The organism is Pseudomonas sp. 2024-210 (genome assembly GCF_045062345.1).
Taxonomy (GTDB): domain Bacteria; phylum Pseudomonadota; class Gammaproteobacteria; order Pseudomonadales; family Pseudomonadaceae; genus Aquipseudomonas.
The window spans coordinates 1-57671 of sequence record NZ_JBJGEJ010000003.1; the positions used below are offsets into that span (position 1 = coordinate 1).

50 protein-coding genes, 1 pseudogene and 1 riboswitch (1 of these 52 running past the window's edge) are annotated in these 57671 nt (G+C 57.4%); of the genes and pseudogenes, 28 read left to right on the top strand and 23 right to left on the bottom strand.

The window, feature by feature from the left end; genetic code table 11:
- Positions 1-48: 48 nt before the first annotated feature.
- The 8 genes from ACI7MX_RS04630 to ACI7MX_RS04665 all read left to right on the top strand — a co-directional run bounded on the left by ACI7MX_RS04630 (position 49) and on the right by ACI7MX_RS04665 (position 11089).
- On the top strand, positions 49-744 hold the full coding sequence (locus ACI7MX_RS04630; protein WP_122785430.1) for an RraA family protein: 696 nt from the start codon (positions 49-51) through the stop codon (positions 742-744).
- Positions 745-1067: 323 nt separating this feature from the next.
- Complete coding sequence (locus tag ACI7MX_RS04635) at positions 1068-2510, top strand: TldD/PmbA family protein (RefSeq protein WP_405584561.1); 1443 nt, start codon at positions 1068-1070, stop codon at positions 2508-2510.
- Positions 2510-3847: a TldD/PmbA family protein gene (locus ACI7MX_RS04640; protein ID WP_405584558.1), complete on the top strand. Its 1338-nt coding sequence runs from the start codon at positions 2510-2512 to the stop codon at positions 3845-3847. Before ACI7MX_RS04635 ends, ACI7MX_RS04640 begins: the two co-directional genes overlap by 1 nt.
- Positions 3848-4017: 170 nt before the next feature.
- Entirely contained in the window at positions 4018-5448 is a 1431-nt protein-coding gene (gene mdtD, locus ACI7MX_RS04645; protein ID WP_314491637.1) for a multidrug transporter subunit MdtD, read from the top strand.
- 149 nt (positions 5449-5597) lie between these two features.
- Entirely contained in the window at positions 5598-6935 is a 1338-nt protein-coding gene (gene dbpA, locus ACI7MX_RS04650; protein WP_233609082.1) for an ATP-dependent RNA helicase DbpA, read from the top strand.
- Positions 6936-7078: 143 nt separating this feature from the next.
- The gene (locus ACI7MX_RS04655; RefSeq protein ID WP_405584555.1) at positions 7079-8257 is read left to right on the top strand and encodes an NAD(P)/FAD-dependent oxidoreductase; all 1179 of its coding nucleotides are present in this window, start codon (positions 7079-7081) and stop codon (positions 8255-8257) included.
- A 124-nt stretch (positions 8258-8381) separates the two neighbouring features.
- Entirely contained in the window at positions 8382-10556 is a 2175-nt protein-coding gene (yccS, locus tag ACI7MX_RS04660) for a YccS family putative transporter (protein ID WP_153377917.1), read from the top strand.
- Positions 10557-10621: 65 nt separating this feature from the next.
- On the top strand, positions 10622-11089 hold the full coding sequence (locus ACI7MX_RS04665) for a GNAT family N-acetyltransferase (RefSeq protein ID WP_405584551.1): 468 nt from the start codon (positions 10622-10624) through the stop codon (positions 11087-11089).
- Here the strand turns inward: ACI7MX_RS04665 and ACI7MX_RS04670 are convergent.
- Both ACI7MX_RS04670 and ACI7MX_RS04675 read right to left on the bottom strand, forming a co-directional pair.
- Complete coding sequence (locus ACI7MX_RS04670; protein WP_122785438.1) at positions 11080-11376, bottom strand: helix-turn-helix domain-containing protein; 297 nt, start codon at positions 11374-11376, stop codon at positions 11080-11082. The two genes, ACI7MX_RS04665 and ACI7MX_RS04670, sit on opposite strands and share 10 nt — an antisense overlap.
- Before the next feature lie 61 nt (positions 11377-11437).
- Positions 11438-11944 (bottom strand): M48 family metallopeptidase, encoded by a 507-nt coding sequence (locus tag ACI7MX_RS04675; RefSeq protein ID WP_314491625.1) that lies wholly within the window; start codon positions 11942-11944, stop codon positions 11438-11440.
- A 173-nt stretch (positions 11945-12117) separates the two neighbouring features.
- Here ACI7MX_RS04675 and ACI7MX_RS04680 point away from each other — a divergent pair, with 173 nt between their 5' ends.
- Together ACI7MX_RS04680 and ACI7MX_RS04685 are read left to right on the top strand one after the other, a co-directional pair.
- Complete coding sequence (locus tag ACI7MX_RS04680; RefSeq protein ID WP_405584547.1) at positions 12118-12786, top strand: polysaccharide lyase family 7 protein; 669 nt, start codon at positions 12118-12120, stop codon at positions 12784-12786.
- 159 nt (positions 12787-12945) lie between these two features.
- Positions 12946-13317, top strand: coding sequence for a hypothetical protein (locus tag ACI7MX_RS04685; RefSeq protein WP_314491619.1), 372 nt, complete (start codon positions 12946-12948; stop codon positions 13315-13317).
- A 204-nt stretch (positions 13318-13521) separates the two neighbouring features.
- Here ACI7MX_RS04685 and fba read toward each other — a convergent pair whose 3' ends face one another.
- The 5 genes from fba to tkt all read right to left on the bottom strand — a co-directional run bounded on the left by fba (position 13522) and on the right by tkt (position 19448).
- The gene (fba, locus tag ACI7MX_RS04690; RefSeq protein ID WP_047278209.1) at positions 13522-14586 is read right to left on the bottom strand and encodes a class II fructose-bisphosphate aldolase; all 1065 of its coding nucleotides are present in this window, start codon (positions 14584-14586) and stop codon (positions 13522-13524) included.
- A gap of 223 nt (positions 14587-14809) precedes the next feature.
- Positions 14810-15028: a hypothetical protein gene (locus ACI7MX_RS04695; RefSeq protein ID WP_405584637.1), complete on the bottom strand. Its 219-nt coding sequence runs from the start codon at positions 15026-15028 to the stop codon at positions 14810-14812.
- Between the two features lie 32 nt (positions 15029-15060).
- A complete protein-coding gene (locus ACI7MX_RS04700) occupies positions 15061-16224 on the bottom strand; it encodes a phosphoglycerate kinase (RefSeq protein ID WP_405584542.1) in 1164 nt (387 codons plus the stop codon).
- A 26-nt stretch (positions 16225-16250) separates the two neighbouring features.
- Positions 16251-17306, bottom strand: a complete 1056-nt coding sequence (epd, locus tag ACI7MX_RS04705) for an erythrose-4-phosphate dehydrogenase (protein WP_405584539.1) — start codon at positions 17304-17306, stop codon at positions 16251-16253.
- Positions 17307-17450: 144 nt separating this feature from the next.
- Positions 17451-19448, bottom strand: coding sequence for a transketolase (tkt, locus tag ACI7MX_RS04710; RefSeq protein WP_405584536.1), 1998 nt, complete (start codon positions 19446-19448; stop codon positions 17451-17453).
- A gap of 261 nt (positions 19449-19709) precedes the next feature.
- On the opposite strand from tkt, the gene ACI7MX_RS04715 reads away from it, so the two are divergent.
- The 4 genes from ACI7MX_RS04715 to ACI7MX_RS04730 all read left to right on the top strand — a co-directional run bounded on the left by ACI7MX_RS04715 (position 19710) and on the right by ACI7MX_RS04730 (position 24188).
- A complete protein-coding gene (locus ACI7MX_RS04715; RefSeq protein WP_405584533.1) occupies positions 19710-20705 on the top strand; it encodes an ArsR/SmtB family transcription factor in 996 nt (331 codons plus the stop codon).
- A gap of 19 nt (positions 20706-20724) precedes the next feature.
- Positions 20725-21915 (top strand): methionine adenosyltransferase, encoded by a 1191-nt coding sequence (gene metK / locus ACI7MX_RS04720; RefSeq protein ID WP_122785446.1) that lies wholly within the window; start codon positions 20725-20727, stop codon positions 21913-21915.
- Positions 21916-22059: 144 nt separating this feature from the next.
- On the top strand, positions 22060-23724 hold the full coding sequence (ligB, locus tag ACI7MX_RS04725; RefSeq protein ID WP_405584529.1) for an NAD-dependent DNA ligase LigB: 1665 nt from the start codon (positions 22060-22062) through the stop codon (positions 23722-23724).
- A gap of 68 nt (positions 23725-23792) precedes the next feature.
- Positions 23793-24188 carry a DUF1090 domain-containing protein gene (locus tag ACI7MX_RS04730; RefSeq protein ID WP_314486639.1) on the top strand — a complete coding sequence of 132 codons (396 nt, stop codon included), beginning with the start codon at positions 23793-23795 and terminating at the stop codon, positions 24186-24188.
- 299 nt (positions 24189-24487) lie between these two features.
- On the opposite strand, the gene ACI7MX_RS04735 is transcribed toward ACI7MX_RS04730, so the two are convergent.
- Positions 24488-24937, bottom strand: a complete 450-nt coding sequence (locus tag ACI7MX_RS04735) for a c-type cytochrome (protein ID WP_405584634.1) — start codon at positions 24935-24937, stop codon at positions 24488-24490.
- Between the two features lie 129 nt (positions 24938-25066).
- Between ACI7MX_RS04735 and ACI7MX_RS04740 the strand changes: the two genes are divergently transcribed.
- Complete coding sequence (locus ACI7MX_RS04740) at positions 25067-26206, top strand: murein transglycosylase A (RefSeq protein ID WP_405584526.1); 1140 nt, start codon at positions 25067-25069, stop codon at positions 26204-26206.
- A 73-nt stretch (positions 26207-26279) separates the two neighbouring features.
- Here ACI7MX_RS04740 and ACI7MX_RS04745 read toward each other — a convergent pair whose 3' ends face one another.
- Entirely contained in the window at positions 26280-26666 is a 387-nt protein-coding gene (locus ACI7MX_RS04745) for an MAPEG family protein (RefSeq protein WP_314486643.1), read from the bottom strand.
- A 185-nt stretch (positions 26667-26851) separates the two neighbouring features.
- Between ACI7MX_RS04745 and queC the strand changes: the two genes are divergently transcribed.
- Entirely contained in the window at positions 26852-27553 is a 702-nt protein-coding gene (gene queC / locus ACI7MX_RS04750; protein WP_405584523.1) for a 7-cyano-7-deazaguanine synthase QueC, read from the top strand.
- A gap of 54 nt (positions 27554-27607) precedes the next feature.
- Here queC and ACI7MX_RS04755 read toward each other — a convergent pair whose 3' ends face one another.
- Both ACI7MX_RS04755 and ACI7MX_RS04760 read right to left on the bottom strand, forming a co-directional pair.
- Positions 27608-28486 carry a queuosine precursor transporter gene (locus ACI7MX_RS04755; protein WP_405584520.1) on the bottom strand — a complete coding sequence of 293 codons (879 nt, stop codon included), beginning with the start codon at positions 28484-28486 and terminating at the stop codon, positions 27608-27610.
- Positions 28476-29075, bottom strand: coding sequence for a helix-turn-helix transcriptional regulator (locus ACI7MX_RS04760; RefSeq protein ID WP_405584517.1), 600 nt, complete (start codon positions 29073-29075; stop codon positions 28476-28478). The genes ACI7MX_RS04755 and ACI7MX_RS04760 overlap by 11 nt, the downstream gene beginning before the upstream one ends.
- Positions 29076-29410: 335 nt before the next feature.
- On the opposite strand from ACI7MX_RS04760, the gene ACI7MX_RS04765 reads away from it, so the two are divergent.
- The 4 genes from ACI7MX_RS04765 to ACI7MX_RS04780 all read left to right on the top strand — a co-directional run bounded on the left by ACI7MX_RS04765 (position 29411) and on the right by ACI7MX_RS04780 (position 33876).
- Positions 29411-29788, top strand: coding sequence for a DUF3077 domain-containing protein (locus ACI7MX_RS04765; RefSeq protein ID WP_314486649.1), 378 nt, complete (start codon positions 29411-29413; stop codon positions 29786-29788).
- Positions 29789-29952: 164 nt separating this feature from the next.
- Positions 29953-31218, top strand: coding sequence for a sodium:proton antiporter (locus ACI7MX_RS04770; RefSeq protein ID WP_314486651.1), 1266 nt, complete (start codon positions 29953-29955; stop codon positions 31216-31218).
- A gap of 293 nt (positions 31219-31511) precedes the next feature.
- Complete coding sequence (locus ACI7MX_RS04775; protein WP_405584513.1) at positions 31512-31883, top strand: hypothetical protein; 372 nt, start codon at positions 31512-31514, stop codon at positions 31881-31883.
- 1 nt (position 31884) lies between these two features.
- On the top strand, positions 31885-33876 hold the full coding sequence (locus tag ACI7MX_RS04780; protein WP_314486654.1) for a pyrroloquinoline quinone-dependent dehydrogenase: 1992 nt from the start codon (positions 31885-31887) through the stop codon (positions 33874-33876).
- Positions 33877-33919: 43 nt separating this feature from the next.
- On the opposite strand, the gene ACI7MX_RS04785 is transcribed toward ACI7MX_RS04780, so the two are convergent.
- Positions 33920-34822, bottom strand: a complete 903-nt coding sequence (locus ACI7MX_RS04785) for a LysR substrate-binding domain-containing protein (protein ID WP_314486657.1) — start codon at positions 34820-34822, stop codon at positions 33920-33922.
- A 75-nt stretch (positions 34823-34897) separates the two neighbouring features.
- Here ACI7MX_RS04785 and ACI7MX_RS04790 point away from each other — a divergent pair, with 75 nt between their 5' ends.
- The 3 genes from ACI7MX_RS04790 to ACI7MX_RS04800 are packed head-to-tail and all read left to right on the top strand — an operon-like array spanning position 34898 to position 37478.
- Entirely contained in the window at positions 34898-36172 is a 1275-nt protein-coding gene (locus ACI7MX_RS04790) for a D-amino acid dehydrogenase (protein ID WP_405584631.1), read from the top strand.
- Between the two features lie 31 nt (positions 36173-36203).
- The gene (locus ACI7MX_RS04795; protein ID WP_314486661.1) at positions 36204-36554 is read left to right on the top strand and encodes a RidA family protein; all 351 of its coding nucleotides are present in this window, start codon (positions 36204-36206) and stop codon (positions 36552-36554) included.
- Positions 36555-36575: 21 nt separating this feature from the next.
- Complete coding sequence (locus tag ACI7MX_RS04800) at positions 36576-37478, top strand: transporter substrate-binding domain-containing protein (protein ID WP_405584508.1); 903 nt, start codon at positions 36576-36578, stop codon at positions 37476-37478.
- A gap of 3 nt (positions 37479-37481) precedes the next feature.
- Here the strand turns inward: ACI7MX_RS04800 and ACI7MX_RS04805 are convergent.
- Both ACI7MX_RS04805 and ACI7MX_RS04810 read right to left on the bottom strand, forming a co-directional pair.
- Positions 37482-37607: pseudogene (locus tag ACI7MX_RS04805) on the bottom strand (VapC toxin family PIN domain ribonuclease); the annotation flags it as partial.
- Between the two features lie 20 nt (positions 37608-37627).
- Positions 37628-38269: an HD domain-containing protein gene (locus ACI7MX_RS04810; protein ID WP_314486665.1), complete on the bottom strand. Its 642-nt coding sequence runs from the start codon at positions 38267-38269 to the stop codon at positions 37628-37630.
- Between the two features lie 191 nt (positions 38270-38460).
- On the opposite strand from ACI7MX_RS04810, the gene ACI7MX_RS04815 reads away from it, so the two are divergent.
- Positions 38461-39432 carry a GlxA family transcriptional regulator gene (locus ACI7MX_RS04815; RefSeq protein ID WP_314486667.1) on the top strand — a complete coding sequence of 324 codons (972 nt, stop codon included), beginning with the start codon at positions 38461-38463 and terminating at the stop codon, positions 39430-39432.
- Here ACI7MX_RS04815 and ACI7MX_RS04820 read toward each other — a convergent pair.
- Together ACI7MX_RS04820 and ACI7MX_RS04825 are read right to left on the bottom strand one after the other, a co-directional pair.
- On the bottom strand, positions 39429-40148 hold the full coding sequence (locus ACI7MX_RS04820; RefSeq protein ID WP_405584504.1) for a 16S rRNA (uracil(1498)-N(3))-methyltransferase: 720 nt from the start codon (positions 40146-40148) through the stop codon (positions 39429-39431). The genes ACI7MX_RS04815 and ACI7MX_RS04820 overlap by 4 nt on opposite strands.
- 119 nt (positions 40149-40267) lie before the next feature.
- Positions 40268-41674: an adenosylmethionine--8-amino-7-oxononanoate transaminase gene (locus ACI7MX_RS04825; protein ID WP_314486671.1), complete on the bottom strand. Its 1407-nt coding sequence runs from the start codon at positions 41672-41674 to the stop codon at positions 40268-40270.
- 285 nt (positions 41675-41959) lie between these two features.
- On the opposite strand from ACI7MX_RS04825, the gene ACI7MX_RS04830 reads away from it, so the two are divergent.
- Together ACI7MX_RS04830 and ACI7MX_RS04835 are read left to right on the top strand one after the other, a co-directional pair.
- Positions 41960-42511, top strand: coding sequence for a cytochrome b (locus tag ACI7MX_RS04830; RefSeq protein WP_314486673.1), 552 nt, complete (start codon positions 41960-41962; stop codon positions 42509-42511).
- Between the two features lie 32 nt (positions 42512-42543).
- Positions 42544-43119, top strand: a complete 576-nt coding sequence (locus ACI7MX_RS04835; RefSeq protein WP_314486675.1) for a YceI family protein — start codon at positions 42544-42546, stop codon at positions 43117-43119.
- Between the two features lie 192 nt (positions 43120-43311).
- Here the strand turns inward: ACI7MX_RS04835 and ACI7MX_RS04840 are convergent, their stop codons facing one another.
- The 3 genes from ACI7MX_RS04840 to ahcY form a co-directional block, all read right to left on the bottom strand.
- Positions 43312-45168: a DEAD/DEAH box helicase gene (locus tag ACI7MX_RS04840; RefSeq protein WP_405584499.1), complete on the bottom strand. Its 1857-nt coding sequence runs from the start codon at positions 45166-45168 to the stop codon at positions 43312-43314.
- Between the two features lie 379 nt (positions 45169-45547).
- A complete protein-coding gene (metF, locus tag ACI7MX_RS04845) occupies positions 45548-46393 on the bottom strand; it encodes a methylenetetrahydrofolate reductase [NAD(P)H] (protein WP_405584496.1) in 846 nt (281 codons plus the stop codon).
- A 186-nt stretch (positions 46394-46579) separates the two neighbouring features.
- A complete protein-coding gene (ahcY, locus tag ACI7MX_RS04850; protein ID WP_405584493.1) occupies positions 46580-47989 on the bottom strand; it encodes an adenosylhomocysteinase in 1410 nt (469 codons plus the stop codon).
- Between the two features lie 22 nt (positions 47990-48011).
- A riboswitch (S-adenosyl-L-homocysteine riboswitch) is annotated at positions 48012-48118 on the bottom strand.
- 193 nt (positions 48119-48311) lie between these two features.
- Between ahcY and ACI7MX_RS04855 the strand changes: the two genes are divergently transcribed.
- Positions 48312-48713: an acyl-CoA thioesterase gene (locus tag ACI7MX_RS04855; RefSeq protein ID WP_047279442.1), complete on the top strand. Its 402-nt coding sequence runs from the start codon at positions 48312-48314 to the stop codon at positions 48711-48713.
- Positions 48714-48900: 187 nt separating this feature from the next.
- Positions 48901-49758, top strand: a complete 858-nt coding sequence (locus ACI7MX_RS04860) for a formate/nitrite transporter family protein (RefSeq protein ID WP_314486685.1) — start codon at positions 48901-48903, stop codon at positions 49756-49758.
- A 1-nt stretch (position 49759) separates the two neighbouring features.
- Here the strand turns inward: ACI7MX_RS04860 and ACI7MX_RS04865 are convergent, their stop codons facing one another.
- From ACI7MX_RS04865 to ACI7MX_RS04880, 4 genes are all read right to left on the bottom strand, one after another.
- The gene (locus ACI7MX_RS04865; RefSeq protein WP_314486686.1) at positions 49760-50377 is read right to left on the bottom strand and encodes a hemolysin III family protein; all 618 of its coding nucleotides are present in this window, start codon (positions 50375-50377) and stop codon (positions 49760-49762) included.
- 196 nt (positions 50378-50573) lie between these two features.
- Positions 50574-51017: a chemotaxis protein CheW gene (locus tag ACI7MX_RS04870; RefSeq protein WP_314486687.1), complete on the bottom strand. Its 444-nt coding sequence runs from the start codon at positions 51015-51017 to the stop codon at positions 50574-50576.
- Positions 51010-56493 (bottom strand): Hpt domain-containing protein, encoded by a 5484-nt coding sequence (locus ACI7MX_RS04875; protein WP_405584488.1) that lies wholly within the window; start codon positions 56491-56493, stop codon positions 51010-51012. Before ACI7MX_RS04875 ends, ACI7MX_RS04870 begins: the two co-directional genes overlap by 8 nt.
- Positions 56494-56510: 17 nt before the next feature.
- On the bottom strand, positions 56511-57671 hold the 3' portion of the coding sequence (locus tag ACI7MX_RS04880; protein WP_405584485.1) for a methyl-accepting chemotaxis protein. 894 nt of this gene lie beyond the right edge of the window; only the last 1161 of its 2055 coding nucleotides appear in the window; its start codon lies beyond the right edge, outside the window — the gene reads right to left on this strand; the stop codon is at positions 56511-56513.

Genomic DNA, 57671 nt, shown 5'->3' on the forward strand with positions numbered 1-57671 from the left:
CCCCCGCCCCACCCGACATGCCAGCCTTGCCTGGCCAAGAGGTTTTCTATGTTTGATGTTGTCTCATCCAGCAAATGGCCGACTGGCTTTCTGATTAATCCAAACGCAGAACCTCTCGATCCAAAATGGCTCACCGAATTCAGCAAGATCCCTGCCGCGGCCGTCAGTGACTGTCTGGGCCGCAACGTAGGTGGACTGGGCCTCAAGCCTTTCCACGGCACGCGTCCGATGCTGGGCAGCGCGCTGACCGTACGGGTTCGCCCCGGCGATAACCTGATGATCCTTAAAGCCATGCAAATGGCTCGCCCCGGCGATGTGCTGGTGATTGACGGCAGCGCCGACCTGACCCGTGCCGTGTTCGGCGGCATCATGCGCGCTATGGCGCTCAAGGCTGGCATTGTCGGCGTGGTGATCAACGGTGCCCTGCGCGACCTCGACGAGTGGCAAACCGGTGAATTGCCGGCCTACGCCATTGGCGGCGTACACCGTGGCCCGAGTACGGATGGTGGCGGTGAAATCAACGTGCCTATTTCGTGTGCGGGCATGTTGGTGATGCCCGGTGACTTGATGATTGGCGACGGTGACGGCGTGGTCGCCGCGTCGCGCAGTGAACTGCCGGAATTGTTAAAGCGCTGCCATGATTTGCTGGCCCGTGAACAGGCGACGCTTAAAGCCATTGAAGCCGGCACGCTGGACCCTGACCGTTTTGACGCAATTTTGCGCGCCAAGGGTTGCCCGGTTTAACGGCAAACCCTCACCCCAACCCTCTCCCAGAGGGAGAGGGGGCTGATCAGTGGTGTTACGCGTATCTGCTTCCGCCTTTAGTCCCTCTCCCTCCGGGAGAAGGCTAGGCTGAGAGGGCTTTGATCTGCCTCCGCCTTTAGTCCCCTCTCCCTCCGGGAGAGGGCTAGGGTGAGGGGCTTTTGATCTGCTTCCGCCTTTAGTCCCCTCTCCCTCCGGGAGAGGGCTAGGGTGAGGGGCTTTTGATCTGCTTCTGCCTTTAGTCCCCTCTCCCTCTGGGAGAGGGCTAGGGTGAGGGGCTTCTGGTCTAACAAGGAGGTCTGTGCATGTTCGACTTTTACCCTCAGCTCAAACAGCGCTTTGACGCACTGCGCACCCGGGCCGAGTTTTTCTCCCTTCGCTACGTCAGCGAAGCCGGGCAATACCTGTCAGTGCGCAAGAACGTCGCAGAACCTCCCGCCTTCAAGCACGATCAGGGCGCTATGTTAACGGTTCGCCTGCGCGGCATCGAAGCGTACGCCGCCACCAACGACCTGTCCCAAACCGGCCTGCAAGCCGCACTGGATCGCGCCGAAGCGCAGGCGCAACTGATTGCCGCGCATGCTCTGCTCAATCTGAGCCAGGAGCCGGTGTCCCAAGAACGCGCCGACTATTTCTCGCCCCACCTCGATCAAGCCTTCCCGTCGCTGAACCACTGCTTTGATTTGCTGGCCACCGAATCCGCGGCGGTGCCCAAGGATGAGCGCCTGGTGAGCTGGGTCGTGTCGCTGGGTCTCAACACCGTCGAGCAAATCTACCTCAACAGCGCGGGCGCCGAGTTGCGTCGGGCGCAGCGTTTCGTGTATCCCGGCATGACGGTCACCGCCTACGACGGTCAAGACAGCCAGACCCGCAGCCTGGGCCGTGACAACTTTGGCCAGCAAGGCGGCGTGGATGTCATCAGCCGCTGCGGCTTGATCGGCGCTGCGCCGAACGTCGCCGATCAGGCCCTGCAATTGCTGTTGGCGCCCAATACGCCAGCGGGCAAACGCGACTTGCTGCTGATGCCCGACCAGATGATTCTGCAAATCCACGAATCCATCGGCCACCCGCTGGAACTGGACCGAATCCTGGGCGACGAGCGCAATTACGCGGGCACCAGTTTTGTCAAAACCAGCGACTTTGGCAGCCTGCAATACGGTTCCAACCTGCTCAACGTGACTTTCGACCCTGACATCCCGGAGCAACTCGCCAGTTACAGCCACGACGATGACGGCACACCGGCGCACAAACAATTCCTGATTCGCCAGGGGACGTTGCTGCGACCACTGGGCAGCGCGCTTTCGCAGTTCCGTTCTGGCCTCGAAGGCGTGGCCAACAGCCGCGCCAGCAGCTGGAACCGGCCGCCGATTGACCGCATGGCCAACCTCAATATCGAGCCGGGCGATCAATCGATGGATCAGATGATTGGCGGTATCGAAAACGGGATTTTGATGGCCACTAACCGTTCATGGTCAATTGACGATGCGCGCAACAAATTCCAGTTTGGTTGTGAGTGGGGCCAACTGATCGAAAACGGTGAGCTCAAAGGCGTGGTGAAAAACCCCAACTATCGGGGCATTTCCGAGCAGTTCTGGCGCAACCTCAGCGCCGTGGGTGACGCCAGCACCTTCAAGGTGCTCGGTACGCCGAACTGCGGCAAGGGCGAACCTAACCAGGTCATCCGCGTGGGGCATGCGTCCCCGGCGTGTATGTTCAGTCAAATCGACGTGTTTGGAGGCGATGCCTGATGAGTCCTTTAATGAGTCAGGCCGAGCAGTTCGAGGCGCTGGTGCAGTGGTTGCGCGCTGCGATCAAAGCCCCGGAGCAGTTCACCTTGGGCTACAACGCCGAGTCGTCAGAATTTATCCGCTTCAACAAGGCCAAGGTGCGGCAAGCCGGTCAGGTGCAGCAAGCCAGTTTGAGCCTCAAGCTGATCAACGAGGGCCGTCATGCTGACGTGAGCATCACCCTGGGCGGTAACCCGGCGGTCGATCAACTGCGCTTGGCCCAAGCGCTCAAACAACTGCGCGAGACCTTGCCGCTGCTGCCGGCCGACCCGTACCTGTTGCTTAACCCTGAACCGTGGCACAGCCACAACGTGCAGGCGCAGCCCCTGCCCGATACCGCTGCCGTGCTGGACGATATACGCCGCGCCGCTGACGGCGTCGATTTGGTTGGTTTCTATGCCAGCGGGCCCATCTGCTATGGCTACGCCAGTTCCGAAGGCGCGTTCGGCTGGCATCAGGCCAACAGTTTCAACTTCGACTGGAGCCTGTTCCATAGCAATGGTCAGGCGGTCAAAGCCAGCTACGCCGGAGCCGACTGGGACAGCCAGCGCTTCGCCCAACGCATGCAACTGGCGCGCGAACAGTTAGCGTTTCTGGATCGCCCGGTGAAGGCCTTGGCGCCCGGAGAGTACCGCGCCTACCTGGCCCCGGCTGCGCTGGAAGAGGTGATGAGCCTGCTGAGCTGGGGCAGCTTCTCGGCACAGGCGCTGGCGAGTAAATCCAGCTCGCTGCAAAAACTCTATGCCGGTGACGCTCAGTTAAGCCCGCTGGTGTCATTCGATGAACAGGTCAGCCAGTCGCTGAGCCCGGCCTTTTCCGGCGAAGGCTATCCGCGTCAGGATTTGTCCCTGGTCAAACACGGCAAGGCCAACCAGCAATTGGTCGGTTCACGCAGTGCCGCCGAGTATGGCCTTGAGGTCAACGGTGCCCCGGAGGGCGAAGCACCGAGCGCCCTGGCGATGGCTGCAGGCACGCTGGAACAGGCCGAGATTCTCAAACAACTGGGCACCGGGCTGTACATCAGCAACCTGTGGTACTTGAACTACTCAGACCAGTCTGCGGCGCGACTGACCGGCATGACTCGTTTTGCAACGTTTTGGGTCGAGGACGGCGAGATCAAGGCGCCGGTCAATACCATGCGCTTTGATGACAGCGTCTATAGTCTGCTGGGGTCGCAACTCGAAGCCCTGACCGTGGAACGCGAGTTGCTGCTGTCGGCCAGCACCTACGACCAGCGCCAGACCGCCTCCAACCTGTTGCCGGGGGCGCTGGTTAAACGTATTACTTTGACGTTGTAACGATCTCGTAGCAGCTGCCGCAGGCTGCGTCCGGCGACGTAGTCGTCGTAAATCGGTTGCGTAGCCATCCTGTAAAATCGCGCTCACAGTTTTTACGAATGCTTCGCATCCGGACGCAGCCTGCGGCAGCTGCTACGAAAATCCGGTAAGCCCAATAACAAAGAGGTCCTATGCCCGCACGTCCGGTTCTCAGTCCTGAAACCCTTCGCTGGTTGCCGTGGGTGGTCGCCATCGCTTTTTTCATGCAGTCGCTCGACGGCACCATCCTCAATACGGCCCTGCCCGACATGGCCCGCGATCTCGATGAAAACCCGCTGCGCATGCAAGGTGTGATCGTTGCCTACATGCTCACCGTGGCCTTGTTGATCCCGGCCTCCGGCTGGATCGCCGATCGCTTTGGCACCAAAAAAATCTTTTTCAGCGCCATTTTGCTGTTCAGCCTTGGCTCATTGCTGTGTGCCGCATCTGGCACCCTCAATCAACTGATCGGTGCACGCGTGATTCAAGGGCTGGGCGGTGCCCTGATGCTGCCGGTCGGGCGGCTGGTGGTGCTCAAGGCGTACCCGCGCTCAGAACTGGTGCGCATCATGGGCTTTATCACCATCCCCGGCCTGCTCGGCCCGTTGATCGGGCCGACGATGGGCGGCTGGATGGTGCAATACCTGAGCTGGCACTGGATTTTCTTGATCAACCTGCCCGTGGGGGCATTCGGGTGCTGGGCGGTGTGGCACTTTATCCCTGACCTGCGCGGCAACGAGCGTACCCGTTTCGACGCGTTGGGCTTTGTGCTGTTCGGCGCGGCGATGGTGTTTATCACCATTGCCATGGAAGGCTTGGGCGAGCTGCATTTGCCACACCTGCGGGTGATGCTGCTGTTGTTCGCCGGGATGGCCTGCCTGGCGGCGTACTGGTTGCGCGCAGGCAATATCAGTAACCCGCTGTTCTCGCCCGTGCTGTTTAAAACCAAAACCTTTGCCGTGGGTATTCTGGGCAATCTGTTCGCCCGTCTCGGCAGCGGCGCCTTGCCGTTTCTGGTGCCGTTGTTGTTGCAGGTTGCGCTGGGCTATTCACCGTCGCAGGCCGGCATGAGCATGTTGCCGCTGGCGGGTGCGGCAATGCTGGCCAAGTGGGTGGCGCGTCCGCTGATTGAGCGGGCGGGGTATCGCACCGTGCTCACGGTCAATACGTTTGCGCTGGGGATCATGCTGGCCAGCATGGGGCTGGTCACTGAGCACACACCTTACCCGTTGTTGCTGGGGATGCTGGCCGTGCTGGGCGCGATCAACTCCTTGCAGTTCACGGCGATGAACACCGTGACCCTGATCGACCTCGATGACGCCAGCGCCAGCAGTGGCAACAGTTTGCTGTCGGTGGTGGCGCAATTATCGCTGAGCCTGGGGGTGGCCTGTGCCGGTGCCTTGTTGGGCGGGTTTACCGGCGACGGTGGCGGGGATGGCGTTGACACGGTGCTTGGAGCCTTTCAGCTGACCTTCCTGACCGTAGGGGTCATGGCCATGCTGGCAGCTGCGATTTTCCTGCAACTGTCACCGCAGGACGGGCGCAAACCGAAAGCCAATTCGGAACATGAACTGGATCATTAAGCGTTTTTTGAAGCGATCTGGATGACATCTCGTCCAGAATCTTCTGGCGAAGGGCATGGGACTGGTACACTGCGCGACATTTTGTTTTGCAGGCCAGTCTCGTGACCACCATTGCCACCGCTTTTAATACTCTGCCGCTGTCCGCCGCCATGCTGGCTAACCTCGACTCCCTCGGTTATGCCCAGATGACGCCGATTCAGGCGCAGAGCTTGCCGGTGATCCTCAAAGGCATGGACCTGATCGCTCAGGCCAAGACCGGCAGCGGCAAGACTGCCGCCTTCGGCATCGGCCTGCTGAACCCGATCAACCCGCGCTTCTTCGGTTGCCAGGCGCTGGTTATCTGCCCGACGCGCGAGCTGGCCGACCAGGTCGCCAAAGAAATTCGTCGTCTGGCCCGTGCCGAAGACAACATCAAAGTGCTGACCCTGTGTGGCGGCGTGTCGTTCGGCCCGCAAATCGGCTCGCTGGAACACGGCGCGCACATCATTGTCGGCACACCGGGTCGTATCCAGCAGCATTTGCGCAAAGGCTCGCTGGTACTGGACGGTTTGAACACGCTGGTGCTCGATGAAGCCGACCGCATGCTCGACATGGGTTTCTACGACGCCATCGAAGACATCATCCGTCAAACCCCGGAGCGTCGTCAGACCCTGCTGTTCTCGGCCACTTACCCGGTCGGCATCAAACAGCTGTCATCGAAGTTCATGCGCAACCCGCAGCAAGTTAAAGCGGAAGCGATGCACACCGACAGCCAGATTGAACAGCGCTTCTACGAGATTTCGCCAGAAGAACGCATGGACGCTGTGACCAAAGTGCTCGCGCATTTCCGCCCGCAATCATGCGTGGCCTTCTGCTTCACCAAGCAGCAGGTTCAAGAAACCGTCGACCACCTGACCTCCAAAGGCATTTCGGCGGTCGGCCTGCACGGCGATCTGGAACAGCGCGACCGCGATCAGGTGCTGGCGATGTTTGCCAACCGCTCGACATCCGTTCTGGTCGCCACAGACGTGGCGGCTCGTGGTCTGGACATCGACGCACTGGACATGGTGATCAACGTCGAATTGGCGCGTGATTCGGAAATCCACATTCACCGTGTTGGCCGTACCGGCCGTGCCGGTGAAAAAGGCATCGCGATCAGTCTGGTCGCGCCGTCCGAAGCGCACCGCGCTCAGGCCATTGAGCAGCTGCAAAAAGCGCCGCTTAACTGGGAAACGCTGGACACCCTGAAGTCTCAGGGAGGCGCGCCGCTGCTGCCATCCATGAGCACGCTGGTGATTGGTGCCGGTCGTAAAGACAAAGTGCGTCCGGGCGACATCCTCGGTGCACTGACAGGCGACGCCGGTATCCCCGGCGCTCAGGTCGGCAAAATCGCGATCTTTGATTTCCAGGCCTATGTAGCCGTTGACCGCACCGTGGCCAAACAAGCTGCCCAGCGTCTGAGCGAAGGCAAAATCAAAGGGCGCGTGTTGCGTGTTCGGGTTTTGTAAGACGCTTTAAACGCCCCCTCACCCCAACCCTCTCCCTGAGGGAGAGGGGGCAGATTTATACAACATTCGAAATCACCTCAATCAAGCTCCCTCTCCCTTAGGGAGAGGGCTGGGGTGAGGGCAGCTTTACCGAGGACACCGCTTTGCGTACCACCGACGTTGTGATTATTGGCGCAGGCGCCGCAGGTTTAATGTGCGCGCTGACCGCCGCCGCACGTGGGCGCTCGGTGATGCTGATCGACCACGCCAACAAGGCCGGGAAAAAAATCCTGATGTCGGGTGGCGGTCGCTGTAACTTCACCAACATGTACACAGAGCCCAACAATTTCCTGTCGCAGAACCCGCACTTCTGCAAGTCGGCCCTTGCCCGCTATACGCAGTGGGACTTTATCGAGATGGTTTCCAAGCATGGCGTGCCGTATCACGAGAAGAAACTGGGCCAACTGTTCTGCGATAACAAATCCAGTGACATCCTTGAAATGCTCCTCGACGAGTGCAAACAGGCAGGCGTCAGCCTGCACCTGGGCACCTCGGTTGAGCAGATCGAAAAGACCGATACGGGTTATTGCCTTAACACCACACTGGGTCAGTTGAATTGCCAGTCACTGGTGATCGCCACCGGCGGTCTATCGATTCCGACCTTGGGCGCGACGGGCTTTGGCTATCAAGTGGCCCGCCAGTTTGGCCACACCGTGCTGCCCACGCGCGCCGGTCTGGTGCCGTTCACCATCACCGACCAGCTCAAAGAGATCTGCACCGAACTCTCCGGCACCTCTGTGGACTGTCTGGTGAGCTGCAACGATCAGAGCTTTCGTGAAAACATCCTGTTCACTCACCGTGGATTGAGCGGCCCGGCGATTTTGCAGATTTCGTCGTTCTGGAACCCCGGTGACACGGTTGAAATCAATCTGCTGCCCGATCTGGATGCGCTGGAGTGGTTGCACACCCAGCAGGCTGAGCGCCCGAACAGCGAGCTTAAAACCCTGCTGGGTGAAATTTTCACCAAGAAAATGGCTAACTTGTTGGCTGAACACTGGTTTGTGTCCAAACCCATGAAGCAGTACACGCCGGCTGAATTGGCTGAGGTCGCCGACAAACTGGCGTGCTGGAAAGTCGTCCCCGCAGGTACCGAAGGCTACCGCACCGCCGAAGTCACGCTGGGCGGAGTTGATACCCGCGAGGTGTCGTCCAAGACGATGGAGTCGTTGAAAAGCCCCGGTTTGTATTTCGTCGGCGAAGTGCTGGATGTGAGTGGGCATCTGGGCGGGTTCAACTTCCAGTGGGCATGGGCATCAGGCTACGCAGCCGCGCAATATGTTTAAGGCAGCGGCAAGCATTACGCTTCACGCTGCAAGACGGGTTCTGCATTACAGCTTGTAGCTTGTAGCTTGTAGCTTGTAGCTCCTATACCTTATCCCCACACTTCATCGCTCGCCTTGGTAGGCCATGTCATCGAAAAGCGTTAGTCACTCCCTGCGCCGCCTGTGGGCGCGGGACAAGTTCAGTTACAGCGTTCGTGTCTTTATCGCTTTGACCGGCAGCATGGCTTTTTGCTGGTATCAAGACGAGATGTCGCTGTTGATCCCACTGTTTTTGGGCATCATCGCCAGCGCGCTGTCCGAGACCGATGACAGCTGGCAAGGCCGCCTGAATGCATTGCTGGTCACACTGGTGTGCTTCAGCGCTTCGGCGTTGACGGTCGAGTTACTCTTCCCTTATCCACTGTTGATGGTCTGCGCACTCGCGCTGGCCGCCTTTGCCCTGACCATGCTTGGGGCGTTAGGCGAACGCTATGGTGCGATTGCCTCAGCCACCCTGATTCTGGCTGTGTACACCATGATTGGCGTCGATCAGCGCGGCGGGCAAGTCACCGACTTTTGGCACGAACCACTGCTGCTGGTGGCGGGTGCCGCTTGGTACGGCCTACTGTCAGTGCTGTGGCAGGCGCTGTTTTCCAATCAACCGGTGCAGCAAAGCTTGGCGCGTTTGTTTTGGGAACTGGGCCTGTACCTGAAAATAAAGTCCTCGCTGTTTGAGCCCATCCGCAACATGGATGTCGAGGCCGGGCGACTTGAGCTGGCGCAACAAAATGGCAAAGTGGTGGCTGCGCTCAACACCGCCAAAGAAATCATTTTGCACCGCGTCGGCAACTCGCGGCCGGGCTCCAAGCTGAGCCGTTACCTCAAGCTCTACTTCCTCGCCCAGGACATCCACGAGCGTGCCAGCTCCTCGCATTACCCGTATAACGCACTGGCCGATGCGTTTTTCCACAGTGACGTGATGTTCCGTTGCCAGCGCCTGCTGCGCCAGCAAGGCGTCGCCTGCCAGCGTCTTTCGGAGTCAATCAAGCTGCGCCAGCCTTTCGTCTATGACGACAGCTTTGCCGAAGCCTTGGGCGACTTGCACGCCTCGCTCGAACACTTGCGCATTCAAAGCAACCCGGCCTGGCGCGGGCTGTTGCGTTCGCTGCGGGCGCTGGCCGCGAACCTTGCAACCCTCGACCGGTTGCTCAGCGATGCAAGCAATCCGGACACATTGGCCGATGCTACCGACAGCAGCCTGCTGGATCGCTCACCGCGCAACCTCAAGGATGTCTGGTCGCGCTTGCGTCAGCACCTTACCCCTACTTCACTCATCTTCCGCCACGCGCTGCGTTTGCCACTGGCCCTGAGCATCGGTTTTGCGATGGTGCACTGGATTCACCCCAGCCAGGGCTACTGGATCATCCTGACCACGCTGTTTGTCTGCTCACCCAGCTACGGCGCCACGCGGCGCAAGTTCAGCCAGCGTATTATCGGCACCGCCATCGGCCTGGCGGTTGGGTGGGCGCTGTTCGACCTGTTCCCCAACCCGCTGGTGCAGTCGATGTTTGCGGTGGTGGCCGGGGTGGTCTTCTTTATCAACCGCACCACGCGCTACACCTTAAGCACCGCGGCGATCACGCTGATGATCCTGTTTTGCTTCAATCAGGTGGGCGATGGTTACGGCTTGTTTCTGCCAAGGCTGTTCGACACGCTGGTCGGAAGCGTAATCGCTGCGGCTGCCGTATTCCTGTTCCTGCCCGACTGGCAAGGGCGCCGCTTGAACAAGGTGCTGGCCAATACCTTAAGTTGTAACAGTCAGTATCTGCGTCAGATCATGCATCAATACGCGCAAGGTAAAAGTGACGATCTGGCCTATCGACTGGCTCGACGCAACGCCCACAATGCCGACGCCGCGCTGTCGACCACCCTGGCCAATATGCTGATGGAGCCAGGGCACTTCCGAAAGGATGCCGACATGGGCTTTCGCTTTTTGGTGCTCTCACATACGTTGCTCAATTATCTGTCCGGATTGGGTGCGCACCGTGATACCCAGTTGCCCGCTGAGGTGCGGGAGCAATTGATCGAAGGCGCCGGACGTAAAATTGCCGATAGCATTGACCTGATCGCCCAGGGCCTGAACACCAAACACCCTGTTGCTGTTCAAAGTGACGACGAAGAGGCGCTGGCCAACGAACTTGAGCAAATGCCCGATGACATCGACGAAAACCAGCGTCTGGTGCAAACCCAATTGGCGTTGATTTGCCGCCAGCTCGGCCCCTTGCGCACACTGGCGGCGCACTTGATCAAAGCACCTTAAAACTTGGCGGGAACACACAGGACGCCTACTATCGGGGGCATCGTTTCTATAACAAGGATAAGACTGTGAACACCGACTGGCTGTGCAAACACCACAACGATCTGGGCAAAGAGCAGCTCTACGCCATCCTCGAGCTGCGCTCAAAGGTCTTTGTGGTTGAACAAAAGTGCGCGTATCAAGACGTTGACGGGCAAGACCTGACGGGCGACACCTTGCATCTGATGGGCTGGCAAGACGATCAACTGGTGGCGTATGCGCGCCTGCTCGACCCGGAATCACAGGGCGGTGACGTGGTCATTGGCCGCGTGATCGTGGCCCCCGAAGGCCGTGGGAAAAAGCTGGGGCATACGCTGATGTCCAAAGCCCTGGAGAAAATTGAAGAGTACTGGCCAGAGACGCCGATCTTCATGTCTGCTCAAACGTACCTGACGCCGTTCTATGAAAGCTACGAATTCGTCACTGTCGGCGAACCCTACCTTGAAGACGGCATTGAGCACATCGGCATGCGCCGTGCCGAGACGACTCAGGGATAACCCAGCACCTGTTTGATCTGGGCGACATGTTCGCCCACCCAGGCCTTGTCAATCGGGCCCCAGCTGCGAATCTGATAGCGTCCGGCATGATTGCGGGCGCCATCCTGCTGCTCGAACTCGCAGACCATATCCAGATCGGCCAATGCGGCAATGGTGTCTTGTGCGGTGCGACGCGGCATACCGGTCACCTCGGTCAGGGCCGGCACGCTGCTGGCGATTTGACTGTCAATCAACCAGGCCACATACAAACGCCGGTAGAAACTGCTTTTGGTTTTGCTGACGTCCATCACACACTCCCTATAAATACTGTTTGCCACCGTAGTCGCAGCCTGCGGCAGCGGCTACCGATCAATCCGCTTTCTTGCCCTGCATGTCCCGCCACGTCAGGTACACCCGCAAATCAAACTCCAGCTGGTGATAACCCGGCAGCATGTATTCGCACAGTTTATAAAACGCCTTGTTATGGTCCGACTCTTTGAGATGCGCCAACTCATGGACCACGATCATCTTTAAAAACTCGGGCGCTGCTTCTTTGAACAACGATGCCACGCGCAGCTCTTTCTTGGATTTGAGCTTGGCTCCCTGTACCCGCGAAATGGTGGTGTGCAACCCCAGGGCGCGATGAGTCAGGTCAAGGCGATTATCGAACAGCACCTTATCGAATGAGGGCGCATTACGCAGGTGCTCTTGTTTGAGTTCCAGCGCATAGGCGTACAGAGCTTTGTCGCTTTGCACGGCGTGACGTTGTGGATAACGCTCATTCAAGTAGCTGCCCAATTGATCGCGCTCAATTAATTGGCGTACTTGATCCTGTAAGGTCTGGGGATAAGCCTGAAGGTATTTGAGGACAATCATGAGGCGCAAACCTACAGCGTAAAAGGTCGACAGTGTAACGAATTCGAGAATTAGGTGGTGCCACCACTGTTACGGCCACCTGCTACGCTTTATAAAGAACTCCCTTCCAAGCCTTGGTCTAGACCCTTCAAAGGGGTTTTAGGCCTGTAAGTGCCCATAATTTGAGGCTCGTAATGATCGATTTGGCTACCTGGAATTTGAGCGTTCCTACCGGTAATCCTCCCGCGACCATCACTACCCCGCAGTTGCTCAACGGCTATAAAAACAACTACTTTCACTCACACACAGGCACCTTGTTTTTCTGGGCTCCCGTGACTGGCAGCAAAACCGAAAATGCCATTTACCCGCGCAGCGAATTACGTGAAACCCGCTCGGACGGCGCCTTGCGTAACTGGCTCTACACAGCCTCCGACAACTTTTTGAATGCCACGCTGACCGTCAATCAAGTGCCCTCTTCGGGCAAAGTGGTCATCGGGCAAATTCATGCCTTCCAGAGCACACAACCTATGCTCAAGCTTGAATACCAATACAAGGCCAGCAAAGACAGTGGCAGTCTGGTCGCTAAAGTACGCCTTCGTCCCCATGAAAACTCCCGCGTCGTGACCATCGCCGAAAATGTTCCCTTGGGTAAAAGTTTCACCTACGTGATCAACCTCACGCCCAGCGGCACCCTGAAGATCAAGGCTGCCAACAAACAGTGGGCACGGGACATCAGTGCAACCTGGCGTACCAAACCGCTTTACTTCAAAGCAGGCGCTTACGTGCAGGACAACACAGGAAACAGCAGGGAAGGCGCACAGGTCACCTTCACTAAACTGGATATTGACCACAACAAACTCTGAGAAACGAACAGCAAAGTCAGACGTTTATCCTGAAAAAAGCAGGATGTTTCCGAGAAAGTGCGTTCACCTCAAGCGCGGCTTGCGGCATGGAAAGTCACGGGGCTATCTTCTTGAGTCGCCGTGGCCTCTGGCTCAAATGATGATCCCTGTGGAGAACACATGAAAGCTTCCAAGCCAAAACGCCCCCGGCGCGATGATCATAAACACGATGAAGCCACCCGGCGCATTCTGGATGATCTGAGCGCCAACCCTCCTTGCATCGATACACTCCAACCGACTCAAGCGCAGCCTGTCGGTGTGCAATCACCCTTTGCCGTAGTGGCGGATGTCAGTGCTCTGGCGGCCTTGCAGCATATCTCCATCATGCTTAAAAGCGCGGAAGAAGTGTCCGATGAAATCACCGAGCGGGGCAGCGGGCTGGAGCGCGGGCTGGTGTGGTCGCTGGTGCATTCGGTAGAGATGTCACGTTCGCTGGTGAATGCCTTGCTCAGGGGCAACGGTATAGACCCGCAAAGACAACCCTCTCCCTAACCCTCTCCCAAAGGGAGAGGGGACTGATTGGGGGATATTGACGCTTTTTAGCAAGAGCTAAATTGACCACTGAATCCATGTTTGTCATGGATGAACGCTACAACTCGGTCAGTTCCCTCTCCCTCCGGGAGAGGCGTGGTGAGGGGTTTTCTGAAAGCCACAAAAAAACCCGCATCTCTGCGGGTTTTTTTGAAGCGCCAGGTCTTAGTTGACCTTGGCGTTCAGCTCACCTTTCAGGTAACGCTGGTACATGGCTTCGAGGGAGATCGGCTTGATCTTCGAAGCATTGCCTGCGGTACCGAACGCTTCATAACGAGCGATACACACATCACGCATGGCGGTCACGGTTGCGCCGAAGAACTTGCGCGGGTCGAACTCGCTTGGGTTGGTGGCCATCAGGCGGCGCATGGCGCCAGTCGATGCCAGGCGCAGGTCAGTGTCAATGTTGACCTTACGCACGCCGTGTTTGATGCCTTCAACGATTTCTTCGACCGGCACACCGTAGGTTTCTTTGATGTCGCCGCCGTATTCGTTGATGATCTTCAGCCACTCTTGTGGCACCGACGACGAACCGTGCATCACCAAGTGAGTGTTCGGAATGCGCTTGTGGATTTCTTTGATACGGTCGATCGCCAACACGTCGCCAGTAGGCGGCTTGGTGAATTTGTAAGCGCCGTGCGAGGTACCGATGGCAATGGCCAGGGCATCCACTTGAGTGCGCTTGACGAAGTCAGCGGCTTCTTCCGGGTCGGTCAGCATCTGGCTGTGATCCAGAACGCCTTCTGCGCCGATACCGTCTTCTTCGCCAGCCATGCCGGTTTCCAGAGAACCCAGGCAACCCAGCTCGCCTTCAACCGACACACCGCAAGCGTGCGCCAGCGCAACAGTTTGCTGCGTCACACGAACGTTGTAGTCGTAATCGGTCGGGGTTTTGCCGTCTTCGCCCAGCGAGCCGTCCATCATCACCGAGCTGAAGCCCAGTTGGATGGAACGCTGGCACACGTCAGGGCTGGTGCCGTGGTCCTGGTGCATGCACACCGGGATATGCGGGAATTCTTCGATGGCAGCCAGGATCAAGTGGCGCAGGAAAGGAGCACCTGCGTACTTGCGCGCACCGGCCGAGGCCTGAACGATCACCGGAGAGTCAGTCTTGTCAGCGGCTTCCATGATGGCGCGCATCTGCTCAAGGTTGTTGACGTTGAAAGCTGGAACGCCGTAACCGAATTCGGCGGCGTGGTCCAACATCTGGCGCATGCTAATAAGTGCCATGGTACGTATCTCTCCCGGACGAGGGTCGTTAATCGTGCAAGCCTGCCGTAGCGGCGGCTGCTATTCAAGTTATTGCAGATCGGGGGTTAGCCGACTGCGGGCATTCATCATCTGTAGCCGCTGCCGAAGGCTGCGAAAAGGTTCGCAGAACCTTCGCTTTTCAAAAGCGCGACCCCTGCGGGCTCGATCGCAGCCTACGCCAGCGGCTACCGGTATTAAGGCGTTACGGGCACCCGCGCTCTTTGGAAGGTTGGGGTGTCTCGTATTTTTCCAACGCTTCAGGCCCTGATCGCTTATTGACCAGTGGCACACTCTGCGCCTGCCAGTCTGCCTGGTAGCAGCCGCTCTCTTCGGGCGTAGCCGCTTCGGGCGACGGTTCAGGTGAACCGGCGCAACCGGCCAAAAAGCCCGCAATGATTAACAGCGGTAACACCTTGACCATGTCCATGCTTCCTTTCAGGGCCTGCATCACATTCAACCTTTGGCGCGGCTTTCCAGCACTTCAACGGCAGGCAGTACTTTGCCTTCAACGAACTCAAGGAACGCTCCGCCGCCGGTCGAGATGTAGGAGATTTGATCAGCCACACCGTATTTGTCGATGGCGGCCAAGGTGTCGCCACCGCCCGCAATGGAGAACGCCGAGCTGTCAGCAATGGCATGGGCCAGTACTTTAGTGCCGTTACCGAACTGGTCGAACTCGAACACGCCCACCGGGCCGTTCCACAGAATCGTTTTAGAGGATTTCAGCAGTTCGGCGAAGTTGGCTGCAGTTTGCGGGCCAATATCCAAAATCATGTCGTCTTCAGCCACATCAGCGACTAATTTGACTGTCGCGGCAGCGCTTTCAGCAAATTCCTTGGCAACCACCACGTCAACAGGTAACGGTACGTTGACCTTGGCCGCGATGGCGCGGGCGGTATCCAGCAAGTCCGGCTCGTACAGCGATTTGCCCACCGGGTGACCGGCAGCGGCGAGGAAGGTGTTGGCGATGCCGCCACCCACAATCAGCAGGTCGCAAATCTGGCTCAGGCTGTTCAGCACGTCGAGCTTGGTCGACACCTTGGAGCCGGCAACAATGGCAGCCATCGGCTTGGCCGGAGCACCCAGCGCCTTGCCCAGCGCATCCAGTTCAGCCGCCAGCAATGGGCCTGCAGCGGCCACCTTGGCGAACTTGGCAACGCCATGGGTCGAACCTTCAGCGCGGTGAGCCGTGCCGAAGGCGTCCATCACAAACACGTCGCACAGTGCGGCGTATTGCTTGGCCAGTTCGTCGGCGTTTTTCTTTTCGCCCTTGTTGAAGCGCACGTTCTCGAACAGCACGATCTCGCCGGGTTTAACGTCAACGCCATTGAGGTAATCGCTCACCAGTGGCACTTCGCGGCCCAAGGCCTTGCTCAGGTAATCAGCCACTGGCTTGAGGCTGTTTTCAGCTGAGAACTCACCTTCAGTCGGGCGCCCCAAATGCGAGCAGACCATGACCGCCGCGCCTTTTTCCAACGCCAGCTTGATGGTCGGCAGCGAAGCAAGGATGCGCGCATCGCTGGTGACTACACCGTCCTTTACCGGGACGTTGAGGTCTTCGCGGATCAGTACGCGTTTACCTTGCAGATCGAGGTCGGTCATCTTCAACACGGTCATGGGTCACAATTCCTGAGTTTCTAATGTTATGGAGCAGATTGGGGTTGAGTAACGTGCAGATAGTGCTCTGCCACATCGATCATTCGATTGGCAAATCCCCACTCGTTGTCGAACCAGGCCAGCAGGTTCACCAGCCGGGGGCCGGAAACACGGGTCTGACTGGCATCAACAATCGCCGAATGCGGGTCATGGTTGAAATCACAACTGGCGTGCGGCAATTCGGTATACGCCAACAAGCCTTTGAGCGGGCCGTGGGTGGCAGCCTCGCGCAGTACACGGTTAACTTCTGCGGCGTCAGTGTCGCGCGCCGTGATCAGGGTGATGTCGAGGCACGACACATTCAAGGTCGGCACCCGCACGGCTTTGGCCTGAATTCTGCCAGCAAGTTCCGGTAATAAACGTTCAATGCCTTTCGCCAGGCCTGTGGACACCGGAATCACTGACTGAAACGCCGAACGTGTACGACGAAGATCTTCGTCATGGTAGGCATCAATCACCGGCTGGTCGTTCATCGCCGAGTGAATGGTGGTGATCGACACGTATTCCAGACCGAACGCCTGATCCAGCAAACGCAACAGCGGTACACCGCAGTTGGTGGTGCAGGACGCGTTTGAGATTAGACGCTCTTCGCCGGTCAGGCTTTGCTGGTTCACGCCGAACACGATGGTGGCGTCCACATCCGCCTCACTGCTCATCGGTTGCGAAAACAAGACAGCAGGTGCCCCGGCGTCGAGAAAACGCTGACCATCGGTGCGAGTGTTGTAAGCGCCGGAGCATTCCAGCACCAGATCGACGCCCAACGAGGCCCAGTCGATACCTTCAGGAGTGGCACTGCGGAACACTTTCACGCAGTCGCCATTGATATGCAGGCAGTCGCCTTCGATCCGTATCTCGCCCGGAAACCGGCCGTGAGTGGAGTCGAAACGCGTCAAATATTCGAGACTGGCCATATCGGCCAGATCATTGAGTGCAACAATTTCAAACCCGGCAGCAGCCCCTCGCTCAAACAACGCACGCAAGACGCAACGGCCAATCCGGCCATAGCCGTTGAGTGCAACTTTGTAAGGACGCGGTTGAGGCATGGGGTTCTCTTATCAGGGCGGGCAGTCAATGCAAAATCCTGTAGCCGCTGCCGAAGGCTGCGATGGGTTGCGCAGCGACCTTTTTGAAACGAAGGTCGCGCGGCCCTTATCGCAGCCTGCAGCAGCGGCTACAGAGGGACTTACTTAGTCTTCCAGCAGCTCTTCAGCCTGACCCAGGATGTTTTCCAGAGTGAAACCGAACTCTTCGAACAACGCCGGCGCAGGCGCCGACTCGCCGTAGGTGGTCATGCCAATCACGCGGCCTTCCAGACCGACGTACTTGTACCAGTAGTCAGCATGGGAAGCTTCGATGGCAATACGCGCGCTGACTTGCAGCGGCAGAACCGACTGCTTGTAGCCCGCGTCCTGAGCTTCATAAACGCTGGTGCAAGGCATCGACACAACACGCACCTTGCGACCTTGTTCAGTCAACTTTTCCCAAGCCTGAACAGCCAGGCCCACTTCGGAACCGGCCGAGATCAGGATCAGTTCAGGCTCGCCTGCACAATCCTTCAGCACGTAACCACCGCGGTTGATGTCGGCAATTTGCCCGGCATCACGGGTTTGGTGGTTCAGGTTCTGACGCGAAAAGATCAGCGCCGAAGGGCCGTCGTTGCGCTCTAGTGCGAATTTCCAGGCCGCTGCGGATTCCACCGCGTCGGCTGGGCGCCAAGTGTCCAGGTTCGGCGTCGTCCGCAGGCTGGTCAGTTGCTCAACCGGCTGGTGCGTTGGGCCGTCTTCGCCCAGACCGATTGAGTCGTGGGTGAACACATAGATCACGCGCTGCTTCATCAGGGCCGACATGCGGATCGCGTTACGGGCGTATTCCATGAACATCAGGAAGGTTGCGCCGTAAGGCACCAGACCACCGTGAACCGCGACGCCGTTCATGATGGCGCTCATGCCGAACTCGCGTACGCCGTAGTACATGTAGTTACCGCTGGCGTCTTGCGCCGAAACGCCTTTGCAGCCTTTCCACAGGGTCAGGTTGGAACCGGCCAGGTCGGCCGAACCGCCCAACAGCTCTGGCAACAGCGGGCCAAAGGCGTTCAGGGTGTTCTGGCTGGCTTTACGGCTGGCGATGGTCTCGCCTTTGGCCGCAACTTCGTTGATGTAGGCAGTGGCCTTGGCATCAAAGTCAGCCGGCAATTTTCCGCTCAGACGGCGGGACAACTCAGCCGCCAGCTCCGGGAACTCGGCCGCATAGGCGGCGAAACGTTTGTCCCACTCGGACTCAACCGCCGCACCGGCTTGTTTGGCATCCCATTCGGCGTAGATATCAGCCGGGATTTCAAAAGGACCGTGGTTCCAGTTCAGCGCAGTACGGGTCAGGGTGATTTCGTCGTTGCCCAGTGGAGCACCGTGGCAATCTTCCTTGCCCTGCTTGTTCGGCGAACCGAAACCGATTGTGGTTTTGCAGCAGATCAGCGTTGGCTTGTCGCTTTTGCGAGCGGTTTCGATGGCGGTTTTGATTTCTTCCGGATCGTGCCCGTCCACGTTGCGGATCACTTGCCAGTTGTAGGCTTCAAAACGCTTAGGCGTGTCGTCGGTGAACCAGCCTTCCACTTCGCCGTCGATGGAGATGCCGTTGTCGTCGTAGAACGCGATCAGTTTGTTCAGACCCAACGTGCCGGCCAACGAGCCCACTTCGTGGGAAATGCCTTCCATCATGCAGCCATCACCCATGAACACGTAGGTGTGATGATCAACGATGTCGTGGCCTGGACGGTTGAACTGCGCGCCCATGACTTTTTCTGCCAGGGCGAAACCCACAGCGTTGGCAAAACCCTGACCCAATGGGCCAGTCGTGGTTTCAACGCCCGGCGTGTAGCCCAGTTCCGGGTGACCCGGGGTACGGCTGTGCAACTGGCGGAAGCTTTTCAGATCGTCAATCGACAGGTCATAGCCGGTCAGGTGCAACAACGAATAGATCAACATCGAACCGTGACCGTTGGACAGCACGAAGCGGTCACGGTCTGCGAACGACGGGTTGCTCGGGTTGTGCTTCAGATAATCGCGCCACAGTACTTCGGCGATATCCGCCATACCCATAGGGGCACCTGGATGGCCGCTGTTGGCTTTTTGCACGGCATCCATGCTGAGTGCACGAATGGCGTTGGCACGCTCACGACGGCTGGGCATCGCTGTTCTCCTGGGTATTTAATAAATAAAACGAAACGGAAAAAAGGCGAGCATTTTCCCTCACCCACTGCCGCTGGGCAATGACAGATAGTCGCTTGAGGCGTTTTTCCTGTGCTTAACCGTTCCACCTGTTAAGGATCGGACATTTCATTTCGTTATTTCACTCACGTCTTCCGACAAACGCACCCTCCATCCATCAATATCAAAAAGTTTTGATATTGAACTTGCGAGCGGCGAACCGGGTAACTAGACTGCGGCCCCATGAACCTACGCGTACCTTCAATCCGTCATGACGATTGCGATGAGCTTTCCGCCCTGTGCAAGGCCGGTGGCGACCCGCTGCGACTGAATGTACTGCGTGCACTGGCCAACGATTCGTTCGGCGTGCTGGAACTGACGCACATTTTTGCAACCGGCCAGTCCGGCATGAGCCATCACCTCAAGGTGTTGTCCCAGGCCGGGCTGGTTGCAACACGACGTGAAGGCAACGCGATTTTTTATCGTCGCGCCCTGCCCCATACGGATCAGCTGGGCGGCAAACTGCACGCGGCCCTGCTCGAAGAAGTCGACAACCTGACCTTGCCCGCCGACGTGCTCGCGCGCATCAGTGCCGTACACGGACAACGGGCAGCGGCCAGTCAGGACTTTTTCTCGCGCATCGCCGAAAAATTTCGCGCTCAACAGGATTTGATCGCAGGTTTGCCACAGTACCGGGATAGCGTCCTGGCCTTGTTGGATAAACTGAGCTTCAACCCAGCGGCTACGGCCCTGGAAGTGGGCCCCGGGGACGGCAGTTTCCTACCCGATCTGGCCCGTCGCTTTCATCAGGTCACGGCACTGGACAACAGCCCTGTGATGCTTGAGCTGGCCCGCCAGCTATGTGAACGCGAGTCATTGAAGAACGTCAGGCTGATCCTGGCTGACGCGTTGCAGGATGCACAGATCCACGCCGATTGCGTCGTTGTGAACATGGTCTTGCACCATTTCGCCGCACCGGCCGAAGCACTCAGGCAACTGGCCAATCTGCTGCAACCTGGCGGTAGCCTGCTGGTAACAGAGTTGTGTAGCCATAATCAGGCGTGGGCCCGCGAAGCTTGCGGTGACCTTTGGCTTGGTTTTGAACAAGATGATCTGGCCCGTTGGGCCACCGCTGCGGGACTCGTTCCCGGGGAAAGCCTCTATATAGGCTTACGTAATGGTTTCCAGATTCAGGTCCGCCACTTTCAGCGGCCTGCTGGCGACACTCACCATCGGTAAATATTAGGAAACCGTCGAGATGAGCGAATACTCCCTTTTCACCTCCGAGTCCGTGTCTGAAGGGCATCCGGACAAAATCGCCGACCAGATTTCTGATGCGGTGCTGGACGCTATCATTGCCGAAGACAAGTTCGCCCGCGTGGCGTGCGAAACTCTGGTGAAAACCGGCGTAGCAATCATCGCCGGCGAAGTGACCACGTCGGCCTGGGTTGACCTGGAACAGATCGTTCGTGACGTGATCACTGACATCGGCTACACCAGCTCCGACGTGGGCTTCGACGGCGCAACCTGCGGCGTGATGAACATCATCGGCAAGCAATCGCCTGACATCAATCAGGGTGTTGACCGTGCCAAGCCTGAAGATCAGGGTGCCGGCGACCAGGGCCTGATGTTCGGCTACGCCAGCAACGAAACCGACGTGCTGATGCCAGCACCGATCACCTTCTCGCACCAGCTGGTTCAGCGTCAGGCCGAAGCCCGTAAATCCGGCCTGCTGCCTTGGCTGCGCCCGGATGCCAAGTCGCAAGTCACTTGCCGTTATGAAGGCGGCAAGGTTGTAGCCATCGACGCCATCGTGCTGTCGACCCAGCACAATCCGGAAGTCTCCAACAAAGACTTGCGTGAAGGCGTGATGGAACTGATCGTCAAGCACGTGCTGCCCGCTGAACTACTGCACAAAGACACCCAGTTCCACATCAACCCGACGGGCCAGTTCATCATCGGCGGCCCGGTAGGCGATTGCGGCCTGACCGGTCGCAAGATCATCGTGGACACCTACGGCGGCATGGCCCGTCACGGCGGCGGCGCGTTCTCGGGCAAAGATCCATCGAAGGTTGACCGTTCGGCCGCCTACGCCGGTCGTTACGTGGCCAAGAACATCGTGGCTGCTGGCTTGGCTGAGCGCTGCGAGATTCAGGTTTCCTACGCTATCGGCGTCGCTCAACCGACTTCGATTTCGTTGAACACCTTCGGCACCGGCAAAATCTCTGACGAGAAAATCATCAAGCTGGTTCGCGATGTGTTCGACCTGCGTCCATATGCGATCACCACCATGCTGGATCTGCTGCACCCGATGTATCAGGAAACCGCAGCCTACGGCCACTTTGGTCGCACGCCGCAAACCAAGACAGTGGGCAATGACACCTTCACCACGTTCACGTGGGAGCGCACTGACCGCGCTGAAGAGCTGCGCTCTGCCGCTGGTTTGTAAGTAACCCTGCTGCACCCAAAAGCCCCGGACAGGCGACTGTCTGGGGCTTTTTCATGCACCTGAAACACGGTGCAATGCACGCTCCCCCTGCGCCAAAAAGTCTTCACTAGCCTTAAGCGTTTACTCCGGGCAGGGACGCTCATCATGTTGGCCAGATTCTCTTTTCTCAGCGGGCTTTTGCTCGCCCTTTCAGCCGTTCACACGCAGGCGCAAACATGCCCCGACAAGTCGGCCTACCAAGCGCTACAACAACAGCTTAAAAGTTGGGACGACAGCTATCACCGCCTTGGCCTGTCTCAGGTCAGCGATGCGATTTACGACGCCTCCCGCACGCGGTTTGAACACTGGCAAACGTGCTTCAAAGATTTGCCTGTGGACAACCCGCTGCACACAGCCGGCGGGCCAGTGACTCACCCCGTGGTGCAAACCGGTCTGGCCAAACTGGCGGATGACAAGGCGATCAAAGCATGGCTCAAAGGCCGAAAGGACGTGTGGATTCAACCCAAAGTGGATGGTGTGGCTGTCACGCTGGTCTATCACCAAGGGCGTTTGCAACAAGTCATCAGCCGGGGCGATGGTGTTCGGGGGCAAGACTGGAAGCGTTCGGCGCGCACCATCAGCGCCATCCCCCAACAGCTACCGCAGCCTGTGGACATCGTGCTGCAAGGCGAACTGTACTGGCGCTTGCCCGGCCATATTCAGGCAGCAGCAGGCAGCGTCAATGCCCGTAGCAGCGTGGCTGGCCTTATGGCACGCCAACACCTGAGCGTCGAACACGGTCAAGGCATTGGCCTGTTTGTCTGGGACTGGCCTGAAGGTACGGGCACCCAAGCCGAACGACTGCACCACCTGAGCACGCTGGGCTTTGCTGACAGCCTGGCGTATAGCCAGCCCATCGAGCATGTCGAACACGCCAAACACTGGCGCGAACGCTGGCACACCACCGCTCTGCCGTTTGCCAGCGACGGCGTGGTATTACGTCAGAGCCAACGACCCATTGCGCAACGCTGGCAGGCCAAACCACCGAACTGGGCCGCCGCCTGGAAGTATCCTCATGCGCAGGCCGTGGGCGAAGTGCGCAAGGTCACCTTCAACATCGGTCGTACCGGGCGCATCACACCGATGCTTGAGTTGACCCCGGTGCGACTCGACGACCGCACCATCAAACGTATCAGTACCGGTTCGCTGCAACGCTGGCAGAGCCTGGACATCCGCCCCGGCGATCACGTGGCCATCAGCCTTGCTGGCCTGACCATTCCCCGATTGGACAGTGTTGTGATCCGTGCCAGCGAACGCGTTGAAGTGCTGCCACCCAACCCCAATAATTTCCATGCATTGAGTTGCTGGCAAGCGACGCCGGGGTGTGAAAGCCAGTTTGTGGCCCGATTGAATTGGCTCAGCGGTAAAAAAGGTTTGGCCCTGCCATTTGTCGGGCCGGGCACTTGGAACACCTTGATTCAGACAGGGCGAGTCACCAGCCTGCTGGATTGGTTGACACTGGATGCCGCACAGCTTGCTAACATTGATGGCTTGGGCGAGCGCCGCATTGCCCGCCTGCTGAATAGTTTGCAGCAAGCACGCCAACAACCGTTCGAGCGCTGGGTCAAAGCAATCGGCCTGCCACCCACCGGCGACGTGCCACTGGGTCAGTCATGGCAAGGGTTGGTGGCTCGCGATGCACAGGCCTGGCAGATACATCCGGGCATCGGGGAGCAGCGTGCGGCGCAACTGCATGCATTTTTGCGTGACCCGAACGTACTGGCTTTAAGTGAACAATTACGTGCTGCGGGAATTGCCGGCTTTGACTAGACGCGCTTCAACCCGCAGCATTGCCTTTTAAATCGTGTTTATTGTCATCTTTTGCCATGGAGCTCTTTATGAAACTTCTTTCACCCCTCGCCTTGTTTACTGTTTGCGGCTTGCTGGCTGCACCGTTGATGGCGGCTGAACAGGCGCCGGAACTGACCGGTTGTGCGGCCAAGAAGCACGAAATCTCTCAACAACTTGAGCAGGCTCGCGCCCACGGCAACAGTCCTCAGGTGGCGGGTCTGGAAAAAGCCCTGAGCGAAGTGGATGCCCATTGCACCGACGCGGGCCTGAAGAAAGAGCGCGAAAACAAGGTGTTGGACGCCAAGCACGAAGTCAGCAAACGCCAGGCGGATCTGGACAAAGCCATGAAAAAAGGCGACCCGGAAAAAATCGACAAGCGCAAAACCAAGCTGGCTGAATCGCGTAAAGAACTGCAAGAAGCGCTGGATCAGTTGGATAAGTAAGGCTGCAAAGTCCCTCACCCCAACCCTCTCCCAAAGGGAGAGGGGGCTGATAGGCAGTGCCCTCTCCCAAAGGGAGAGGGGGCTGATAGGCAGTGATTTCAAGTCAGCGTGCGGTCAGCCCCCTCTCCCTCCGGGAGAGGGGGGTTGATAGGCTGTGATTTCAACTCAGCGTGCGTTCAGTCCCCTCTCCCTCTGGGAGAGGGGGGTTGATAGGCTGTGATTTCAACTCAGCGTGCGGTCAGTCCCCTCTCCCTCTGGGAGAGGGCTAGGGTGAGGGGGGCTTTAGCTTGCAGCTTCGTTCAGTGATTACGAAATACCTTGTGGCACCCGCTGCACGTGTCTTCAACTTTTTGCACAGCGGGCGCCAGGCGACTGACGGCATAAGGTTGCTCCCGACTGGCGACCACCAATTCACCGGTAGCCGCTTCCAACTGTCGGGCCAACGCCTGAAAACGTGCCTGATTTTTCCATACTTCATCGGTCGCGCTGGTCTGATCAGCTTCTTTAACCTGGGGAAAATACTTCCACGGCTCATGGGCCAACGCATCAAGCTTGACCGCACCTTCGCTGAAACGTGGGCCATCAAAGGCAAGACGGCCACGCAACATGCCACCCAACTCTTCACTGGTGTTGAGCATGTGTTTGAAAATCGCTTTACGCTGGCCCAATGGCGAATTGGGATCAACCCCGCCACACGCCGATAACATCACGCAGGCAAGCACTGGAACAAGCAGTCGTTTAAGCATCAGAGTGGTTTCACGTCACAGAAAACGGCCGCCAGTATCCTCTCGCACCCTGCAAACACCAATACCCCTATTAAATATAGGGTTTGCCTTGAAGGGAATTTAACCTCGGCAACCCTTGAAGGAACTTTGCTGATGAACCTATTTTTCAAGCCGTTGGCCTGGGTCTTACCCGCTGCCCTCTTAGTGGCCGGATGCAACGGCACCGACAAAGACACGGCAAAACCGCAACCCCACACCACCTACAGCAAAGCCGACTGGAATGCGTTGCCGCAGGTGACAGGTGAAGAGCTGCAAAGTGGCTTTGCTTCATGGCGCAGCGCGTGTACCCGTCTCAAGGCCGATCCCAATTGGGGCAGCGTGTGCAGCGATGCAGCCAACCTGCCGGCCAGCCCGAGCGTGCCTGAAATCAGCGATTTTTTGCAGGCCCATCTCGATGTGTACAGCCTGCGCTCGGCAGAAGGCAGCAGTGACGGGTTGATCACCGGTTATTACGAACCGGTTTACCCCGGCAGCCTGAAGCCGACCCAAACCGCCAATGTACCGATCTACAGCGTACCGTCCGATCTGGTGGTGGTTAATCTGGACAGCATCTACCCCGAACTCAAGGGCAAACGACTGCGTGGCCGCCTGGAAGGCCGAACACTCAAGCCCTATGACACGGCCGAAACGATCAATAGCAAAGGCTTGGATGCCCCCGTACTCGCGTGGCTGACCGATCCGATGGACCTGCAATTTTTGCAAATTCAGGGTTCGGGCCGCGTACAACTGGACGACGGCCGCCAACTGAGAATTGGTTATGCGGACCAGAACGGCCATCCGTACAAACCCATTGGACGGTGGCTGGTTGAGCAGGGCGAGCTGAAAAAAGAAGACGTGACCATGAGCACGATTCACGCTTGGGCAATGACTCATCCAGAACGTGTACACGAAATGCTGGCCAGCAACCCGAGCTACGTGTTCTTCACCCAAAACCCTGACAGCAACGAAGGGCCGCGTGGCTCACTGAATGTTCCGCTCACGGCGGGCTACAGCGTGGCAGTGGATCGCAAAGTCATCCCGCTGGGCAGTTTGCTCTGGCTGTCAACGACCCAGGCCGACGGCCAACCCATCGTTCGCCCGGTAGCCGCCCAAGACACAGGGGGCGCCATTGCCGGCGAAGTTAGGGCTGACTTCTTTGTCGGTACTGGCCCCGAGGCCGGGCAAATCGCGGGTGACATGAAGCAGAAAGGCAACATCTGGTTGCTGTGGCCAAAAGGCGCGGCGTTGCCGTAGCTGCGCTAGCTGCAAGCTGCAAGTCCAAAGCGATAACCGTACACGCTCTAGCTTGTCGCTTGTCGCTTGCCACTCACACCGACACAAAGAAGAAGCTGACGATCAGCCCCATGCCGATGAACCACACAAGGGAACGCATCATCGCCCAATCGGCCAGGTAGCAAATGATGTACAGCAGGCGGCTGGTGATAAACAACACGGCCAGTACATCGATCGTCACTGGCTGGGCGTTGCCCACTATGTCGGCAATGATCACTGCAGCGGCAAACGCGGGTGTCACTTCAAAGCTGTTGAGCTGAGCGCTATGGGCGCGCTTGGCGAAACCGTCCAAGGTTTCAAGAAAAGATCGGGGGTCGTGATTTTGCCGAGGCCCGAACTTGCCCCCACTAAATTTCGCAATGCCGGTACACACGTAGGGCAAGCAAAGGGCAATCAATACACACCAGAAGGCAACCGTCATTGGAATTTCCTTTTTAACGTTTCATAGCCAATAGTTTTAGCACAGTCCGTAGGACTAATCGCTATAACAGCTGGAAGCTTCCTAGAAAACGCCACTCGCTTGTACCTGTCACAACCGGGGAATAGTCTCGCCGCTTCAATAAATACCGCAACAACGTTGCAGCCACGAACGAGCGAGCGAGCGAAATGAATAGAAAAGCTGTCATCGTCTTTAGCGGCGGACAAGATTCAACAACATGCTTACTGCATGCCCTGCCCCACTTTGAAGAAATCCATTGCATCACGTTTGACTATGGCCAACGGCACCGAGCAGAGATAGAGACCGCATTAGCGTTATCGCGTCAACTGGGTATCACTGCACATACTGTATTGGATGCCTCCATTCTCAATGCGTTAACGGTCAGTAGCCTGACCCGCAATGACATACCTGTGCCGGACACAAATCAGTCAGAAGCAAAGGGTTTACCCAATACCTTTGTGCCTGGCCGCAATATATTATTTCTGACGTTGGCGTCGATTTATGCCTACCAAGTTCAAGCCGAAACAGTTATTACAGGTGTGTGTGAAACGGACTTCTCTGGCTACCCGGACTGCCGTGACGAATTCGTCAAATCGCTTAACCATGCGATCAAATCAGGCATGGACTACAACGTACAGATTGAAACACCTTTGATGTCGTTAAACAAAGCCGAAACATGGGCCCTGGCCGATCATTACAACCAATTGGACTTGATCCGTGAACACACGCTGACTTGCTATAACGGCATTATCGGAAACGGGTGTGGTAACTGTGCGGCATGCGACCTGAGAGCTAAAGGCTTGCAGTATTTTCTGGAAAACAAACAGACGGTACGCGACAGCTTGAATAAAAAACTAAACATGGCTTGATAAAGAACGAACAGCTATCAACACACCTTGTGTTGATAGCTCGCCTTGATTGCCTTATTTCGCCCCCTCAGAAAATACATACCGTTTAAAAAGCGCCCTTGCGCCATAAGCAGGCAGGACGTTCACAAAAGCGAATATTATCTTAATGAGTATTTGAACTATCAGCATATCCACAAGAACATCGAACGCCATAACGCCGTAAAACGCCAAAAAACAAAACAGCACACTGTCTATTATCACCGCGCAAAACGTACTAAAAAACACACGCACGAATAAATACTTAGAATTGGTCAGCTCTTTTATTTTACACAGAAGATACGTATTGACGTACTCAGATACGAGAAAAGAGACCAGCGAAGCAATAAGTACAGCAGAGAGACTTCCAATAACTTGGGTATAAGGTCCATCCAATGCCCAACCGGCTAGCCCAGGGAGACTAGTTGTTGCACTGAGCATCACAATGATCATCCCATTACTGACAAACGCAAATCCTATGGCTCTTCTTGCCAGCCTTAGCCCATAAAATTCATTTAACATGTCGACCACTAGAAAAGTCAGCGGATAAAGAAACGTACCCGCTGTCACAACAATTCCAGGCCACTCAAGAAAAATAGGTTTAAGGGCTGCAATATTGGTAAACAAATAGAGCGTGAACAGGAGCATATTCAAAGCCACATACATTATCCAAGACCGTTCATGGCGGTCTTTGAAGTCATAGGTCGTCACTGCCCCCTGCTGAGAATAGAATTTTTTATGAATCGTTTTGACTTCCGTCGCATTAAGATCGCTCATGACCTCACTGCCCATCAATTCCGACAATTTGATCTTCATCAGCTTGCCCGTGGCGACAATCATAAAAATCGCTATATTCTTATCATTTTCAAAACCCAGCAATTTGTATCGAACATTATCGCCCGCGCACTTACAAATCATTAAATCGCTCCTCGATAATACGACCGACCAGGTACTTGCCACTTTCTTCTTCGCGCTGCCCCCTCAGCACACACAACTTATGTGTTTGCGAATCGTAAGCTAGATTATCGGCCCCTTTATCGAATACTCCTTTATGAACGATCAACATATCGCCAGGCTCATTAATATCCACAAGCGCATGCTTAAGCAGCACAGCCAGCACATTATGACCCCGGCCAAAATAGTACGTGAGTGGATATAAGGTGACCAACTCACCCACTGTTTTACCCAAGCAATTGATTAACTGATCTTCCGGCACAATCGGCACTGCGGCCGGATTCATATTGCCTGCAAAGGAAATACTCTGGTCAACGGCTTCTTTTTCTTCAAAATCGACCTGCTCAATTTCCTTATAAGAAACACCAAAAAAATCCGATATTTTCCGAACCGTTGAATGCTGAACGTTTGTAACTCTACCTTCCAGAATATTGTAGATGGTCGTGCGCGTTAGACCGCTGGCGTTGCACAGTGACAACTGGGTCTCGCCACGGCTTTTAATCAAATAGCGAATATTGCTTTTCAGGTGTTCATTTTTTTCTCTGCGGTGCATTTGTAAACCCTCACTGCCCACGCCTGTACATCCCCTCCCACGTCTCCAGCACACGTAACAGCATTAAAAACAAAACATCAAACGGATTACTGCACCAGTTAAACCAAAATATTTCACACACCCTACAATGCCTTTTGCAGCAAGGAACAATCGCAAACTATTGTAGGAACTTTTCCTTCACACTTTATCCACCTTACAAAAACAGAATCACTTTTATAAACTTTTAATTGATCAAAACAATTAATCATTCTTTTATGCACATGTTTATTTCTTTGATAAATGACAGCAACACTTCAAGCATTTTTGCCGACAGACACTCATACCCAAGGAAGAGCATGCAAAATTTCAAAACAATGTCGCCAATGACCGGTACCGAGACTTCCCACGTTTGCCGCCCCTCTACAACAACTGACCTTTCGCCTATGACTCATGACGCCTTGCTGCTCGACCGCGACGCCGCCAATCGCGCTCTGGACTTCTATCTGTCTGACACGCCACCGTTAGCCAAAACGACATCGCCCATCATTGCGACCCACGATGGTGTCAAGCTAAAAGCAACGCTCGCCCATGCGTCGGACGTGTTGCGTCAAGCTGGGGGCGCCCTGAATGGCTTACCCAACGAACAGTTGATTTCGGTGATGCACCTGATTGAGATGGCCAAGTCCTGTGTCGACACGTCACTGGACAGGTTGATCAGCCGCCAACATCGCTAATTCCCAACGCTCTGCAACCATCCGCCTTCAAGACGGTCAATGATTGCCAGCCATTGCGCCCGTTTGTCACGCCCTGCGATGTGCCCCTGACGCGGGGGGGTGCATCCAATAAGTGGCCTGAACTGATCGGCCTACCCCTCTCTGCCACCGCCACAGGATCCCGAATGCTTGAACTTGTTGCTGCGTTTATCTGCCTGACTTCACTGCTCACGTACGTGAACTTCCGTTTCATCGGCCTGCCGCCCACCATCGGCGTCATGGTCACCGCCCTTATGTTTTCGCTGCTGTTGCAGGGCCTGAGCTTTCTCGGGTATCCGGGCCTTGAAGAGCGCGTGCAAGAGCTGATCGGCCAGATCGACTTCGGCGATTTGTTGATGAACTGGATGCTGTCGTTCCTGCTGTTTGCCGGTGCCTTGCACGTGAACATCAACGATGTGCGCAGTTACCGATGGCCCATTGGCCTGCTGGCCACGGTGGGTGTGCTGATCGCCACCACGGTGATCGGCAGTTTGGCGTACTGGATTTTCGCCCTCTTCGGTTGGCATGTGAGCTTCTTGTACTGCTTGCTCTTCGGTGCGTTGATTTCCCCGACCGATCCGATCGCCGTGCTCGGTGTGCTGCGAACCGCGAACGCCTCCAAACCGCTTAAAACCACCATCGTGGGCGAATCGCTGTTCAATGACGGCACCGCCGTTGTGGTGTTCACCGTGTTGTTGGGCATTGTGCAATTGGGCGAAACCCCGAGCCTCAGTGCGACGGCCATGTTATTCGCCCATGAAGCGATTGGCGGCGTGGTGTTCGGGGGGCTGATTGGTTATCTGGTCTACCGGATGATCAAAAGCATCGAGCAGTATCAAATCGAGGTGATGCTGACACTGGCTCTGGTGATTGGCGGCTCGGCCATGGCCAGTGAACTGCATGTGTCTGCGCCGATTGCGATGGTTGTAGCCGGTTTGATTATTGGCAATCTTGGCCGCAACAAGGCCATGAACGAAATGACCCGTCGCTATATGGACGGCTTCTGGGAACTGCTGGATGACATGCTCAATGCGCTGCTGTTTGCGTTGATCGGCATGGAGCTGTTGCTGTTGCCGTTCTCGTGGCTGCATTTGCTGGCCGCCAGTGTGCTGGCCGTGGCCATTTTGCTGTCTCGCCTGCTCACCGTGGCGCCGGCCATTGTGCTGTTGCGTCGCTGGCGGACAGTGCCGCGCGGCACGATCCGTATCCTGACGTGGGGCGGTTTGCGCGGCGGGGTTTCTGTGGCGCTGGCGCTGGCACTGCCGCTGGGCCCTGAACGCGACCTGATTTTGAGTATCACCTACATCGTGGTGCTGTCGTCGATCCTGTTCCAGGGCCTAACCATCGGCAAGTTGGTCAAGCACGTGACCAAAGATGCACCCGTTGAGGCGCATAACGACCACGCGCATTAATTGCCCAGACGCTCGTTCAGCCCCCCCCGCTCATCGTAGCCGCTGCCGAAGGCTGCGATCGAGCGCGCAGCGGTCGCAGAACGGGACACTGGATGTGCCAGGTTCAACGATGGCTTCGCGACCGATCGCAGCCTTCGTTCCTCCTCAGCGACTACGATGTTTTTTGCTCGCCGTTTAACCCGCAACGCCCACAAATTCCCACGCAACATTGAGCCTCATCACGCTGTTTCCCAGTAGCTTGACTACACTGTGTTTCCTGATGCCTTGAGGCATGACATGGAAAGGGGAAAGGGATGAGTACTTCTGCTGTTTATACACCGCCCAGGCGCCACCTTGGTGCCTACATCATGATCGTCGCGGCCTTGGTCGCGCTGGCCATCACCGCTTGGCGCTTCTTCACGCCCTTATCGGGTGTGACGGACTCCGGAGGCGCCATGGTCGCGATGTTCGCCGAGTTTGTGATGTTTCTTTTAGGCGTACTGCTGGTGCAGACCAAGCCTGGAGGGTTGCGCTGCTTCTGGCTGATTTTAAGCTGGGTCGGGGTGATCGGTACGTTCATTGCCGTGTGCCTGCTGCACGGCTGGTTGACGGCCGTGGTACTGGCCATCTGCGCTGTGGGTGTCGTCATCGAAACGTTTGGCGGCAAGCCATCAAGGAGCGCGTGATATGAACAGGATTAAAAAGCATCTGTTGGCCGCCCCAGCGCTGTGTGCGCTGGCAGGACTGTCCAATGCCTACGCACAAGACACCTACACGGTGCCGCCTCCCTTGTTGGCACCCGCCAACATCTCTGCCGAAGAGGCAAAAATCCCGCTGCCTTCCGGCAAAGAGTGGGACAGTTTTCACGGTCAGTTGAGCGCGCAGAAGTACTCACCCCTGACCCAAATCAACAAGGACAACGTCGGTAATCTGACCAAGGTTTGGCAGTATTTCACCGGTGACATGTCATCGGGCACGGATAAAATCCCGCCGTCGGTGTGGTCCGCTACGCCTATTTTTGCCAACGACACGCTGTACGTTGGCACACCTTTTTATCGGATCATTGCCCTTGAGCCTGAGACCGGCAAAGAGAAGTGGACCTACGACACCAAGTCGCCGCTGGTGGCTGAAACTCAGCCCGCACTGAAGTCTCGTGGTGTGTCTTACTGGCAGGAAAAGAATCCGCAAGCGGGGGTGGCCTGCCAGAAGATGGTCTATCTGGGCAACATGACCGCACAGTTGTATGCGGTGGATGCCGACACCGGCAAACCGTGCGAAGGCTTCGGTAAAAACGGTGTGGTGGACGTCAACCAATGGAACAAGGTCAACGCAAAATGGCCACTGTCGCAACTGCAACCACCGACGGTGATCGGCGACAAACTGATTGTCGGCTGGGCCGGTAAAGACTGGGAATACGAAGTTGAATCGCCGGGTTCGCTCTTTGCACTGAATGCCCGTACTGGCGAGCTGGAATGGGAATTCAAACCGATCCCGGACTCGGAAGCGGGCAAAACCGGTACGGCCAACATCTGGACCGCGATGTCCTACGACCCTGCGCTGGGCTTGCTGTATATCCCCGTGTCCTCACCTTCACCCAACTATTGGGGCGGCAATCGCACCCAGCCCATTCCGCTCGGTACGTCCACAACCGCACTGGATATCAATACCGGCAAAGTGGTGTGGTCTCGTCAGTGGGTTCACCACGATTTGTGGGACTACGACATCAACTCGGCGCCGACCCTGATGGACATCACCGTCGATGGCAAGCCAGTGCCCGCCTTGATGCAAGCGACCAAGATGGGCTTCTTGTTCACGGTGGATCGCCGCACGGGCGAAGACGTGTGGCCGATTGAAGAGCGCCCTGTACCGCAAGGCGATGCCGATGGCGAAGTGTATTCGCCTACTCAGCCGTTCCCGACCAAGCCTGCGCCGTTGCTCGACCAGTCCAAAAAGCCTGCTATCTGGAAAATTGCTGACATCGTCGGTTTTGGCCAGTGCTCGAAAATGTGGGACGGCCTGGAGTACGACGGTATGTACTCGCCGCCTTCCACAAAAGGCAATGGCGTATTGGCCTACCCGGACAGCGCCGGTGGCGTTCAATGGGGCGGTGTAGCGTTTGATCCGGTCAGCCAGGTAGCCATTGTCAACACCTCGCACATCGTGCAGATGATCAAGCTGTGGGACCGTGCCGCTTACGACAAGCAACCTAAAGAAGCGGGCAACGAGAACGGCTTCTACCCACAAATCGGCGCGCCTTATGGCATGAGCCTGCTCAACGCGCAGAACTGGGCCGGCATGCCGTGCTGGGCACCGCCATTCGGTGAACTGGTGGCCATCGACATGCACACCGGTGATGTGAAATGGCGTCGTCCGATGGGTGCTGTGCAGCAATGGGGCTGGTACATGCCTGAAGACATGGGCTCGCCTACCATTGGTGGCCCAGCTGTGACGGCAGGTGGCGTGGTCTTTATCGGAGCATCGATGGACGCCAAAGTGCGCGCCTACTCACTGGAGGACGGCAAAGAACTGTGGTCTGACATTGTCATGGCTCCCGCGGTCGCCAACCCGGCTGTGTATGAATACAAAGGCCGTCAATACGTGGCGTTTGTGGCAGGCGGTAACTCGATCATGAAAGATCAAGTAGGCGATCAAGTGGTGGTGTACGCCTTGCCGAAGTGAGGTAACCCGTAGCCGCAGCGTTCAGCAGCGGCTACACCTCACGCTATAGCTGCTGCAACTGTTCACTGGCCCGTTCAGCGAACAGTTGCAGTAATTCCTCCAGAGTATGCGCCGGGGCTTCATCGGCTCGGGTCAGCGCATACAACGTAATGGGTAGCGCCGGGCTCAAGGGCCGAATCAAGGTGCTCGCCCGTGACGCGCCCAATGCGGTGAACGGATCAATCACCGTTAATCCCGCCCCTGCTTCCACCATCGCCCGCGCTAAAGAATACGTTTGTACCGCAATGCTGATACGCGGCGGCGGTTCTATGTGCTTGAGGTAGCTGTCCAGATGCGCAAACAGCGGATCGGCACTGCTCAGGCCAATCAGTGGTGCATCGGCCAGTTGTTCCAGCGCCAGCGGTACCCCCTCACTTTCATCCGGCCAGAACCCTCGCGGCGCCAGCGCCACCAGCACACCGTGGGCAAGCGCCTGCGCCTTGAGGCCGGGATGATCAGGCAACTTAAAGGTCAGGGCCACATCCAATTCGTGCATTAACAGGTTCTGGATCAGCTCGCGCGTGTGAGCGCTGGCCAGCTCACAACTGATGTCGGGATAGCGCTGCGTCCACTCGCTGATCACCGGAGGCATCAGCGACAAGGCCAAGGCCGGGGTGCTGCCGATGCGCAGACGGTGGCCCGGCGCTCGGCGCAAACTTTCTGCCAGACGCTGAACGCCCTGCAGACTTTCGGTCACTTTGTTGACCTCACGCTCTAGCAGTAATGCTTCGGGTGTTGGCTGGAGCTTGCCACGCACCCGTAAAAACAAGGCAAAGCCCAAGCGCTGCTCGGCATGCTGCAGCACTTTACTGACAGCAGGCTGCGACACATGCAGCAGCTGAGCCGCGGCACTGACAGAACCGGTTTGGCGAATCGCTTGAAACACTTCGATATGACGCAAGCGCATGGCGGCAGTCCATAACCTTTGTTTATGGGAGAGCCATCTTTATTCATTGTTCGACGCCTGTCACCTGCCCCTAACCTGAAGCCCGCTCAACAGGGGTTAGGGACAGACATGACACAGCGGGTTTGCATCATCGGAGGGGGTGTCATCGGGTTGGCTACCGCCTATGCCTTGGTACGGGACGGCTTCGAGGTGAGCGTCATAGAAGCACAACCCACCCTCGCCAGTCAGACCAGCTTCGCCAACGGCGGTCAGTTGTCGTACCGCTATGTCGCACCGCTGGCCGATGCTGGCGTGCCGTGGCAAGCGATGGGCTGGCTGCTGCGCGGTGATTCACCCCTCAAGCTTCGTCCGCGCATGGACCCGGCTCAATGGCGTTGGCTGGCGTCATTTATGGCGGCGTGCCGGGGGTCGGTCAATCAGCGTAATGGCGCACATTTGCTGCGTTTGGCACTGCTCAGTCAGGCCACGTTGCAACAATGGCGCGAAGAAGATCATCTGGACGGCTTTGCTTGGCAACGTAATGGCAAGCTGGTGGCATTCCGCGAGGAGGCGAACTTCAACAAAGCCCGCAAAAAAGTTATCAACAACTCATTCCAACAGGCCTTAAGCGCCAGTGAGTGCGCCCGTCTGGAACCCGGCCTGCAAGGCTGCGCGTTTGTCGGGGGTATCTACACCCCCAGCGAAGAAGTCGGTGATTGCCATGCCTTCTGCCAACAACTGACCGCCCGCTTACAGGCCAGTGGCCGTTGCACGTTTTTGCTGGGTAAAACCGTAACCCGTATTCACCACGCAAACGGTGCCGTGAACGCCGTGGAAATGGGCAATGACGTTCTGGCCGTCGACCAACTGGTGCTGGCGGCGGGGCACAACAGCCCCGCTCTGCGCTTGCCGGGCTTGAATCTGGCGCTGTACCCGCTCAAAGGCTATAGCCTCACGCTGGCGCTGAGCGACCCGCAAAAAGCACCGCAGGTGAGCATCACCGACTACGATCGAAAAATTGTTTATGCCCGCATTGGCGAGCAATTGCGCATCGCCGCGATGGTGGACATTGTCGGCTTCGATCCCTCCCCGGACCCTAAACGTCTGGCTCAGATGCGCCAACTGGCCGCCAGCACATTCCCCGATGCGGGGAATTATCACGACGCGATCGAATGGGCTGGCATGCGCCCTGCAACCCCTACCGGGGTGCCCATTCTGGGTGCCAGCGGTTACCGAAACCTGTGGCTCAATCTGGGCCACGGTGCCTTGGGCTTCACCCTTGCCTGTGGCAGCGCACGCTTGCTGAGTGAATTGATTGCCCGGACTAAAACATCCATCGACCTACAAGGCTTGGCACCTTATGCCGCCTGACGATGCCACGCTAAATAAAAAGGAAAGCCCCATGACGATTCAACGCATCAACAGCAATGAGCGTTTGAGCGCTGCCGCAACGTTCGAGGCGCTGGTATTTCTGTCCGGCCAAGTGCCGACACACAGCGAGGACATCACCGCACAGACGCAAGAGGTGCTGAGCAAGATCGACGCCTTGCTGGCAGAAACCGGCAGCGACAAAGACCATGTTCTAAACGCCACTATTTATCTGCAAGACATCGGACGCGACTTTGCCGCCATGAATGCCGTCTGGTCGGCCTGGCTATCAGACGGCAAAGCGCCCACCCGCACCACCGTGCAAGCCGAGCTGGCGCGACCTCAGGTATTGGTAGAAATCAGTGTGATTGCTGTTCGTCGTTAATCTTTTTAGGGGGATACAACAATGAAAAAGCTGACTTTGATCAGTTGCACGCTCGGCCTGTTAATCAGCCACGCCGCTCAGGCCAACGAAGCCCCTTTAGAGGGCACGCTGAAGAAGATCACGGATTCAGGGTCTATTACCTTGGGTTATCGCGATGCGTCAGTGCCGTTTTCGTACGTAGGTGATAACAGTGGCAAACCAATGGGCTACTCAGTGGATCTGGCGAACAAAATCGTCGAGCGCATTCAGCAACAAGTGGGCGGCCAGCCACTGAAGGTTAAATACAACCTGGTGACCTCCCAGACGCGCATTCCATTGGTGCAAAACGGCACCGTTGACCTTGAATGTGGCTCAACCGGTGTGACCGCCGAGCGACAGAAGCAGGTGGCGTTTTCCTACGGTTTTATTTACGTCAAAGGTCAGCTACTGACCGCCAAAGACAGCGGCATCAAAGGCTTTGATGATTTGCGCGGCAAAAACGTCGTGACCACCGCAGGCACCACCAATGAGCGCTTTATCAAAAGTTACAGCGCAGACAACAAAATGGACATGAACGTCATCAGCGCCAAGGACCACGGCGAGGCGTTCAAGATGCTTGAAACCGGCCGTGCCGTAGCGTTCTACATGGATGACGCGCTGCTCTACGGTGAACGCGCCAAAGCCCGCGATCCACACAACTGGAATGTGGTCGGGGCTGAACAATCGCGGGAAATCTACAGCTGCATGGTGCGCAAAGACGACCCGCAGTTGCTGGCAGTGGTCAACAAAACGCTGGCCGACTTGTATAAATCCGGTGAAATCACGGGCATTTACCAGCGCTGGTTTGAACAGCCTATCCCGCCCAACGGCCTGAATCTGGAATTTCCGATGACCGCCGAACTGAAGCAGATCATCGCCAAGCCGGTGAGTGATCCGGTGCAGTAAGGTTCAGACCCAATCGTCGATGCGTAAACCGGGTACGCGCTCAAATTCGCGGGTGTTATTGGTGACCAAGATGAGGCCCTGCGATCTCGCATGCCCGGCAATCATCTGGTCATAGGGACCTATCGGTTTGCGATGTGTAGAAGCCAAAATCATGACACCCAAGGTGAAGTACGAATGATGTCGACAAAGTTCAGCGGTTTAAAGGTCGGGTCCTTATCCACCAGCACATCGGCGTTAACGGTGCCAAAAGTGGTATCGGGACGGTCTTTGAAGCCGTCGGCAAACGCACATAAAATGCATTCCTTGAAGCCCTCGCCACGTGGGTGGGCATGCACCACGGCCTCGCGCTGCTCTGCTGCAAACGCCGTATAGTCGATACCCAGCACGTCCATTTCTACCCCGGCCGTCACCAGCGCCACGTTCGGCCGCAAATGATGTGGCACACCGGGCGTCGTGTGCAAAGCGATTGCCAACCACACTTGCTCGACATCATCGTCACTCAAACCAAATGGCCGCATAAAGGCTTTGGCGCTGTTGGCACTGTCGACTTCGAAGCGTTCGTTCTGCGTGCGATGCCCCTCAACCAGCCCCAAGTCGTGAAACATGGCCCCCACGTAAAGCAGCTCAGGGTCATAGGCCAGTTGCTTGCGCTGACCGCTCAGTGCGCCAAATAAAAAGACCCGTCGCGAGTGGTGATAGAGCAAGTCCGATTCAACGTCGCGGATGTATTCGGTGGTGGCTTTAGCCAAGGCGCTGTCCGGGATGACAATGCCTGCAATGGTATGACTCATGGCGAACTCCTCGATCAAGCGCTAGGGTGGCGCTGGTATCTTCAGTGTGCGCACAGGCCCGGGTGGCAACAATCATACTGAAAGGGCGATTCGTGCCATTCAGGGTGCAGACACGGCCATCTCGCCGGGCACGCTTGCCGGCAACTACCCTCTGCGGTATTTCATCTTGTATCACCCTGACGGCAAACCCGATGACACAGACTGTAGCGTTGATTGTTTTCCCCGGCGTGCAGGCACTGGATGTGACCGGCCCTATGGATGTATTTGCCGAGGCCAATGCCTTTCTGGCCCCAGGCATGCGCTATGAGCTTGAGGTACTGGGGGTGGAAGCCGGTTTGCTGACGTGCTCCAACGGGTTGGTCATCCAGGCTCACCGGCATTTTTCTCAGGCCAGACCGTCTTATGATCTGGTGCTATGCGCAGGGGGGCCCACGTTGCCCGGTCAGGATTTCGGCCCGGCATTCAATACATGGCTGCACTCAATATGCCGTCACTCCCGACGCTTTGGTTCGATCTGCAATGGCGCATTTTTACTGGCGCGGGCCGGACTGCTGGAGGGGCGGCGGGTCACTACGCACTGGAGTGATGCTGCTGCCCTCGCACGCCTGTGCCCCAGTGCACAACTGGACGCGGATCGACTGTTTGTGCAAGACGACAACCTCTACACCTCGGCGGGTGTGACTGCGGGGATTGATCTGTCTCTGTACCTGCTGAGTCAGGATAACGGCCCACATGTAGCGCTGAATGTGGCAAAACGCCTGGTGGTGTTTACCCAGCGCTCAGGCGGGCAATCACAGTTCAGCCCGTTTCTGACCAAAGCCAACGAGGCGGGTTCGCCCGTGGCGAAAGTGCAGGAGCATGTTTTAGCCAACCTGCGCGCAGACTTGAGCATCAACGAGCTGGCTCAGGCGGCCATGATGAGCCCGCGTAATTTCAGCCGGGTGTTCGCCCGAGAGGCCGGCGTTACACCGGCGCAATTTGTGGAGGGCGCACGCGTGGATGCCGCACGCCTCCTGCTCGAAAGCACCTCGATGGCACTTAAAACAGTGGCCTATGAGTGCGGGTTTCGCGATGCCCACCATATGCGCAGTGTGTTTATGCGCCGCGTGGGCGTATCGCCCCAACAGTTTCGAATGCACTTTTCGGCGATGCTGCCAGCTTAAAAATCACCCCACAGCTGCTGTGCCACCGCCAAGGCCACAACCGGTGCGGTCTCAGTACGCAGTACCCGGGGGCCAAGTCGTGCGGGCTGGAACCCGGCGCCCTGGGCCTGATCGATTTCTTTATCGGTCAGCCCGCCTTCGGGGCCGATCAAAAACGCCAGACGTGCGGGCTTGGCGTGACTGGCCAAAGGTTCGGAAACGGGGTGCAACACCAGCTTGAGGTCAGCGTCCGTGGCTTTGATCCAGTCAGCCAGCAATACGGGCGGATGAATGACCGGCACACGCGAACGGCCGCATTGTTCGCAGGCGCTGATCGCCACTTGGCGCCAATGAGCCAGACGCTTGTCAGCCCGCTCATCCTTGAGCCGCACTTCGCACCGTTCGCTCATGATCGGGGTGATTTCATTCACGCCCAGTTCAGTGGCTTTCTGGATGGCCCAGTCCATACGCTCGCCCCGGGACAGCCCCTGCCCCAGATGGATCGCCAAAGGTGACTCGACTTGACCGGCGAACGTAGCGTCGAGCACCACGCGAACGCGTTTTTTGCCGACTTCCAGCAAACGCCCCGAGAACTCATGGCCCGAGCCGTCGAACACTTGCAGGGCATCGCCCTCGGCCATGCGCAGCACGCGGCCAATGTAATGCGCCTGAGCTTCAGGCAATTCATGATCACCGACGCTCAAGGGCGCATCGATGAAAAAACGGGACAGTCTCATTAAAATTCTCTGAATAGGGCTATGTGTAGCGGCTGCCGCGGGCTGCAACAAAGACCCTTAAAGCAGGTCTGCTGCGCAGCCCATCGCAGCCTGCGGCAGCGGCTACAGGGTTTGTGTCTTTAGCCGGGGTCGCGGAAGTCAGGGTGAAAGTTCGCCGGCACGGCCACGCTGATGTCGCTACGGGTCGCAATATCAATGCCTTCGCTGGCCACTTCGGCCAGAAAGTCTATCTGTTCCGGGGTGATCACGTAAGGCGGCAAGAAATACACCACGCTGCCCAGCGGTCGCAGCAAAGCACCCCGTTTCAACGCGTGCTCAAACACCTTCAGACCCCGTCGCTCCTGCCACGGGTAAGCCGTTTTAGTGGCTTTGTCCTGAACCATTTCAATCGCCAGCACCATGCCTGTCTGACGCACTTCCGAAACATGGGCATGATCCACCAAATGTGCCGTGGCGCTGGCCATACGTTGTGCCAGGGCCTTGTTGTTCTCGATGACGTTGTCGTCTTCGAAAATATCCAGGGTGGCCAATGCCGCTGCGCACGCCAGCGGGTTACCCGTATAGCTGTGAGAATGCAGGAAGGCGCGCAGGGTCGGGTAGTCGTCGTAGAACGCGCTGTAGACGTCCTCTGTCGTGACGCAGGCGGCCAAGGGCAAATAGCCCCCTGTCAGCGCCTTGGACAAACACAGGAAATCCGGCGTAATGCCTGCCTGCTCGCAGGCGAACATGGTTCCGGTACGGCCGAAGCCGACGGCTATTTCGTCAAGGATCAGGTGCACGCCATAACGGTCACAGGCTTCACGCAACAGGGTGAGGTAAACCGGGTGATACATGCGCATGCCACCTGCGCCTTGAATCAGCGGCTCGACAATCACTGCCGCGACACTGTCGTGATGCTCGGCGAGGGTTTGCTCCATCGCCAGAAACATCGTGCGCGAATGCGCTTCCCAGCTCACGCCTTCGGGGCGCAAGTAGCAATCCGGGCTAGGCACTTTGATCGTGTCGAGAAGCAACGCTTTGTAGGTTTCGGTGAAGAGCGGCACATCACCCACCGCCATCGCTGCCATGGTTTCACCGTGGTAGCTATTGGTCAGGGTCACGAAGCGCTTTTTGTTCGGTTGACCGCGATTGAGCCAGTAGTGAAAGCTCATCTTCAACGACACTTCGATACAAGACGAGCCGTTGTCGGCATAGAAGCAGCGCGTAAGCCCTTCGGGCGTCATCTTGACCAGCCGCTCGGACAGTTCAATCACGGGTTGATGACTGAAACCGGCAAGGATCACGTGCTCCAGTTGGTCAACCTGATCCTTGATGCGCTGGTTGATGCGCGGGTTGGCGTGGCCAAACACGTTAACCCACCAAGAGCTCACGGCATCCAGATAACGCTTGCCTTCGAAGTCTTCCAGCCACACGCCTTCGCCGCGTTTAATCGGGATCAAGGGCAGTTGCTCGTGATCTTTCATTTGGGTGCAGGGGTGCCAGAGCACGGCAAGGTCGCGCTGCATCCACTGATTATTGAGGCCCATTTTCACTCTCCTGGCGGTGGCTCCCGGCGTGTGCGGGCAAACAATCGCGCAAGCCTAAGCAATGCGCAGGCTTGTAACAACCCATTACGCTTAAACCCGACTTGGGGTTGTACTGAGAGACGCTCACGGGCCTATAAGAGCGACATAAAAAACGCTTAACATTTGCTTAACGTTTGACTCTCAGGCTCCAGATCGTATTTATCGATACCTTGCAGCGAAAAAATGCGCTTTCTTTCGATAGGTAAATCATTAGTCTTAGGCTCATGTTCCCACAGGATGCAGGCAATGCAGCTACGTAACTCTTCTTCTCGCTATGGTGCCGTCAGCATTGTCCTGCACTGGTCTGTTGCAGCGGCAGTCTTTGGGTTGTTCGCATTGGGTTTGTGGATGGTCGGCCTGGACTACTACAGCCCATGGCGTAAGGAAGCACCTGACCTGCATAAGAGTATTGGCCTTACGTTATTGGCCGTCATGCTGATCCGCGTTGTCTGGCGCTTTATCAGCCCGGCGCCGCCAGCGCTTGAAAGCTATAGTCGTGCAACCCGTCTAGGCGCCAAGTTTGGTCACGCGTTTCTGTACCTCAGCTTGTTTGCCCTCATGATTGCGGGATATTTGATCTCAACAGCCGAAGGCGTTGGTATTCCAGTTTTCGGTTTGTTTGAAGTTCCGGCATTGATCTCCAACCTGCCCGATCAGGCGGATGTTGCCGGCGTTGTGCACCTGTGGCTGGCCTGGACCGTGGTGATTTTCTCCGGTTTGCATGGTCTGGCTGCGTTGAAACACCACTTTATCGATCGTGATGTGACCCTGACCCGTATGCTGGGTCGAAAAGCCTGATGTTCAACCTCAATTCAAAAGGAATGGAACGCATGTTGAAAAAGACGCTCGCTGCACTGGCACTCGGTACTGCACTGCTGACCGCAGGCCAAGTGATGGCTGCTGACTACACCATCGACAAAGAAGGCCAGCACGCCTTTATCGATTGGAAAGTCAGCCACTTGGGTTACAGCTTCATTCACGGTACGTTCAAGGACTGGAGCGGTACGTTTTCGTGGGATGCCGCCAAACCTGCCGACAGTAAAATTGACGTTACCCTGAAAACTGCCAGCCTGTTTTCCAACCATGCGGAACGTGACAAGCACATCGCTAGCAAAGATTTCCTGGACGTAAGTAAGTACCCGGAAGCCAAGTTCGTATCGACCAAAGTTGTGCCAACGGGCGAGAAAACCGCTGACGTAACGGGCGACCTGACCCTGCACGGCGTGACCAAGCCGGTGACGTTCAAAGCCACCTTCAACGGTGAAGGCAAAGATCCGTGGGGCGGCGAACGTGCTGGCTTCAACGCAACCACCACCATCAATCTGCAGGATTTCGGCATCAAGTCCCCAAGCAAGGACCAGACGCTGAGCCTGGACATCTCGCTGGAAGGCGTGAAAGCCAAGTAATAGCGCTTTAGATGGCCCATAAAAAACGCCCCGGCTTGTGAAAGCCGGGGCGTTTTTGTGTGCGGATCAAAAGCCCCTCACCCTAGCCCTCTCCCAAAGGGAGAGGGAACTAAATCTGCGCAACGCTGCAAATCAGCCCCCTCTCCCTCAGGGAGAGGGTTGGGGTGAGGGTGCTTTTCAAGCACTACTCACTCAGCGATTACGAGTCAGCAACGCTGGTTTTTCACCACGAGGACGGTTCGGCAGTTGATCGAGTTGCTCCGGGGTCAGAAAGCGATCGCTCTTCGACTCTTTGTGCATGATCTTCGGCTGAGTCTCGCGAGGCCCCTTCACCGCTGGCTCTTGACGCGAATCATCGCGGGCCGGACGGTTATCGCGACGGGCCTGACCGTCACGTGGAGCGCCGCTACGCGGGCCGCTGCGCTTGGCAGGTGGCGTACCCGTGCTCGCGCCTGTGCCCGTGCGCGGGCCATTCTGACGGCCTTGCGAAGCACCACCCGTACGACCAGGTGCAGCACCCGTAGCGGCTGCCGGAGCACCCGGACGACGACCACGGCTCTGATTGTTCTTGTTCTGGTAAGGGCTGACGTAATCAGCGCGGTTACCAAAGTTATCCACATCGTCATCACGGAACTCGTCCGGCGCACGATTGGCATCTGAACGAGGCGTCGGCTGACGCTGTTCACGAGCAGGCTGTGCTTCACGAGGCTTGTGCTCACGCGCCGGGCGTTCGCCACGGGCTGCGGCGGGCTTTTCCTTGCCTTTGTCCTTACCTTTATCTTTACGACCACCACCGCCGCCGCCGTTACCCGGGCCATCACCACGCGGGCCGCGTGGCGGGTTGCGCGGGTTACGCACATCCGGGCGCTCACGCACTTCAGGCTTCTCGGCTTCTACAGCGCTCGAGTCAAAACCCATCAGGTCGCCATCAGCGATTTTCTGCTTGGTCATGCGCTCGATGCTTTTAAGCAGTTTTTCTTCGTCCGGAGCAACCAGCGAGATCGCTTCGCCCGAACGACCGGCACGGCCCGTACGGCCGATACGGTGAACGTAGTCTTCATCGACGTTCGGCAGCTCAAAGTTAACCACGTGCGGCAGTTGGTCGATGTCCAGACCCCGTGCGGCGATATCCGTGGCAACCAGAATGCGTACGGAACCTGCTTTAAAGTCGGCCAGTGCCTTGGTTCGGGCGTTCTGGCTCTTGTTACCGTGGATGGCCACAGCGCTCAGGCCGTGTTTGTCCAGGTACTCGGCCAAACGGTTTGCACCGTGCTTGGTACGGGTGAAAACCAGCACCTGCTCCCAGGCACCTGCGGTGATCAAGTGAGCCAGCAGGGCGCGCTTGTGAGTGGCCGGCAGGCGGAAAACACGCTGTTCGATACGCTCAACCGTGGTGTTCGGCGGGGTAACCTCGATACGTTCCGGGTTGCGCAGCAACTTGCCGGCCAGGTCGGTGATGTCCTTGGAGAACGTCGCCGAAAACAGCAGGTTTTGACGCTTGGAAGGCAGACGTGCAAGTACTTTTTTCACGTCATGGACAAAGCCCATGTCGAGCATCCGGTCGGCTTCATCGAGCACCAGAATTTCAACGTGGGACAGGTCAACACTGCCTTGACCGGCCAGGTCGAGCAAGCGACCCGGGCAGGCCACCAGTACGTCAACACCGCGCGACAGCGCTTGAACTTGCGGGTTGGTACCCACACCGCCGAAGACGCACGCACTGACGAACTTCAAGTCGCGGGCATAAAGCTTGAAGCTTTCGTGCACCTGGGCGGCGAGTTCGCGCGTCGGAGTCAGGACCAGCACGCGGGGTTGGCGTGGGCCGTGGCGTTGGGATTTGTCGGGGTGGCCGTTGGGAAACAGCTTTTCCAGGATAGGAAGCGCGAAACCGCCCGTCTTGCCTGTACCTGTCTGAGCCGCAACCATCAAATCGCGACCTTGCAACACGGCGGGAATAGCCCGCTGTTGCACCGGAGTAGGCTCGGTGTAGCCCGCAGCTTCAATGGCACGGACTAAAGCCTCGGAGAGACCGAGGGAAGCAAAGGACATGAGAAATCCTGTTCTAGTTAGGGCTTGGCCCAAAGGGATAGTCTTGCCTGGCGTGAATCGCGTTTAAGGTGACGCAATCCCGTCCGGTCCTGCTCCAGTCCTGAAGGCCCATTCATGCCGCTCGCGCTGGCTGAAAGCTGCGCCGTAACGGGAGGTTGAATGCCTTGTACAAGGACGAGCGGCCGGGCGTAAGCCTGGCGGAAAACCCGGAGTATAACAGAGCAATCAAGGCGCGCCGATTTCATGCAGCTGAACGGTTTGAGAGACCCAAAACTCTGTAGTCGCTGCCGAAGGCGGCGATGAGGCCCTATAGGCCCTCGAAATAAACAGGCTGCTACGCAACCCTTCGCCGCCTGCGGCAGCGACTACAGTCCCTGCATCAGCGCGGCAGTTGCAGGTTGTTCCAGATCGCCAGGCTCGGCTCGGCTTGGTTCAGGGTGTAGAAGTGCAGCCCCGGTGCGCCGCCATCCAGCAGGCGCTCGCACATCTCGCTGATTACCTGCTCGCCAAACGCTTGAATGCTCTGCACATCATCGCCGTAGGCTTCGAGCTGCTTACGAATCCAGCGCGGAATTTCAGCGCCGCACGCGTCAGAGAAACGCGCCAGTTTGCTGTAGTTGGTGATCGGCATGATGCCCGGCACGACAGGAATCGTGACGCCGGCCGCCTGCACACGCTCGACAAAACGGAAGTAGCTGTCGGCGTTGAAGAAGTATTGGGTGATCGCACTGTCGGCGCCAGCCTGAGCCTTGCGCACGAAGTTGGTGATGTCGTCTTCGAAATTATGCGCTTGCGGGTGCATTTCAGGGTATGCCGCCACTTCGATATGGAAGTGTTCGCCGGTCTCTTCCCGAATGAAGCTCACCAGGTCGTTGGCGTAACGCAGTTCGCCGCTGGCCATGCCCATACCTGAAGGCAGGTCGCCACGCAGCGCCACGATGCGCTTGATGCCCGCCGCTTTGTACTGCTCCAACAGGCCGCGCAAATCGGCCTTGCTGTCACCCACGCACGACAAATGCGGGGCCGCAGGTACTTTTACTTCGCTCTCCAGTTGCAGCACGGTGTTGATCGTGCGGTCACGGGTCGAGCCACCGGCACCGTAGGTGCAGGAGAAAAAATCCGGGTTGTAGGTCGCCAATTGGCGAGCCGTGTTCATCAGTTTTTCATGCCCAGCATCGGTCTTGGTCGGGAAGAACTCGAAGCTGAAACGACGGTCTTGGGACATTGGGAAGCTCCCAGCTGCAAGCTGTAAGCTTCATGCAGCAAGAGGGAGGCGCGCCACTCTCTTGCTGCTTGAAACTCAAAGCCAAAAGCTGCAAAAAGCAAAAAAAGAAACAAGCATCAAGCCCCAAACCTCAAGTAAACGCACTGCTCTTACTTGCCGCTTGAAGCTCAAAGCTTGCAGCTATCGTTAGTAACGATACGCGTCTGGCTTGAACGGACCGTCGACGGTCACGCCGATGTAGTCAGCCTGTTGCTTGGTCAGTTGCGTGACCACGCCACCGAAGCCGCGAACCATTTCCAGGGCCACTTCTTCGTCGAGTTTCTTCGGCAGCACTTCTACGGTCAGACGCTCAGCTTGCAGTTCAGCTGGCAGGTCAGCGTATTTCTGTGCGAACAGGAAAATCTGAGCCAGTACCTGGTTGGCAAACGAGCCATCCATGATGCGGCTTGGGTGACCGGTAGCGTTGCCCAGGTTAACCAGACGGCCTTCAGCCAGCAGGATCAGGTAGTCGTCGTTCTGTGGGTCGAACTCGCCCAGACCAGTACGGTGAACCTTGTGAACCTGTGGCTTCACTTCTTCCCATGCCCAGTTTTTGCGCATGAAAGCGGTGTCGATTTCATTGTCGAAGTGACCGATGTTGCACACCACAGCGCGTTTTTTCAGCGCAGCCAGCATGTTTTTGTCGCACACGTTGACGTTACCGGTGGTGGTCACGATCAGGTCGATCTTGCCCAGCAGCGCAGCGTCGATGCTGGCAGCAGTGCCGTCGTTCTGGCCGTTGATGAACGGCGAAACCACTTCGAAGCCGTCCATGCACGCTTGCATGGCGCAGATTGGGTCAACTTCGGAAACCTTAACGATCATGCCTTCCTGACGCAGCGATTGAGCCGAGCCCTTGCCCACGTCACCGTAGCCAATCACCAGCGCTTGCTTGCCGGACAGCAGGTGGTCAGTACCACGCTTGATCGCATCGTTCAGGCTATGACGGCAGCCGTACTTGTTGTCGTTTTTGCTTTTGGTGACCGAGTCGTTCACGTTGATCGCCGGGATCATCAGCTCGCCTTTGGCCAGCATGTCCAGCAGACGGTGTACACCGGTGGTGGTTTCTTCGGTCACGCCGTGGATCTTTTTCAGCATGGCCGGGTATTTCTTGTGCAGCAGCTCGGTCAAGTCGCCGCCGTCGTCGAGGATCATGTTGGCATCCCACGGCTCGCCATCCTTAAGGATGGTTTGCTCCAAGCACCACTCGTACTCTTCTTCGGTTTCGCCTTTCCAGGCAAATACCGGGATACCGGCAGCAGCGATAGCGGCAGCGGCTTGGTCTTGAGTCGAGAAGATGTTGCACGACGACCAACGCACTTCGGCACCCAGAGCAACCAGGGTTTCGATCAGTACGGCAGTCTGGATGGTCATGTGGATGCAACCCAGAATCTTCGCGCCCTTGAGCGGTTGTTCTGCGGCATACCGACGACGCAGGCCCATCAGGGCTGGCATTTCGGACTCTGCGATAAAGGTTTCGCGGCGGCCCCATTGGGCAAGGGACATATCAGCGACTTTAAAGTCGGCAAAACCAGCAGGCGTGTTTACAGCGCTCATCAAGAGCCTCCATTCGTTTAATCGCGAATGGGCGCCGTTGTGCGTTTAGTGCCTGCCCAGGGAGACCTGAACAAACAACGCCCCATCCGAGCCTGACAGGTTGAACCTGCTGCAGCGCCCCTCGGACAGGTGGCGGGAACGGTACTGGGTAAAAATGACCGTTTTGAAGCGGGGGTGATTATGCAAGGGGCAAGGGTGCAGCTGCAAGTGGCAGGCTACAAGCAACCAGTCAGAGCGGATCGGCTTTAACTTGTAGCTTGCAGCTTGAAACTTGAAGCTGGGGGGTTACTCTATCGCTCAAACACCTCAGAGCCCCCCGCCCATGAATTTCCACACCCGCAAATGGGTTAAACCCGAAGACCTCAACCCAAACGGCACCTTGTTCGGTGGCAGCCTGCTGCGCTGGATCGACGAAGAGGCCGCGATTTACGCCATCGTGCAATTGGGCAACCAACGCGTGGTGACCAAATACATCTCCGAAATCAACTTTGTCAGCGCCTCGCGTCAGGGCGACATCATTGAGCTGGGCATCACGGCCACCGAGTTCGGCCGCACGTCCATTACCCTGACCTGCGAAGTGCGCAACAAAATCACCCGTAAAAGCATTCTGACCGTCGACAAAATGGTCTTCGTCAACCTGGGCGAAGATGGCTTGCCAGCGCCTCACGGCCGCACCGAGATCAAATACGTCAAAGACCAGTTTCAGGATGAAAATCAGGCGTGATGCTCCCGGTGTAGCCGCTGACGAGGCACGAGGCTGCGATGGGCAGCGAAGCGGCCCCGTTTGTCGCAGGGCGACGCGAAGGTCCTTCGGCCCTTATCGCAGCCTGCGGCAGCAGCTACAGGGCAACAAATGAACAGCTACAGTCCATACGTGTCGTACATTCACACGCCAATGGTTCTGGAGCCTTATGGACACGCAAAAAACAGGCAAAACCCCCAATCTGTCGGCTGAAGAAGAGCACGACGTCACCAAAAACCAGCCTCCACGGGCCGCTGTTCTGCACGAAATTATTCGCTTGCAGGGCGATCAGGAACTGGAGCGCAGCATCGCCGCGCTGTTCTGGTCGGCACTCGCCGCCGGACTGACCATGGGCCTGTCGCTTATGGCCATGGGTCTGCTCAACTCACGCTTACCCAGCGGCGAAGCCTTCAAGGTCATCGCCAGCTTCGGCTATTGCGCAGGTTTTTTGGCGGTCATTCTTTCTCGCCAGCAATTGTTTACCGAAAACACCCTGACGGCCGTGTTACCGATCATGAGCAAACCCACACTCAAGAATGTCGGCCGATTATTCCGGCTATGGACGGTGGTGCTGGTCGGCAACCTCATGGGCACCTTGCTGGTGGCCTACGTCATGCTTCACCTGCCCATCTTTGATGCGCAGACCGACAAGGCCTTTCTCGAAATCGGCCACAAAGTCATGGAAAACGACGTCGGCCAGATGTTCTCCAAGGGCATCATCTCAGGCTGGATGATTGCCACCATGGTGTGGATGATCCCGTCTATGGAGAGCGCCAAGATGTGGATCATCATCCTCATCACTTACCTGATGGCGTTAGGCGACTTCACGCATATCGTGGTTGGCACGGCTGAAGTGTCGTACCTGGTCTTTGCCGGCGAACTGCCGTGGAAAGACTTCTGGCTGATATTTGCCGGCCCGACGCTGGCCGGCAACATCATCGGCGGCAGTTTTATCTTCGCCCTGATCAGCCACGCGCAGATTCGCAGCGACACACAAAAACCCGAAGCGGACACTCAGTTACCCTGATTCAGATCACGTAATGCGCGATGGCCACAAAATGCAGCAGGCTGCCGGCAATCACGAACAGATGCCAAATGCCGTGGGCATGGCGCAGACGATGATCAAGGGCAAAAAAGATAATCCCCACGGTGTACATCACCCCGCCCGCCGCCAGCCAGACAAAGCCGGCGGTGCCTAGGGCTGCGAGCAGCGGTTTCACGGCCACCAGCACAATCCAGCCCATCAGCGCGTAAATCACGATGGACAAGATACGTGCTTCGGAACGCGGCTTGATCTCTTGCAGCATGCCGATCACCGCCATGCCCCAGACGATCCCGAACAGCGTCCAACCCCATGGCCCGTGAAGGGAGACCAGACAGAACGGCGTGTAACTGCCCGCAATCAACAAGTAAATAGACAGGTGATCACACTTCTGCATGACCACCTTGGAGCGCCCGCGCACGCTGTGATACACGGTCGACACGGTGTACAGCAGCACCAGCGTGACCCCGTAAATCGCAACACTGATGATCTTTTGCGGACTGCCATCCAATGCCGCCATCACCAACAACCAAATACTGCCCACTGCTGCCAACACCGCCCCGACCAAATGAGTCCAGGCGTTGAATTTCTCGCCGTGATACATGTGCAACATCCTCAATAGCCGATAGTGCGTCTGTGTCACTTTGTAACTATATAAGGGTCAGGGCTGCGACTTCAAAGGGCAATGCGCCGATGGTCGAGGGCCGCCTTTTTCAGCCGCGATTGAAACCCAGCTGCGCCGCTCAACGGATTAATGGCCTGAGCGCTCATGCTCTGTTAGCCCACTCCCACGCGTTGAGTCAGCCTGCTACCCACCTCTCAAGCGCCTCCAAGTCCGGGATTTTCGCCACATGATCGCCGACTTGCACGGCGGCTAGCTCCAACGGGCTCAGCGGCACATCCACAAAACTCAACTGACTGTCCACTTTGTAAGAACGCGGGATGCCCTGCACCACCATGGCGATAAATTTGAAGTCGGGATTACCGCCCAAGGTGTTGAGGATAACGATGCGCGCCCGCTCACCAATCACCAGCGAGCTGCCGCACGCCGCTTCGAAGCTGATCAGCGGCACGGCGTGGTCACGCCAATTGATAGTGCGCAGATGCCAGGGCGGGGTGTCGCGACTGGGTTCACCGTGCTGCCAGTCGACCAGCTCGGCAATCGCCACATTGGGCAGCAGCAGGTAACGGTCTGAAAGCGGGAGCAACAACCCCGTCAGGCTGCCTACGCGATGCTCAAGCATGAAGTGTGCTCCAGTAGGCGATGCGCTCCAGTAACACGCTCTCTTGGTAAGGCTTGCCCAAAAAATCGTTAACGCCAATGGCCATCGCCCGGTTCTGGTGCTTTTGCCCTGTACGCGAAGTAATCATGATGATCGGCAGGTCTTTAAGGTGCGGGTTGTTGCGTACCCGGGTGGCCACCTCAAAGCCGTCCATACGCGGCATTTCAATGTCCAGCAGCATCAGGTCGGGGGTGTGCTCTTCAAGCACGCTCATGGCATCGACACCGTCTTTGGCGGTGATGACATTGATGCTGTTGCGCTCCAGCAGCCGGCTGGTGACTTTGCGCACGGTGACGGAGTCGTCCACCACCAGCACCAGTAAAGGCCGCTCGGCGGGAATGAATTCCAGCGCACCCGCAACCTCTTGAGGCGCCCCCACGATGGGCTGTCGCGCCTGATGGGCACGGAGGAAGGCCAGCAGATCAAGGATCAACACCACCCGGCCATCGCCCAAAATGGTCGCGCCCGACACACCTTGCACGCCTGTAAATTGCGGGCCGAGGCTTTTCACCACAATTTCCCGTGACCCGGCCAGCGCATCAACGTGCAGGGCCACACGCTGATCCTGGGAATGCACCAGCAGTACCGGTTGCGCTTCGTTTTCGCCACCCAGTCGAGGCTTGCCTACGGTTTGCAGCAGCTCCCCCAGATAACGTAATTGATAGATCTCACCCCCGTAGTGATACAGCGGCGGGTTGTGCTGGTAATACCCCTCAAGTTCGTTGGGCATGACCCGCACGATGCGCTCAACGCTGTTTTGCGCGATCGCATATTGCTCATCGGCGCACTGCACCATCAAGGCGCGATTGAGCGAGACACTGAACGGCAGGCGAATCTGAAAATGCACACCCTGCCCCGCCACTGAGTCGATCGTCATGCTGCCACCCAGTTGACGCACTTCTTCGTGCACCACGTCCATGCCCACACCGCGCCCGGAAATCTGGGTGATTTTTTCAGCCGTGGAAAACCCCGGCTGCATGATGAACTGCAAGACATCGCGATCAGACATCACGGTGTCCGGATCGAGCAAGCCACGCAGGATGGCTTTACGGCGGACCGCTTCGAGGGGTATCCCGGCACCGTCGTCATGCATGTCGAACACCACGTCGCCGCCTTCATAGGACAGCTCAAGGGTGATATGCCCCTGCTCAGGCTTGCCACTGGCGTGGCGGATGTGACCAGGCTCCAGGCCGTGGTCAACCGCATTGCGCAGCATGTGTTCGAGGGGCGCGACCATGCGTTCCAGCACGGTGCGGTCAACTTCGGCTTCGGCATTGATGACGCTGAATTCAACCTGCTTGCCCAACTCATTGGCGACTTGCCGAACGATACGCTTGAGGCGCGGCAATACGCGCTCGAAGGGCACCATGCGGGTGCCCATCAAGCTTTCTTGTAGCTGAGTATTCATGCGCGCCTGTTTTTGCAGCAACCCATGCGCGTCCTGAATTCGCGCCGTTAACGTGGCCTTAAGATCAAGCAAGTCCGACGCCGATTCGGATAACGCGCGAGACAACTGTTGCAGCAACGAGTGACGATCCATTTCCAGCGGATCAAATTCATCGTAAGCCACGCCGTCCGCTTCGGTGTGCTGGCGACTGTGCAACCGGCCATGGGTTTCACTGTCAAGCCGGCGCAGTTGATCTTGCATACGCTCAAGCGTGGTCTGCATTTCGTTGAGGGCCACATTGCCGTCGTTGACTTGCTGCTCAACGCGCCCGCGAATGGTCGAACTCTCACCCGCCAGGTTCAACAGATCTTCGAGCAATTCAGCGGGTACCTTGACGGTGTCCAACCCCGTTCGCTCGCCCTCAACCTGCGCAGTGGCCGGTACAGGCTCCGGCTTATTGGCCGGGGCCACCGGCTGGGCTTGACGGCTGCTGCGTTCGATTTGGCGGATACGCTCAATCAACGCTTGCGGTGACGGCACCGGCTGACCGCTGCGCAAAGCGTCGAGCATTTGCGCCAGTTGATCATGGCAACGCTGTAGCAAAACAAACAGGTCTGTGCCGGGCGCGAGAAAGCCCAAGGAAATTTCTTCAAAGAGGGTTTCCAGCTCGTGGGCAAAATCACCGATGGCACCCACTTCGACCATCCGTGCACCGCCTTTGAGGGTATGCAAGTCGCGCAGCAAGTTTTCGACTTCAAGGTGGTTCTGCGGGTCGGCTTGCCAGCGCAACAAAGCCGCCCCCGAGCTTTCCAGAATATCCACTGCCTCTTCAAGAAAAACCGCCACCATCTCGGGATCAGTATCGCTGCTCTGCTCAGCGCTCAACTGCGCCGTGGCCGTACTCAACTCCGTGATAATAAGCCCGCCGTCGCGGCGAATCAGCCCAGTGGCGTCCGGTGCCAGGCCTTCATGCAACAGGTCATGCAAGGTCTGAATCAAGGCTGGTTGCGGCTCGATTTCCTGACCAGCCGCCAATTGATCGAGCATGTTGATCAGGGCTTCATGCGCCGTGTTGGCCTCATGAAAGAAACGCTCGCTGACCGCAAGGCTGCTTTCTTCAACCGCGCCATACACGTCGAGCAAGGCTTCACACAGCGCATCGATGGGCTGCAAGTCCAGCAAGTGCGCAGATTCTGCCAGGCTGGTCAGCTGATCCAGCAGCGTGTCCAGCCCTTGCCGCTCATGGGGATGATCACGCCAATGCAGCAGCAGGTCTTCGGCGTCGAACAGAATGTCCATGCTCTCGCTCAGGAATTCGGCGATGCGCTGGGGATCACGCGCTGTCACAACGTCGCTCGCCGGCCTGTTGAGCAAGTTCGCCAAACGTCCGTTAATCAAATGTTCGGCGCGGTCGGCCAGCGCACGCGCGCCCTCGATCTCGGCCAACGGGTCGCAGTACAGTTGCTGGAGGCCGCAATGAAGCAAACGGGCAGCTTCGCGCAGGCATTCGATTTCACTGCTCTGCAGCTCAAGATGGTGCGCCTTGTGTTCACGCACCAGATAATCCAGCGCCGTAGCCAGCCGTGCGATGGGCAACACACCCGCCATCGACGCGCTGCCTTTGAGGGTGTGCATGGCCAGTTGTAAATCATCGCTAGCGTAAATAGGCACTTGATGGAGAGCTTGATCCAGAAAACGCTCAATGCGGGCAAGGTGGGTGTGCGCTTCCTGACGAAAAATATCCAGCAGTTGCGGGTCGATACCGGCATTTTGCTGCTCGATCAACAGGGGCGCAGGCTCACCCCGGGACAGGCTGTGTGCGCGTGCCGCCAGTCGATCAATATCTTCACGTTGCCGCTGGCGTTGCTCGGCAAACTCCTGAATGAGTTCAGGCAGTACCACCAAGGTTTCATCCAACAGCTGATAGATCCCAGGCCCCGGTGCGACGTTGTGCTCAATCACCCGATTGAGCAGGTTTTCCATCGCCCAGGCCAGCTCACCCAACACCAACGCGCGCACCATGCGCCCACTGCCTTTGAGGGTGTGAAACCCGCGCCGCAGCTCAGCCAGCGCGGCACTGTCCGCGGGGTTGGCGACCCATTGCGGCAGGCAGTCATGCAACGCGACCAGCACGTCATCGGCCTCTTCAAGAAAGACCTCCAGCAACTCTTCTTCGAGGGCCGCTTCATCCACTGGCGGTGGCAGCAAACTGTCCGGGACGTGTTGCGCCGGCGGGTTGAGCGCAGACACAGGACGGGCCAACACATCGGCCAGGTTTTGCACCACGTCAGGATCGTCCGGCGCTTGCAGGTCTTGCATGAGCAGTAATTCAATGGGACTCAGGCGGTCATTAAGCACAGGGACTTGACGTTCTTGAGGCACATAGCCCAGTTCGATCAGACTGTTTTCAGCGCGATCGAGCACCTGTTCGCTAGCCGCTCCGGGGTCCTGGGCAATACGTTCCAGATAGTACTCAAGGCTGATCAGCACATCGGCCAGATGATCCGACTGTTTCGCCGCTGGCGCCTCATTGCCGACCAACAAGTGCTCGCGCACGTAATCGCCACAGGCCTGAAGCAGCCCCGCAGCACGACTCAGCGGGATGATGGCCAGCGCACCCCGGATTTGCGTCAGCAACTGCGGCACGGGCTGCAAGAGCTGGGTATCAAGGTTCGCCTCCAGGTAATCGGTGATCAGGTCTTTGACTTCTTCAAGGCCCACGCGGGCTTCTTTGATCACCAGTTGATGGATCTGCAACAGGTCGGTGGTCGGCAAGCGGCTTTCTTCGCGCTGTGAAGGCTCCACATTGCCCACCATTCCGGTCAGGGTGGCTTCGACGTAAAGCAGCGCCGCGGCAACATCCATCAACACCGCATCGGTGGGTTCACGCTGGCCTTGGGCAACACTCTGCAACACAGCCAATTGGTCAATGATGACTTTACGGGGCTGCCCGAAACCCAGCACGGCCAACGTATCGGCGATCTGGCGCAAAGGTGCCATCAAGCTGCTCAGGTCTGACACATGCTGGCGGTCGCTGCGCACAAACAGGTCGAGACGCTCCTTGACCCGCACCAGCTCTTCGCACAACGCCGCGACCACTGAACGCATGGCGTCTCGATCCGGCCCTGCCAGACGCGCCCGTTCCTCATCGACCATCGCCGCGTCCGGCATGGCGTCGTCCAGCTCGTAGCGGTTCTTCAGCGCCAGCATTTGGGTCGTCGGCTTTTCGGCTTTGGCAATGTAAAACAGCAAGCGGGTGAGCAGCTCTTCGGGCGCAGGCTGATTCACACCATCAATGCCTTGCTCCAGCAAGCGCTTAAGTTCTTTGTCGACGTCTTGAAACAGGTTATGCAAGGCCGGGCTGTTGGGCACCCGACCACGGAGCATGCCGTCAACCAGGGCCGAGGCTATTTGCCATAAGGCATTCAGTGGTGCGCTTTGGCATACATGCTGGAGTTGGGCGAAAACATCTGCCATCCGCTCAAGGTTGGCCTGCACATCATGTTCGTCCTGCACGTTCGTCAACGCGGTGTGCAAGGTGTGGCGCAATACGCGCAGCTGACGCGGCCACTGCGACGGCAGCATACGGGCCAGTGCAGCCTGATCCAGCTCAGGCAGCACGTGCAAGGGCGGACTGAACAGATGGGTCTCCGACAGCAGTGTTTCACCGCGAGCGGTGCGTAAATCATTAATCAGTGGCAACACCACAAGCGGCCAGTCGCGGCGGGCGCTGTGGACACGCTCCAGGTATACCGGCAACTGGCTGAACGCTTGCTGCAACAGTGACAAGGCTGGGTCGAGCTGACTGACACGGCCCGCTTGCAAGGCGACCAGCAACTGCTCCATCTCTTCGGCCAGCAACGCCGCGCCGTAGAACTCGACCATGAGCAAGCTGCCACGCACCTGATGGATGCACTCCAGGCACTGCGCCAACAGGTCGTCGCCGGGCTGCTGGGCATAGCGGTCCAGCAACGCACGCGCCTGCTTCAAGGTGTCGCAAATTTCGCCTTTGACCCATTCCAGGGCCACGTAATCGTGCCGGTCAACCATAACGACTCCAGTCAGAACTACTGTGGCTCACGGGGCGAGGTGTGCGGTAAGGTGAAGCCCGACACCGAGCGCCGCAATTGGCGGGCCATTTTGGCTAAATTGCCAATACTGTCAGCGGTGGCAGTAGAACCGGACGAAGTCTGGTTAGTGATTTGCTGAATCACGTTCATGGTCAGGGAGATCTGCGCCGCTGAACGGGTTTGCTCTTGTGCGGCGTTTGAGATTCTTTGAATCAGATCAGCGAGGTTCTGCGAAACACCTTCGATCTCCTCCAGCGCAACGCCGGCGTCATGCGCCAGACGGGCACCGCGCACCACTTCAGTGGTGGTTTGCTCCATGGAAATAACCGCCTCGTTGGTGTCCGCCTGAATTGCCCTGACCAATGTTTCAATTTGTCGCGTGGCCGCCGACGAGCGTTCGGCCAAACGCTGCACTTCGTCCGCCACCACGGCAAAACCGCGCCCGGCGTCACCGGCCATTGAAGCCTGAATCGCCGCGTTAAGCGCCAAAATATTAGTCTGGTCGGCAATGTCGTCAATCAAGCTGACAATGTCGCCGATTTCCTGCGATGACTCACCCAAGCGCTTGATGCGCTTGGCGGTGTCCTGAATCTGTTCACGAATGTTGTCCATGCCGTGGATGGTGTTGTGCACCACTTCATTGCCTTTATTGGCAATGGCCACGGAGCGCTCAGCCACCGCCGACGACTCGGAGGCGTTGGCGGACACTTGATCAATGGAATGGGCCATCTGCTGAACCGCCCCGGAGGCTTCGGTGATTTGCTGGGCTTGATGCTCCGAGGCTTTGGCCAGTTGCATCGCGGTGGCCTGGGTATCCTGCACCGCACCCGCCACTTGGCCAGCGGTCAAGTTGATGGTCGCCACCAGCTCACGCAGTTGATCAATCGAATAGTTAATCGAGTCAGCAATGGCGCCGGTGAAATCTTCCGTGACCGAAGCGGTTACGGTCAGATCGCCGTCGGCCAGGTCCGCGATCTCATCCAGCAAACGCATGATCGCGTTTTGGTTACGCTCGTTTTTCTCGGCGGTTTCACGTAGCTGCCGATTGGTCTCGCGCACCATCACCAGTCCGATGAGGATGATCGACGCCAGCGCCAGCAGCCCCAGAACGTAGCCTCCAATGATGTCGAGATAGCGACTGTTGGCCAGGTTTTCAAA

Excerpts from the sequence above, each read along its gene's own strand:
- ACI7MX_RS04630 (WP_122785430.1), top strand. The coding sequence starts at position 49 with ATGTTTGATGTTGTCTCATCCAGCAAATGGCCGACTGGCTTTCTGATT.
- ACI7MX_RS04635 (WP_405584561.1), top strand. The coding sequence starts at position 1,068 with ATGTTCGACTTTTACCCTCAGCTCAAACAGCGCTTTGACGCACTGCGC.
- ACI7MX_RS04640 (WP_405584558.1), top strand. The coding sequence starts at position 2,510 with ATGAGTCCTTTAATGAGTCAGGCCGAGCAGTTCGAGGCGCTGGTGCAG.
- mdtD (WP_314491637.1), top strand. The coding sequence starts at position 4,018 with ATGCCCGCACGTCCGGTTCTCAGTCCTGAAACCCTTCGCTGGTTGCCG.
- dbpA (WP_233609082.1), top strand. The coding sequence starts at position 5,598 with ATGCTGGCTAACCTCGACTCCCTCGGTTATGCCCAGATGACGCCGATT.
- yccS (WP_153377917.1), top strand. The coding sequence starts at position 8,382 with ATGTCATCGAAAAGCGTTAGTCACTCCCTGCGCCGCCTGTGGGCGCGG.
- ACI7MX_RS04670 (WP_122785438.1), bottom strand. The coding sequence starts at position 11,376 with ATGGACGTCAGCAAAACCAAAAGCAGTTTCTACCGGCGTTTGTATGTG.
- ACI7MX_RS04675 (WP_314491625.1), bottom strand. The coding sequence starts at position 11,944 with ATGATTGTCCTCAAATACCTTCAGGCTTATCCCCAGACCTTACAGGAT.
- ACI7MX_RS04680 (WP_405584547.1), top strand. The coding sequence starts at position 12,118 with ATGATCGATTTGGCTACCTGGAATTTGAGCGTTCCTACCGGTAATCCT.
- ACI7MX_RS04685 (WP_314491619.1), top strand. The coding sequence starts at position 12,946 with ATGAAAGCTTCCAAGCCAAAACGCCCCCGGCGCGATGATCATAAACAC.
- fba (WP_047278209.1), bottom strand. The coding sequence starts at position 14,586 with ATGGCACTTATTAGCATGCGCCAGATGTTGGACCACGCCGCCGAATTC.
- ACI7MX_RS04695 (WP_405584637.1), bottom strand. The coding sequence starts at position 15,028 with ATGGTCAAGGTGTTACCGCTGTTAATCATTGCGGGCTTTTTGGCCGGT.
- ACI7MX_RS04700 (WP_405584542.1), bottom strand. The coding sequence starts at position 16,224 with ATGACCGTGTTGAAGATGACCGACCTCGATCTGCAAGGTAAACGCGTA.
- epd (WP_405584539.1), bottom strand. The coding sequence starts at position 17,306 with ATGCCTCAACCGCGTCCTTACAAAGTTGCACTCAACGGCTATGGCCGG.
- tkt (WP_405584536.1), bottom strand. The coding sequence starts at position 19,448 with ATGCCCAGCCGTCGTGAGCGTGCCAACGCCATTCGTGCACTCAGCATG.
- ACI7MX_RS04715 (WP_405584533.1), top strand. The coding sequence starts at position 19,710 with ATGAACCTACGCGTACCTTCAATCCGTCATGACGATTGCGATGAGCTT.
- metK (WP_122785446.1), top strand. The coding sequence starts at position 20,725 with ATGAGCGAATACTCCCTTTTCACCTCCGAGTCCGTGTCTGAAGGGCAT.
- ligB (WP_405584529.1), top strand. The coding sequence starts at position 22,060 with ATGTTGGCCAGATTCTCTTTTCTCAGCGGGCTTTTGCTCGCCCTTTCA.
- ACI7MX_RS04730 (WP_314486639.1), top strand. The coding sequence starts at position 23,793 with ATGAAACTTCTTTCACCCCTCGCCTTGTTTACTGTTTGCGGCTTGCTG.
- ACI7MX_RS04740 (WP_405584526.1), top strand. The coding sequence starts at position 25,067 with ATGAACCTATTTTTCAAGCCGTTGGCCTGGGTCTTACCCGCTGCCCTC.
- ACI7MX_RS04745 (WP_314486643.1), bottom strand. The coding sequence starts at position 26,666 with ATGACGGTTGCCTTCTGGTGTGTATTGATTGCCCTTTGCTTGCCCTAC.
- queC (WP_405584523.1), top strand. The coding sequence starts at position 26,852 with ATGAATAGAAAAGCTGTCATCGTCTTTAGCGGCGGACAAGATTCAACA.
- ACI7MX_RS04755 (WP_405584520.1), bottom strand. The coding sequence starts at position 28,486 with ATGATTTGTAAGTGCGCGGGCGATAATGTTCGATACAAATTGCTGGGT.
- ACI7MX_RS04760 (WP_405584517.1), bottom strand. The coding sequence starts at position 29,075 with ATGCACCGCAGAGAAAAAAATGAACACCTGAAAAGCAATATTCGCTAT.
- ACI7MX_RS04765 (WP_314486649.1), top strand. The coding sequence starts at position 29,411 with ATGCAAAATTTCAAAACAATGTCGCCAATGACCGGTACCGAGACTTCC.
- ACI7MX_RS04770 (WP_314486651.1), top strand. The coding sequence starts at position 29,953 with ATGCTTGAACTTGTTGCTGCGTTTATCTGCCTGACTTCACTGCTCACG.
- ACI7MX_RS04775 (WP_405584513.1), top strand. The coding sequence starts at position 31,512 with ATGAGTACTTCTGCTGTTTATACACCGCCCAGGCGCCACCTTGGTGCC.
- ACI7MX_RS04780 (WP_314486654.1), top strand. The coding sequence starts at position 31,885 with ATGAACAGGATTAAAAAGCATCTGTTGGCCGCCCCAGCGCTGTGTGCG.
- ACI7MX_RS04785 (WP_314486657.1), bottom strand. The coding sequence starts at position 34,822 with ATGCGCTTGCGTCATATCGAAGTGTTTCAAGCGATTCGCCAAACCGGT.
- ACI7MX_RS04795 (WP_314486661.1), top strand. The coding sequence starts at position 36,204 with ATGACGATTCAACGCATCAACAGCAATGAGCGTTTGAGCGCTGCCGCA.
- ACI7MX_RS04800 (WP_405584508.1), top strand. The coding sequence starts at position 36,576 with ATGAAAAAGCTGACTTTGATCAGTTGCACGCTCGGCCTGTTAATCAGC.
- ACI7MX_RS04810 (WP_314486665.1), bottom strand. The coding sequence starts at position 38,269 with ATGAGTCATACCATTGCAGGCATTGTCATCCCGGACAGCGCCTTGGCT.
- ACI7MX_RS04815 (WP_314486667.1), top strand. The coding sequence starts at position 38,461 with ATGACACAGACTGTAGCGTTGATTGTTTTCCCCGGCGTGCAGGCACTG.
- ACI7MX_RS04820 (WP_405584504.1), bottom strand. The coding sequence starts at position 40,148 with ATGAGACTGTCCCGTTTTTTCATCGATGCGCCCTTGAGCGTCGGTGAT.
- ACI7MX_RS04825 (WP_314486671.1), bottom strand. The coding sequence starts at position 41,674 with ATGGGCCTCAATAATCAGTGGATGCAGCGCGACCTTGCCGTGCTCTGG.
- ACI7MX_RS04830 (WP_314486673.1), top strand. The coding sequence starts at position 41,960 with ATGCAGCTACGTAACTCTTCTTCTCGCTATGGTGCCGTCAGCATTGTC.
- ACI7MX_RS04835 (WP_314486675.1), top strand. The coding sequence starts at position 42,544 with ATGTTGAAAAAGACGCTCGCTGCACTGGCACTCGGTACTGCACTGCTG.
- ACI7MX_RS04840 (WP_405584499.1), bottom strand. The coding sequence starts at position 45,168 with ATGTCCTTTGCTTCCCTCGGTCTCTCCGAGGCTTTAGTCCGTGCCATT.
- metF (WP_405584496.1), bottom strand. The coding sequence starts at position 46,393 with ATGTCCCAAGACCGTCGTTTCAGCTTCGAGTTCTTCCCGACCAAGACC.
- ahcY (WP_405584493.1), bottom strand. The coding sequence starts at position 47,989 with ATGAGCGCTGTAAACACGCCTGCTGGTTTTGCCGACTTTAAAGTCGCT.
- ACI7MX_RS04855 (WP_047279442.1), top strand. The coding sequence starts at position 48,312 with ATGAATTTCCACACCCGCAAATGGGTTAAACCCGAAGACCTCAACCCA.
- ACI7MX_RS04860 (WP_314486685.1), top strand. The coding sequence starts at position 48,901 with ATGGACACGCAAAAAACAGGCAAAACCCCCAATCTGTCGGCTGAAGAA.
- ACI7MX_RS04865 (WP_314486686.1), bottom strand. The coding sequence starts at position 50,377 with ATGTATCACGGCGAGAAATTCAACGCCTGGACTCATTTGGTCGGGGCG.
- ACI7MX_RS04870 (WP_314486687.1), bottom strand. The coding sequence starts at position 51,017 with ATGCTTGAGCATCGCGTAGGCAGCCTGACGGGGTTGTTGCTCCCGCTT.
- ACI7MX_RS04875 (WP_405584488.1), bottom strand. The coding sequence starts at position 56,493 with ATGGTTGACCGGCACGATTACGTGGCCCTGGAATGGGTCAAAGGCGAA.